The 56388-nt window shown below is 64.9% G+C and carries 56 protein-coding genes (2 of these 56 cut by a window edge); 47 read left to right on the top strand and 9 right to left on the bottom strand.

Annotated features, from left to right (window positions below):
* Both LXE91_RS27695 and LXE91_RS27700 read left to right on the top strand, forming a co-directional pair.
* Nucleotides 1-549: the 3' end of a branched-chain amino acid ABC transporter substrate-binding protein gene (locus LXE91_RS27695; RefSeq protein ID WP_039354244.1), read on the top strand. Its footprint begins 603 nt before the window's first position; 549 of the gene's 1152 nt are visible here — the last part of the coding sequence; its start codon lies off the left edge, out of view; its stop codon occupies nt 547-549.
* A gap of 193 nt (nt 550-742) precedes the next feature.
* The gene (locus LXE91_RS27700) at nt 743-1915 is read left to right on the top strand and encodes an NAD(P)/FAD-dependent oxidoreductase (RefSeq protein ID WP_039354247.1); all 1173 of its coding nucleotides are present in this window, start codon (nt 743-745) and stop codon (nt 1913-1915) included.
* A 103-nt stretch (nt 1916-2018) separates the two neighbouring features.
* Here LXE91_RS27700 and LXE91_RS27705 read toward each other — a convergent pair whose 3' ends face one another.
* Nucleotides 2019-3200, bottom strand: a complete 1182-nt coding sequence (locus LXE91_RS27705; RefSeq protein ID WP_039354249.1) for a serine hydrolase domain-containing protein — start codon at nt 3198-3200, stop codon at nt 2019-2021.
* Between the two features lie 365 nt (nt 3201-3565).
* Here LXE91_RS27705 and LXE91_RS27710 point away from each other — a divergent pair, with 365 nt between their 5' ends.
* Both LXE91_RS27710 and LXE91_RS27715 read left to right on the top strand, forming a co-directional pair.
* Nucleotides 3566-4693: an aminotransferase class V-fold PLP-dependent enzyme gene (locus LXE91_RS27710; RefSeq protein ID WP_039354251.1), complete on the top strand. Its 1128-nt coding sequence runs from the start codon at nt 3566-3568 to the stop codon at nt 4691-4693.
* A 177-nt stretch (nt 4694-4870) separates the two neighbouring features.
* The gene (locus LXE91_RS27715; protein ID WP_039354254.1) at nt 4871-5281 is read left to right on the top strand and encodes a GNAT family N-acetyltransferase; all 411 of its coding nucleotides are present in this window, start codon (nt 4871-4873) and stop codon (nt 5279-5281) included.
* Nucleotides 5282-5342: 61 nt separating this feature from the next.
* On the opposite strand, the gene LXE91_RS27720 is transcribed toward LXE91_RS27715, so the two are convergent.
* Nucleotides 5343-6572, bottom strand: a complete 1230-nt coding sequence (locus LXE91_RS27720) for a peptidoglycan DD-metalloendopeptidase family protein (protein ID WP_039354256.1) — start codon at nt 6570-6572, stop codon at nt 5343-5345.
* Between the two features lie 494 nt (nt 6573-7066).
* On the opposite strand from LXE91_RS27720, the gene LXE91_RS27725 reads away from it, so the two are divergent.
* A complete protein-coding gene (locus LXE91_RS27725; protein WP_223274290.1) occupies nt 7067-9010 on the top strand; it encodes an SMI1/KNR4 family protein in 1944 nt (647 codons plus the stop codon).
* Nucleotides 9011-9134: 124 nt separating this feature from the next.
* Here the strand turns inward: LXE91_RS27725 and LXE91_RS27730 are convergent, their stop codons facing one another.
* Nucleotides 9135-9593 (bottom strand): GNAT family N-acetyltransferase, encoded by a 459-nt coding sequence (locus LXE91_RS27730; RefSeq protein WP_039354261.1) that lies wholly within the window; start codon nt 9591-9593, stop codon nt 9135-9137.
* A 268-nt stretch (nt 9594-9861) separates the two neighbouring features.
* Here LXE91_RS27730 and LXE91_RS27735 point away from each other — a divergent pair, with 268 nt between their 5' ends.
* From LXE91_RS27735 to LXE91_RS27765, 7 genes are all read left to right on the top strand, one after another.
* Nucleotides 9862-10728, top strand: coding sequence for an AraC family transcriptional regulator (locus LXE91_RS27735; protein WP_082139548.1), 867 nt, complete (start codon nt 9862-9864; stop codon nt 10726-10728).
* Between the two features lie 86 nt (nt 10729-10814).
* Nucleotides 10815-11729, top strand: a complete 915-nt coding sequence (locus tag LXE91_RS27740) for an alpha/beta hydrolase (protein WP_039354262.1) — start codon at nt 10815-10817, stop codon at nt 11727-11729.
* Between the two features lie 234 nt (nt 11730-11963).
* Nucleotides 11964-12338 (top strand): VOC family protein, encoded by a 375-nt coding sequence (locus LXE91_RS27745; protein ID WP_039354265.1) that lies wholly within the window; start codon nt 11964-11966, stop codon nt 12336-12338.
* A 127-nt stretch (nt 12339-12465) separates the two neighbouring features.
* Complete coding sequence (locus LXE91_RS27750) at nt 12466-12687, top strand: hypothetical protein (RefSeq protein WP_039354267.1); 222 nt, start codon at nt 12466-12468, stop codon at nt 12685-12687.
* 112 nt (nt 12688-12799) lie between these two features.
* On the top strand, nt 12800-13246 hold the full coding sequence (locus LXE91_RS27755) for a hypothetical protein (RefSeq protein WP_070162807.1): 447 nt from the start codon (nt 12800-12802) through the stop codon (nt 13244-13246).
* A 68-nt stretch (nt 13247-13314) separates the two neighbouring features.
* Nucleotides 13315-13809, top strand: a complete 495-nt coding sequence (locus LXE91_RS27760) for a GNAT family N-acetyltransferase (RefSeq protein WP_039354271.1) — start codon at nt 13315-13317, stop codon at nt 13807-13809.
* Nucleotides 13810-13913: 104 nt separating this feature from the next.
* Complete coding sequence (locus tag LXE91_RS27765; protein WP_039354273.1) at nt 13914-14591, top strand: hypothetical protein; 678 nt, start codon at nt 13914-13916, stop codon at nt 14589-14591.
* Between the two features lie 4 nt (nt 14592-14595).
* On the opposite strand, the gene LXE91_RS27770 is transcribed toward LXE91_RS27765, so the two are convergent.
* A complete protein-coding gene (locus LXE91_RS27770; RefSeq protein ID WP_039354274.1) occupies nt 14596-15567 on the bottom strand; it encodes a LysR substrate-binding domain-containing protein in 972 nt (323 codons plus the stop codon).
* A 135-nt stretch (nt 15568-15702) separates the two neighbouring features.
* Between LXE91_RS27770 and LXE91_RS27775 the strand changes: the two genes are divergently transcribed.
* From LXE91_RS27775 to LXE91_RS27790, 4 genes are all read left to right on the top strand, one after another.
* Nucleotides 15703-18003, top strand: a complete 2301-nt coding sequence (locus LXE91_RS27775; RefSeq protein ID WP_039354276.1) for an NADP-dependent malic enzyme — start codon at nt 15703-15705, stop codon at nt 18001-18003.
* A 128-nt stretch (nt 18004-18131) separates the two neighbouring features.
* Complete coding sequence (locus tag LXE91_RS27780; RefSeq protein ID WP_039354279.1) at nt 18132-18701, top strand: GNAT family N-acetyltransferase; 570 nt, start codon at nt 18132-18134, stop codon at nt 18699-18701.
* Nucleotides 18702-19068: 367 nt separating this feature from the next.
* Nucleotides 19069-19542 (top strand): GNAT family N-acetyltransferase, encoded by a 474-nt coding sequence (locus tag LXE91_RS27785; RefSeq protein WP_052760169.1) that lies wholly within the window; start codon nt 19069-19071, stop codon nt 19540-19542.
* A gap of 110 nt (nt 19543-19652) precedes the next feature.
* Nucleotides 19653-20114, top strand: coding sequence for an SRPBCC family protein (locus LXE91_RS27790; protein ID WP_039354281.1), 462 nt, complete (start codon nt 19653-19655; stop codon nt 20112-20114).
* 17 nt (nt 20115-20131) lie between these two features.
* Here LXE91_RS27790 and LXE91_RS27795 read toward each other — a convergent pair whose 3' ends face one another.
* Together LXE91_RS27795 and LXE91_RS27800 are read right to left on the bottom strand one after the other, a co-directional pair.
* Nucleotides 20132-20287, bottom strand: coding sequence for a hypothetical protein (locus LXE91_RS27795; RefSeq protein ID WP_223274287.1), 156 nt, complete (start codon nt 20285-20287; stop codon nt 20132-20134).
* 7 nt (nt 20288-20294) lie between these two features.
* Nucleotides 20295-21224, bottom strand: a complete 930-nt coding sequence (locus tag LXE91_RS27800; protein WP_039354283.1) for a LysR family transcriptional regulator — start codon at nt 21222-21224, stop codon at nt 20295-20297.
* Nucleotides 21225-21482: 258 nt separating this feature from the next.
* Here LXE91_RS27800 and LXE91_RS27805 point away from each other — a divergent pair, with 258 nt between their 5' ends.
* Together LXE91_RS27805 and LXE91_RS27810 are read left to right on the top strand one after the other, a co-directional pair.
* Entirely contained in the window at nt 21483-22394 is a 912-nt protein-coding gene (locus LXE91_RS27805) for a DMT family transporter (RefSeq protein ID WP_039354286.1), read from the top strand.
* 62 nt (nt 22395-22456) lie between these two features.
* Nucleotides 22457-23482 (top strand): alpha/beta hydrolase, encoded by a 1026-nt coding sequence (locus tag LXE91_RS27810; RefSeq protein ID WP_039354288.1) that lies wholly within the window; start codon nt 22457-22459, stop codon nt 23480-23482.
* Nucleotides 23483-23524: 42 nt separating this feature from the next.
* On the opposite strand, the gene LXE91_RS27815 is transcribed toward LXE91_RS27810, so the two are convergent.
* The gene (locus LXE91_RS27815; RefSeq protein ID WP_141716929.1) at nt 23525-23779 is read right to left on the bottom strand and encodes a hypothetical protein; all 255 of its coding nucleotides are present in this window, start codon (nt 23777-23779) and stop codon (nt 23525-23527) included.
* A 107-nt stretch (nt 23780-23886) separates the two neighbouring features.
* On the opposite strand from LXE91_RS27815, the gene LXE91_RS27820 reads away from it, so the two are divergent.
* The 5 genes from LXE91_RS27820 to LXE91_RS27840 all read left to right on the top strand — a co-directional run bounded on the left by LXE91_RS27820 (nt 23887) and on the right by LXE91_RS27840 (nt 28247).
* Nucleotides 23887-25149: a DUF6402 family protein gene (locus LXE91_RS27820; RefSeq protein WP_039354290.1), complete on the top strand. Its 1263-nt coding sequence runs from the start codon at nt 23887-23889 to the stop codon at nt 25147-25149.
* A gap of 8 nt (nt 25150-25157) precedes the next feature.
* On the top strand, nt 25158-25802 hold the full coding sequence (locus LXE91_RS27825) for a hypothetical protein (protein ID WP_234037657.1): 645 nt from the start codon (nt 25158-25160) through the stop codon (nt 25800-25802).
* Between the two features lie 358 nt (nt 25803-26160).
* Entirely contained in the window at nt 26161-27360 is a 1200-nt protein-coding gene (locus LXE91_RS27830; protein WP_039354294.1) for an aminotransferase-like domain-containing protein, read from the top strand.
* A 12-nt stretch (nt 27361-27372) separates the two neighbouring features.
* Nucleotides 27373-27564: a hypothetical protein gene (locus LXE91_RS27835; protein WP_039354296.1), complete on the top strand. Its 192-nt coding sequence runs from the start codon at nt 27373-27375 to the stop codon at nt 27562-27564.
* Between the two features lie 95 nt (nt 27565-27659).
* Complete coding sequence (locus LXE91_RS27840) at nt 27660-28247, top strand: pyridoxamine 5'-phosphate oxidase family protein (protein ID WP_039354298.1); 588 nt, start codon at nt 27660-27662, stop codon at nt 28245-28247.
* Nucleotides 28248-28263: 16 nt separating this feature from the next.
* Here the strand turns inward: LXE91_RS27840 and gcvA are convergent, their stop codons facing one another.
* Nucleotides 28264-29157, bottom strand: a complete 894-nt coding sequence (gene gcvA, locus LXE91_RS27845; RefSeq protein ID WP_039354300.1) for a transcriptional regulator GcvA — start codon at nt 29155-29157, stop codon at nt 28264-28266.
* 134 nt (nt 29158-29291) lie between these two features.
* On the opposite strand from gcvA, the gene LXE91_RS27850 reads away from it, so the two are divergent.
* The gene (locus tag LXE91_RS27850; protein ID WP_039354670.1) at nt 29292-29996 is read left to right on the top strand and encodes an SDR family oxidoreductase; all 705 of its coding nucleotides are present in this window, start codon (nt 29292-29294) and stop codon (nt 29994-29996) included.
* A gap of 204 nt (nt 29997-30200) precedes the next feature.
* The gene (locus LXE91_RS27855; protein WP_039354302.1) at nt 30201-31478 is read left to right on the top strand and encodes an epoxide hydrolase family protein; all 1278 of its coding nucleotides are present in this window, start codon (nt 30201-30203) and stop codon (nt 31476-31478) included.
* Nucleotides 31479-31562: 84 nt separating this feature from the next.
* On the opposite strand, the gene LXE91_RS27860 is transcribed toward LXE91_RS27855, so the two are convergent.
* Nucleotides 31563-32396: an alpha/beta fold hydrolase gene (locus tag LXE91_RS27860; protein WP_039354305.1), complete on the bottom strand. Its 834-nt coding sequence runs from the start codon at nt 32394-32396 to the stop codon at nt 31563-31565.
* 108 nt (nt 32397-32504) lie between these two features.
* On the opposite strand from LXE91_RS27860, the gene LXE91_RS27865 reads away from it, so the two are divergent.
* The 22 genes from LXE91_RS27865 to LXE91_RS27970 form a co-directional block, all read left to right on the top strand.
* On the top strand, nt 32505-33035 hold the full coding sequence (locus tag LXE91_RS27865) for a MarR family winged helix-turn-helix transcriptional regulator (protein ID WP_039354307.1): 531 nt from the start codon (nt 32505-32507) through the stop codon (nt 33033-33035).
* Nucleotides 33036-33130: 95 nt separating this feature from the next.
* Nucleotides 33131-34087 (top strand): LysR family transcriptional regulator, encoded by a 957-nt coding sequence (locus LXE91_RS27870; RefSeq protein WP_039354309.1) that lies wholly within the window; start codon nt 33131-33133, stop codon nt 34085-34087.
* A gap of 208 nt (nt 34088-34295) precedes the next feature.
* On the top strand, nt 34296-35225 hold the full coding sequence (locus LXE91_RS27875) for a TauD/TfdA family dioxygenase (protein ID WP_039354310.1): 930 nt from the start codon (nt 34296-34298) through the stop codon (nt 35223-35225).
* Nucleotides 35222-36697, top strand: coding sequence for an AMP-binding protein (locus LXE91_RS27880; RefSeq protein WP_039354312.1), 1476 nt, complete (start codon nt 35222-35224; stop codon nt 36695-36697). The genes LXE91_RS27875 and LXE91_RS27880 overlap by 4 nt, the downstream gene beginning before the upstream one ends.
* 13 nt (nt 36698-36710) lie before the next feature.
* On the top strand, nt 36711-37337 hold the full coding sequence (locus tag LXE91_RS27885) for a thermostable hemolysin (protein WP_039354314.1): 627 nt from the start codon (nt 36711-36713) through the stop codon (nt 37335-37337).
* Nucleotides 37338-37394: 57 nt separating this feature from the next.
* The gene (locus LXE91_RS27890; RefSeq protein ID WP_039354317.1) at nt 37395-38585 is read left to right on the top strand and encodes a multidrug effflux MFS transporter; all 1191 of its coding nucleotides are present in this window, start codon (nt 37395-37397) and stop codon (nt 38583-38585) included.
* Nucleotides 38582-39016, top strand: a complete 435-nt coding sequence (locus LXE91_RS27895) for a DoxX family membrane protein (protein WP_039354319.1) — start codon at nt 38582-38584, stop codon at nt 39014-39016. Before LXE91_RS27890 ends, LXE91_RS27895 begins: the two co-directional genes overlap by 4 nt.
* A gap of 166 nt (nt 39017-39182) precedes the next feature.
* Nucleotides 39183-40280 (top strand): efflux RND transporter periplasmic adaptor subunit, encoded by a 1098-nt coding sequence (locus LXE91_RS27900; RefSeq protein WP_371295959.1) that lies wholly within the window; start codon nt 39183-39185, stop codon nt 40278-40280.
* Nucleotides 40277-43363, top strand: coding sequence for an efflux RND transporter permease subunit (locus LXE91_RS27905; protein WP_039354322.1), 3087 nt, complete (start codon nt 40277-40279; stop codon nt 43361-43363). The genes LXE91_RS27900 and LXE91_RS27905 overlap by 4 nt, the downstream gene beginning before the upstream one ends.
* 47 nt (nt 43364-43410) lie before the next feature.
* Nucleotides 43411-44892 (top strand): efflux transporter outer membrane subunit, encoded by a 1482-nt coding sequence (locus LXE91_RS27910; protein WP_039354673.1) that lies wholly within the window; start codon nt 43411-43413, stop codon nt 44890-44892.
* A 331-nt stretch (nt 44893-45223) separates the two neighbouring features.
* A complete protein-coding gene (gene fabI, locus LXE91_RS27915) occupies nt 45224-46033 on the top strand; it encodes an enoyl-ACP reductase FabI (protein WP_321199986.1) in 810 nt (269 codons plus the stop codon).
* Nucleotides 46034-46094: 61 nt separating this feature from the next.
* Nucleotides 46095-48443 (top strand): DUF3141 domain-containing protein, encoded by a 2349-nt coding sequence (locus LXE91_RS27920; protein WP_039354324.1) that lies wholly within the window; start codon nt 46095-46097, stop codon nt 48441-48443.
* Nucleotides 48444-48462: 19 nt separating this feature from the next.
* Entirely contained in the window at nt 48463-49401 is a 939-nt protein-coding gene (locus tag LXE91_RS27925; RefSeq protein ID WP_039354326.1) for a phosphate acetyltransferase, read from the top strand.
* A gap of 4 nt (nt 49402-49405) precedes the next feature.
* The gene (locus LXE91_RS27930) at nt 49406-50584 is read left to right on the top strand and encodes an acetate/propionate family kinase (RefSeq protein WP_039354678.1); all 1179 of its coding nucleotides are present in this window, start codon (nt 49406-49408) and stop codon (nt 50582-50584) included.
* A gap of 33 nt (nt 50585-50617) precedes the next feature.
* Nucleotides 50618-50872, top strand: a complete 255-nt coding sequence (locus LXE91_RS27935) for a hypothetical protein (protein WP_039354328.1) — start codon at nt 50618-50620, stop codon at nt 50870-50872.
* A gap of 270 nt (nt 50873-51142) precedes the next feature.
* Nucleotides 51143-52186, top strand: coding sequence for an alpha/beta fold hydrolase (locus tag LXE91_RS27940; RefSeq protein ID WP_039354330.1), 1044 nt, complete (start codon nt 51143-51145; stop codon nt 52184-52186).
* Nucleotides 52186-52728 (top strand): cytochrome P460 family protein, encoded by a 543-nt coding sequence (locus LXE91_RS27945; RefSeq protein ID WP_039354332.1) that lies wholly within the window; start codon nt 52186-52188, stop codon nt 52726-52728. Before LXE91_RS27940 ends, LXE91_RS27945 begins: the two co-directional genes overlap by 1 nt.
* A gap of 300 nt (nt 52729-53028) precedes the next feature.
* Complete coding sequence (locus LXE91_RS27950) at nt 53029-53373, top strand: DUF4148 domain-containing protein (protein ID WP_039354334.1); 345 nt, start codon at nt 53029-53031, stop codon at nt 53371-53373.
* A gap of 84 nt (nt 53374-53457) precedes the next feature.
* Complete coding sequence (locus tag LXE91_RS27955; RefSeq protein ID WP_039354681.1) at nt 53458-54249, top strand: alpha/beta fold hydrolase; 792 nt, start codon at nt 53458-53460, stop codon at nt 54247-54249.
* 529 nt (nt 54250-54778) lie between these two features.
* Nucleotides 54779-55249, top strand: coding sequence for a rhodanese-like domain-containing protein (locus tag LXE91_RS27960; protein ID WP_039354335.1), 471 nt, complete (start codon nt 54779-54781; stop codon nt 55247-55249).
* A gap of 28 nt (nt 55250-55277) precedes the next feature.
* Nucleotides 55278-56216: a serine O-acetyltransferase EpsC gene (gene epsC / locus LXE91_RS27965; protein ID WP_039354337.1), complete on the top strand. Its 939-nt coding sequence runs from the start codon at nt 55278-55280 to the stop codon at nt 56214-56216.
* A gap of 8 nt (nt 56217-56224) precedes the next feature.
* A protein-coding gene (locus LXE91_RS27970; RefSeq protein ID WP_039354339.1) for a helix-turn-helix domain-containing protein crosses the window boundary here: on the top strand, nt 56225-56388 show its 5' portion. Its footprint extends 58 nt past the window's final position; only the first 164 of its 222 coding nucleotides appear in the window; the start codon lies at nt 56225-56227; its stop codon lies beyond the right edge, outside the window.

Raw genomic sequence — 56388 nt, forward strand, 5'->3', positions numbered from 1 at the left:
GTCGCGCGCGAATTCACGAACGACAAGGCGGTGGATTTCAGCGCGCAGCTCACGAAGATCAAGAGCACCAATGCCGACCTCGTGTTCTTCGGCGGCCTCGACGCGCAGGCCGCGATGCTCGTGAAGCGCATGCGCCAGCTCGGCATCCGCGCGCAGTTCCTCGCGGGCGGCGGCGTGATGAACGCGAACTTCATCAGGCTGGCCGGCAATGCGGCTGAAGGCGCGTCCGTGTGGGAATACGGGCAGCCGCTGTCGCGTCTTGCGAAGGGCAAGCAGTTCGAAACGAAATTCAAGCAGAAGTACGGCATCGACATGCTCGCGTATGCGCCGTTCGCGTACGACGCGACATGGATCGCGATCAACGCGATGCAGAAGGCGAACTCGACGAAGCCGGCCGATTTCAACGGCGCGCTGAAGGGCACGCGCTACGACGGCATCACGGGCACGATCGCGTTCACGAACACGGGCGACCTGAAGAACCCGAGCTCGACGCTGTATGAGGTGAAGAACGCAGCGTGGCAGCCCGTCACGACGCAATCGGCGGATTGAACGCCACCCGCGCGCGGACTTCCGCGGCGGCGCCGGACGTGCTGAAATGCCATCAACGATCGGTTGCGATCGCGGCGCACGCCGGTGTGGCAGCCGCACGAGTCTGCCCGCGCGACGCCGCGCGTGACGCGGCACGAACAACCCATGGGCGGGGGCCGCTGGCCGCGCCCGATATGTGCAACTGGAGTCAGTCGTGAGTTCTCAAGTCGTCATCGTCGGCGGTGGTGTGATCGGCAGCTCGATCGCCTATTTCCTGCGCGCCACCGATCCCACGGTTTCCGTGACCGTGATCGAGCGCGACCCCACCTATGCGCGATCGTCGTCGGCGTTGTCGGCCGCATCGATTCGCCAGCAGTTCTCGACGCCGCTGTCGATCGAGATGTCGCTGTTCGGCATCGACTTCCTGCGCACGATCGGCGAGCGCCTCGAAGTGGACGGCCACCAGCCGTCGATCGACCTGCACGAAGGCGGCTACCTGTTCCTCGCGACGCCGGCCGGCGACGCGACGCTGCGCGAGAACCACGCGCTGCAGACGAGCCTCGGCGCGGATATCCGGCTGATGGACCGCGATGCGCTGCGCGCGAAGTTTCCGTGGCTGAACGTCGACGATCTCGTGTCGGGTGCGTACGGCGTGAGCGGCGAAGGCTGGTTCGACGGCTACGGGCTCGTGCAGGCGCTGCGCAAGAAGGCGCAGGCGCTCGGTGCGCGCTATGTGCCGTCCGATGTGAAGGACGTGGTGCGCGACGGCCGCAAGGTGACGCACGTGGTCACGGCCGACGGCGAACGCTACGCGTGCGACACGCTCGTGAACGCGGCCGGAGCGTGGACGCGCACGCTGTCGTCGATGATGGGCATCGACATCCCCGTGTATGCGCGGCGCCGCAGCATCTTCAACGTGTCGTCGCCGGCGAAGCTCACGGATTGCCCGCTGCTGATCGATCCGACCGGCGTGTATTTCCGGCCGGAAGGGCGCACGTATATCTGCGGGACGTCGCCGAGCCCCGATCGCGACCCGGACGACCTGCCGCTCGACGAAGTCGACCACGACCTGTTCGACGAGGTGATCTGGCCGACGCTCGCGAATCGCGTGCCGGAGTTCGAGGCGCTGCGCGTGGAGAACTGCTGGTCCGGGTACTACGAGTACAACGTGTTCGACCACAACGCGATCATCGGGTATCACCCGGAACTCGACAACGTCGTGTTCGCGAACGGCTACAGCGGCCACGGGCTGCAGCAGGGGCCGGCGACGGGGCGCGGCGTCAGTGAACTCATTCTGGGCGGGCGTTACGACACGCTCGACCTGTCGACGCTCGGCTGGGCGCGCGTGCTGGAGAACCGGCCGATCGTCGAAAAGAACGTCGTGTAGCGCGGCGTGATCCGCCCGGTGTGGTGGGCGGAATTCTCCTTGTGTCTCACCTCATTGGCCCGACCGTGTCGGGCCTTTTTTGTTGCGCGTGCAATTACGGGTGTCAGCCGACGCCGTAGATCGCGTCGCGCAGATCGAGCGTGTACGGGCCGTTCATTCCTTCGTAGAGCGTGTTCGACAGCGACACGACGGTGAGCCCGCGTGCGCGGTCGACGAACCACGAATGACCGTAGACGCCGCCCCAGCGCCACGTGCCGGGAGACTCCGGCGACAGCGCCGCGCGCGGGTCGCGCAACACGGAAAACCCGATTCCGTAACCCGCGCCCGGCAGGTCGGGCAACTCGAGGTTGTCGGTGTGGATGCGGCCCATCTCGTCGACCAGCTCGGCCGGCAGAATGGTGCCGCCCCCTGCCCGCAGCGTGTCCAGCACGTTCAGCACGTCGCCGGCGGTGCCGACCATCCCGGCGCCGCCCGAAGCGAACGCATCCGCGTTGAGCGCGCGCGACGGCGAGTACGTCACGCCGACGGAGCCTTCGTAGATGGGTACGACTTCGTTCTCGGCGAGCCGGTGCGGCTGCGGCGTGTCGTTTACGTAAGGCGTCGCGAGCCGCGCGGCGTCGCGTGCGACGAATCCCGTATCGCGCGTGCCGAGCGGGCGAAGCACCAGCGCATCGACGGCATCGGCGAGCGGCAGCCCGCTGGCGGCCTCGATCACCGCGCCGACCACGTCGATGGAGAGCGAGTAGTTCCAGCCGGTGCCGGGCGCGTACTGCAACGGCACGCTCGCGATCCTGCGCATGTTCTCGGCGAGCGTGATCGATGCGCCATCGAGGCCGTCCGAGACGCCCGCGCGTGCATACGCGCACGTCGCGTCGGGTTCCGCGTAGCGATAGCCGAGGCCGGCGGTATGCGTGAGCAGGTGGCGCACCTTGATCACCGGCACGCTGCCGTCACGCAGCGCCGGACGGAACTCGGGCAGCCAGCGCGTGACGTCGTCGTCGAGCGACAGCTTGCGCTGCGCGACGAGCGCCATGGCGGCCGCCGAGACGATCGGCTTCGTCACCGACGCGAGCCTGAACAGCGTGTCCTCCTGCATCGGCGTGCGAGCTTCCCGGTCGGCGAACCCGGCCGCGCGGCGATAGACGAGCTCGCCGTCGCGTGCGACCAGGACGACCACGCCGACGAGGCGTTGCAATTCGAGTTGGCGGGACAGTACCGCATCGACGCGCTCGGCAAGCGCGGGATCGGCCGACGGCTGCTGTGATGATGCTCGGTTGGGGATCATCGAAGACTCTGTCGTGAAGGGGGAGCAGACATGGTAGGCGGCGCGCGGCGGAAGTGCCATTTATCCATGCATGGAACAGGGCTTCGTGGGCTTCGCGCGCTGCAACGGCCGGCGTGGACGGCCACCGGGCGGGCGATTCAGGCGGGGGGCGCGGTGGTTCCGTTGCAGTGCGGCGCGCCGGCCGGCGGCGGCGGCACGCCTTCCCTGCGCCGGGCAGCCGACAAAATATGCCCCAAGCGGCGCGCGGCCTTCGTTAGAATCTGCTTTCGTCGAGAAAATAACGCAATTGCATGGGTGCAGCGCGGTATCGCATCACGGACACTGCTCGCCCAGATTTCATCGTTCATCTTTCACCGGAGGCGAGCATGCCAGGATTACTTCCCGATGTTGACCGCGAGGGGCTCCTCGAATACTCGGTGGTGTACACCGATCGCTCGGTCAACCATATGTCGCAGCGCTTTCAGGGCGTCATGCGCGACATCTCCGGCACGCTGAAGAAGGTCTACAACGCGAAGTCCGTCGTGATCGTCCCCGGCAGCGGGACGTTCGGCATGGAAGCCGTCGCGCGGCAGTTCGCCACGAACAAGAAGTGTCTCGTCATCCGCAACGGCTGGTTCAGCTTCCGCTGGTCGCAGATCTTCGACATGGGCAGCATCCCGTCCGAAACGACGGTGCTGAAGGCGCGGCCGGTCGAGGCGGGACGGCAGGCCGCGTATGCGCCGGCGCCGATCGACGAAGTGGTCGCCGCGATCAACGAACACAAGCCGGATCTGGTCTTTGCGCCGCACGTCGAAACCGCGTCCGGGATGATGTTGCCCGACGGGTATCTGCGCGCGGTGTCCGACGCCGTGCATGCGGTCGGCGGCATGTTCGTGCTGGATTGCATCGCGTCCGGCACGGTGTGGGTCGACATGCAGGCGAGCGGCGTCGATATCCTGATCAGCGCGCCGCAGAAGGGCTGGAGCGCGTCGCCGTGTTGCGCGATGGTCATGCTCGGCGAGCGGGCCCGCGAACGTATCGACGGCACGACCAGCACCAGCTTCGCGTGCGATCTGCGCAAGTGGCTGCAGATCATGGAAGCCTATGAAGGCGGCGGGTTCGCTTACCACGCGACGATGCCGACGGACAGCCTTGCGACGCTGCGCGACGTGATGAAGGAAACCGAGGCGTACGGCTTCGACAAGGTGAAAGAGGAGCAGCTCGAGCTGGGCAAGCGGATTCGTGCGTTGCTGGCCGAGAAGGGTTTCCGGAGTGCGGCGGCGCAAGGGTTCGAGGCACCGGGTGTCGTGGTCAGTTATACGGACGACGACGGGATTCGAACCGGGAAGAAGTTTGTCGACGTCGGGTTGCAGATCGCGGCGGGCGTGCCGTTGATGTGTGACGAAGGGGACGATTTCAAGACGTTCCGTCTCGGGTTGTTCGGCCTCGACAAGCTGCATGATGTCGATGGCGCGGTTGCGCGGTTTGCGGATGCGTTGGAGCGGATTCTTTAAGGCGCTTCGCGGATTGGGCGAGGCAGTGGACGGTGGGGGTGTGCGCCCGTGGTCGGCTGTCTCGCTGGATCGATGGTCATTACGTTGTCTGATGCGCGCGTTCGGGTTCAGGGTTCGATGGACTCATGCGCAGCGAGGCCGGTCCATTGGTCCGTACGGCTAACCTGAAGGGTTCGCATGGCAAACGTCGTTCGACAGGAAGTCCCGTCGGTATCCGACTACATCGGCATTCGTGTTGCTGCGGGACTGAGCAGAAAGTCGGAACAGGCCGCGACGATCGGGTTGAAGAATGGACTCTTTAGCGTCGTGGCTTACTGCGATGGTGTCCCGATCGGAATTGGCCGGGTCATCGGTGACGGCGGCTGCTTCTTCGAGATCGTCGATATCGCGGTGTTGCCCGCTCACCAGAAGAAGGGCGTGGGCGACCTGATCATGCGGGCACTCATGGGCTACGTTCACGAGCACGCGCCGCCGACCGCCTACGTCAGCCTGATGGCGGATCACCGGACACCGAAGTTCTACGAGCGCTACGGTTTTCAACCGTCGGTGTTGCCTGAGAAGGCGGGGATGTTTCTGCGGATCACGTAACGTTGAGGCGTCGTATTCCCTGTCTCGGTGCGGCGGCCCGGTGTGCGCCGGTGCGCCTGCGCTAATTCACGCATACCGGCACCACCGGGTCGTTGCTGCCGGTATAGACGAATCCGTCTGATATCCATTGATTTGATTCGAGTCGATACCAAAGCCGCGTGGCGCCCCAGTTGCCATTCACGGAATCGCCGTACTGGTGACAAGCGAGCTGCACGGTGCGCCCATTCTCGAGCGAACCGACGACCGGCGCCGACAATGAAGGCGCGCTGCGCAGATTCGCCGGGCCCGGTGCCTGTACACGCGCGCTGACGGGCGTGGACGGATCGCCGGAATCCGCGCTCCCGTAGTTGACCAGCCATGCCTGCGGGGAGACGCGCCGCTGATTGCGAACCGCGTATCCGGAATACGGCGAAGTGCCCTCGAAGAATTGCCAGCCGCCGATCGTCATGCCATTGACGGACACGTCGTTGCCATCCTTGCTCAGTGAAAAGTGAACATGCGGCCCCATCGTTTGTCCGCCGCACGGCAGGCCGTTTCCGACGCTGCCGAGATATTCCCCCTGACGGACACGCGTACCGCTGTTCAGCGACGTCAGCCGGACCATGTGGTAATAAGTCGTCGCATAGCCATTGTCGTGAACCACTTTCACGATGGCGCTGCCGTCGCGCTCGCAGCTCTTGTACAGATAGCCGTCACGCGCCGCCAGCACGCGGCCGTTGCCACCCGAGAAATCGAGCGAGTTAAACGGCCTGCTTTGTCCGGACCAGCCGTGTGCGCCGCCCGTCCAATACCACCCGGCATTCGGTTCCCACGGCAACGCAAGGCCCGGTTGCGGCAATGCAGCCGATCGTGGTGCAAGCGATGCGCGTCTCGACGCCAGGTTTTTCCGCTCGTCGGCCGCGAGCAGCGTGGGGGGCGCCGCATCGAGCAATTCTCCGAACTTGCTGCTGCCCTCCACACCCGAGATCCATTGGCCATTCACGTTGCGCGCAATGAACAGCTTCGTGACGGGATCGCCGGATTCATCCTCGCGCAGGATTTGTGTCGCAGTGCAAAATACCCATCCGGAAGCGTCGTCTGTTTTTATTGCCTCGACCAGGCTGTCGTCCGAGCGGGCCGGCAGCTTCAACGTCCCACCCGATCGGGATTCAAGCGCCTGCCCGATCGAGCGTTGCAACGACGTCTCGATTGGCGCCGCATGCGCGATTTCGGCAAGGTTGGCCGCAATCAGCAGGATTCCAATGAAGTATTGAATCGAATTCGATGCATGGCGATCTAATAAGTTGCGCATGGTTAAATGCACCAAGGAGAAAGTTTTAAAGAATTTAATGCCATTGCTGGCAAGCCTACATCATTCTCTAGTCATTGCAATTAAAATGAAATATATCGGGATGCGTTTTTGAATTTAATGCGTCAGACGAAATTGTCGATGCGATAGTTTCAAAGTGATTTGGCCACTCGCGCGACGCCGCATCGCGGTGGGCCAACCGGAGCGATTCCAAGGTGCAATGCATCGCGAAATTGGGCGCGATCATCGGTCATTGCACGTTCACCGGTGATCCGGATGAAACGCCGTCCGATTGCGACGAGTATCCGTTTGCGTCGACCGAGCAGCCTGCAGCAAACCGTTGAGACACAGGCGACGAAAACCATATCGTTGCCGCGGTTCGCAGGCATCCTTCGAACCACGGCATGACAACACCCATCACCATGAACGATCACGAGAACTTCCCCTTCTGGCTCGACCAGCCCTACAAGCTCTGCCGACGGGTCGTGCCGGGCGCGATGCAATCCGAGACGATTCCGGTCGAGGATGCGCTGACGCGCGTGACGGCGGCGGACGTTTTCGCGCCCGAGAATGTTCCGCCCGTTCCGCTTGCTGCGGTCGAAGGCTATGCGATGCGCGCATCCGATACCGCGCATGCCGCGCAGGGTGCACCGGTCGAGCTCGAATTCCAGTTCAGCCGGCGCGCGCTTGCCTCGCCGGCCGGCAGTCCGGCGGCTCGCGCAATCGGCGCGCAGTGTGCGGTCGATGTCCCACCGTATTTCCCGCTGCCGGAAAATGCCGATGCCGTCGTCCCGAAAAGCGACCTCGAGGTTTCGTACCGTGGCGCTCGATCGTTTCTGCTGCTGCATGCGCCGCTATCCGCCGGCCAGCATGTGATCGCACCGGGCAGCGAATTTCGGCAAGGCGGCCTGCTCCTGCCCAGGGGCAGCCGGATAACCGCCGAACGGCAGATCGCGCTGACGGCCGCAGGCGTACGCGACATCGAGGTGACGAAACGGCCGCGCATCGGCGTGGTGATCGCCGGGTATGAGCAGTGCGCACCCCGCACCGTTCGCGAGCGCTGGCAGCGGCCCGACACGAGCGGACCGTACATCCGGGCGGTACTGCAGCGCTGGGGATACGAGGTGGGTTCGGTCGAGTACATCGAGCCGCCGGACATGGCGCGGCCGCCGCTTGAGGTGCAGCAGAACGAATACGCGTTCAAGAAGAAACTGGCCGAGCTCGCGCAGCGTTACGACCTGATCGTCGGTGCCGGGCTGCCTGCCGTGCCGCCCTTTCGGAATCTGGGGCTGAATATGCCGTTGGTGTACGCCTACGACGAAACGACTGTCGACATCAAGCAAACGCCAGCCGATCGCTTCAACTTCGGACGCAGCGACAATCGCTCGCCGCCGAAGAAAACCATGCTGACGCTCACGCGCCCGGACGGTACGCAAGGCGGGACGACGCTCCTGACCAGCTACGATCAGGCCACGCTGATCAACCTGCCGGGCCACACGAGCGCAGTGGCGATGCTGATGCACGCGATCATGCCGCGTGTGCTCGATTCACTCGAGCACGCGTCAACACCGGGGCCTCATTGGGAGTCCGGGATCGTCGACCACGGCGTCGAGCGCGATGCCCGACTGAACGCGATGCGATGGGGCAATCTGCATCGCGGCGTCGACGGAAACCTGGTCGTTCGCCTGTTGCCGTCCGATGCCGACGGGCTGATCAGCGGCGTCGTTCGTGCCGATGTGCTCGTCGCGATCCCCTCCGGGGAGTTTCCCCTGGCAGCAGGGGCGTCCGTGCTGTTCCTGCGTCTCGACCGCGACCTCGCCAGTGAACCGCCGCGCCCCGTGGCGGCAGCCGTCGAGGCGGCCACACCGTCACCGGTGGTCGACGCCCGCGTGACGACCCGCAATATCGACGACGCGCGCAGCATCGATCTTCGCGATACATGGCGGCAGCTCGAAGCGGCCTTCGCCGCCGACGCGTCACGTCTGCCGGGTGGCCTCAACGGGCCGGCGTCCGACGACGAGATCGCAGCCTTGCAGACTGCGCTGAGAACGCAACTGCCTGACGCATTCGTCGACAGCCTGCGCATTCACGATGGCCAGGCCGATTCGGGGAATGAATTTTCCGGAAGTGATGCGCTGCTGAGCGCGCACGAGATCCTCGCGCAATGGCGTATCTGGAAAGGTCTCGTCGACGGAGGCGATTTCGACGGTATGGAATCGGAGCCGGATCCGGGCATCAGGGACGACTGGTACAACCTGAAGTGGATTCCGTTCACGCATGACGGCAGCGGCAACCATCTGTGTATCGACCTCGATCCCGCGGAAGGCGGTTTCCCGGGGCAAGTGATTCGGGTCTGGCATGATGACGCGCGACGCGAGCGCATCGCCGGGAGCTTTTCGGCGTGGCTTGCCCGCGTCGCCGACGAGGGGCAATCAAGCTGAGCACCGGCCGGCCGTGATGACGGCCGGGTGTCGGCCGCTACATTGATGAGCATGCTCCAAGGGCAATGCCGGTGGACCCTTGGGCGAGCGCTTGTCTGCGCAGGGGATACAGGCGTTTCGTGCGCTACCGGGTCAGGCAGTACAAGACGTCAGGACACCCTTCCTCGTTCCTGCTTCCGTCGCTGTATGCAATTGCAACGAACCCCTGCCGCTCGTAAAACGCAGCAGCATCGCGATTCATCTGGAACGTGTAGAGCTGGAGCTTGCCAACCGTCTGCGACTTCACCGATTCGAGGAGCGCGGAACCAATCCCTTGCCGCTTGAATTCGGGGTGCACATACAACTGGTCAAGCCATGCCACGCCATCAGCAACAACGTGCACGGCCATGCCGACGATGCGGTTATCGTTCACGGCAACGGTGACGTTGCCCGACGGCACAAGCATGTTGGCAATCCATTCGCGGACGGCGGCTTCCGAATGCGCCAGCGGCGCATACGATGCCAGCGTGTTGCGCGACCGTAGATAGACTTCGGCTACCTCCGCGGCATCATCTGAAATCGCTCGACGCAAGATCAAGGGCATGTATCTCCCGCTCCGAAGTCTTCAAAAGGTGCACCACGATAGCAGCACGGAATCGAACTTCCAATATTGCGCAGCATGCTGTTGAAACGAGAGAAACCGGGAGTTCAGCGCGACATATCGAGTCCATGCAACAACGAATCGGCAGCGCGATCGCATCACCGATTCGCAGCTTCATTCCCGGATTCCCGGGGGCCGACATTCCCGTATCATCTGTCCGATTCGCCGGATCGCACGACCTGGCGATTCCGCACATTGGAAAGGACGAGCGATGAAGGTCGAAGGGCGCGGCCACGGAAAAGCGAACGAGCGAAACGCAACGGCAGCCCCGAAGCGTGCCGGTAATGCACCCGTCACGAAGAGCACCGACCCGCGCGACTACCAGCATGCACCCGGCGTCGCCGCCGTCATGCCGAAAGCCTTCCCCGACGGCTTCGTCGTCGCAGAGCACCGGCACCCGCGCGCACAACTCGTCTACACGACGACCGGCATCGCCGAAGTCGTCGCGTGCCAGTCGCTCTGGATGATCCCGCCGCATCGCGCACTCTGGATTCCGCCCGACCTGCCGCACGCGATGCGCGCCCACGGGCAGCTCGAAATGCGTAGCGCCTACGTCGACCCGCAAGCGTACCGATCGACAACCCCGGATCAGCCGAGCCTGGTCAACGTGTCGCCGCTGCTGCGTGAACTGATCGTGCGCGCGTCGTCTTTCCCGGTCGAGATCCCTCCCGACGGCCGCGACGATCTCGTCATCCAGCTCATGCTCGCCGAAATCGAGTGGTCGCCCGAGCAACCGTTGCGGCTGCCGTCCGGCCAGGACCGGCGCCTTGCCCGCGTCTGCGACGCGATTCTGGCGAATCCGGCCGACCAGCGAACGCTGACGGAATGGGCCGATGAAGTCGGTGCGTCGAGCCGGACCCTGGCCCGGCTGTTTACCGCCGAAACCGGCCTGTCGTTCAGCCAGTGGCGCCAGCAGGCCCGGATTTCGGCCGCGCGCCCGCTGCTGGCATCGGGCCGCTCCGTGATCGCCGTCGCGGCCGAACTCGGCTACGAAACCACGAGCGCTTTCTCGACCGTGTTTCGGCGGTTTGCCGGCATGACGCCGAGCGCTTACGCGAAACTGTCCGATTCCGCGTAGCAAACGTCTTTCCAGCAAACGCAGGGCGTGGCGCACACGCTTATCGTGTCGGTCATCGAATCACTCACCGAACGAGGTAAGCCGACATGACGCGACACGACATCGAATTCCAGTCCGAAGGTGCCACGCTGCGAGGCTGGTACTACGAGCCGGCGCAGCGCATCGCCGATACCGCGACGTATCCGGCCATCGTGATGGCGCACGGCTTCTCCGGCGTAAAGGAACAGTATCTGGACCGCTATGCCGAGGTGTTTGCCGCCGGCGGCTTTGGCGTGCTGCTCTACGATCACCGGAATTTCGGCGCGAGCGACGGCTACCCGCGGCAGGAGATCGACCCCGTGCAACAGAAGCGCGGCTATCGCGATGCGATCAGCTATCTGCTCACTCGCCCGGATGTCGACGCCGAGCGCATCGGCATCTGGGGCACCAGCTACAGCGGCGGCCACGTGCTCGAAGTGGCGGCGATCGACCGGCGCGTCAAATGCGTGGTGTCGCAGGTGCCGACGATCAGCGGCTATCAATCGGCGTTGCGCCGTACGCGTTCCGATCTGGTGCCGGCAGCGCTGGCTCGCTTCGATGAGGATCGCAGGCAGCGATTCGCGGGCGGCGCGCCGGCGATGTTGCCGGCTGTCAGCGCCGATCCCGCGACCGCCTGTGCGATGGCCGGTGCGGATGCATACCGGTTCTTCACCGAGTCGGCAGCGCAGTTCGCCCCGAACTGGAAAAACGAAGTGACGCTGCGCAGCGCCGAGCTGTCGCGCGAGAACGAGCCGGGCCAGTATGTCGATCGCATCTCGCCCACCCCGTTGCTGATGATCGTGGCCGACCAGGATCTGCTGACGCCCACCGACCTTTGCCTCAACGCGTGGGGAAGTGCGCTGGAGCCGAAGCGGCTGCTCATGATCAAGGGTGGGCACTTCACGCCGTATATCGAGCACTTCGAAGCAACCAGCCAGGCGGCAGTGGAATGGTTCACGCTGCATTTGCGCGGCACGCGTTGATCGGGTCCGTTGCGGCGTTCGTCGTCTCCGCGGCTTGCATGAAGGCCGACGCTGCCGGTTCTGACGGCGACTGCGTTTGCAAGGACCTTGTATCCCGCTCGTTGGCCCGACTGTGTCGGGCCTTTTTTGTTCGATCGCGAGCGGGTGTGCCGGCGGCGGCCACCTGTGGCAACATCGCGGTGATTTCCACATTCCATCCGGGTGCCGGCAGACCCATCTATCCGAGGGGGAGTCATGTTTGACCATGTCAAATTCGGCGTGACCGACTTTGCAGCCAGCAAGGCGTTTTTCCTGAGTGCACTCGAGCCGCTTGGCGTCGTGGTGCAGGGCGAGGGCGAGCCGTCGTACGGTATCGAGATCTCTCCGCCGGGCAAGCCGTCGTTGTGCCTGTTCCAGACCTCGGAGAAACCGGCGCACCTTCACATCGCGTTCGTGGCCGACAACCGGCAGCAAGTCGACGCGTTCTATCGCGCGGCGCTGGCGGCCGGCGGGAAGGGCCATGGCGCGCCGGGGCTGCGGCCGCACTATCACGCGAATTACTACGCGGCGTTCGTCATCGGGCCGGATGGGCACAATATCGAGGTGGTTTGCCATCAGGCGGAGGGGTGAATCCCCTGCGAGCAGAATGGGGAGGCCAGGCCGCTTGCGACGTCGCGCGTCGATGAACCGTAGGTGACCGATGCATCCGAATCGATGAGCAAACTCACGCCCCGCACAAGCAACGGAGCTTTCCGGAATGAGCGACATCGCCATTGACATCCCTTTTCCCGTCATCGCGATGATCTACGGCGCCATCTACTGGCCCCTGACGCTGTGTGTCGGCGCCGTTGGCTTGTATGTTGGCGTGACCCGTCTGCGCGGCGTCTGGCGCGTCGTGTGCGTCGTCATTGCGCTCTTGTTCATCGTTGACGCTGGCGCGGGGATCTATGAGTCACTCAGGCAAGGTCTGAATACCTGACTCGCCGGTGTACGACACCCGGCGGACACGCGTTGCAGCGTGATATCGACAAGCGGCGAATACGATACCAACACCATCCGGGGCGGGAGGCGCAGGCTTCCTGAAAGAGACGATGCCAATCAGCAAATTGAGGGCAATGCCGGCGTTTCGCGTCGATGCGCCGCAGCAGATCCGTCACGCGATCGCGCTCTTCACGATTGTCTGGCTCATCGAGGTCGGATTCGCCGTCTGGCTCGTGATGATGGGTTTCGATCAGGCAGGCCAGGTATCCGCGGCCAAGGCCGTGCTCATGCGTCAAGGCATCTTGCTGGTTGCGATAGTCCAGGGCTCCTGGCTTTTTTTGAACGCCAGCCTGATCGTGGGCCTCTGCCAGCGACAGAAGCTGGCGCGCATGCTGGAACTCGTGCTCACGATCATCACGACGCTGGCCTTTATCGTGGTGGGACCTCCTTTCAGGGTGAGTCTGATCGAAGTGGGCTTTTTCGCCAATGCGATCGCCACCGTGCTCATTTATACGGGCCCGTGTACGCGCTGGTTCCAGGCAGTGGCTTCTTCATAAGCGTGTCGCGCCTTTGCAAGGTGGCGGCTTTCGAGCCAGGACATGAAGACTCAACGGAGAAACGAGCGATGACCCCGAGAAGCATCCGCAGGGCAACGGCGGACGACGTACCGGCGCTGACGCAGATCCGGAATGACGCGCACGCGAAGAAGCTCACATACGACGACCATGTGTGGGGCAAGGAAGGCGACGGATTTTCCGAGGCGTGGGTACGCAACAACGTGTCCCAAAAAGACGTGTATGTCGTCGAAGTGGACGGCGCGTTGGCCGGAACGTTCTCGCTCGCCTTCGACGAGGACACGCACTGGGGGCCGCAGGAACCGATCGCCGGCTATGTGCACGGGCTGTGCGTGAGGGAAGGTTTCAACGGGCAAGGGCTCGGCAGCTTCATGCTCGACTGGTGCGGGCGCAAGGTGAGCAGCCTGAACCGGCGTTTCGTTCGACTCGATTGCGCCGTGGAGAACGTGACGCTCTGCGCTTACTACGAGTCGCTGGGCTTCATTCGCGTCGGGTTGAAACCGGACGGGATCGTCTGGTCACTGTACGAAAGGGCGGCTGAGTAGCTCCCCGTTGTACCTGACGCCACGACAAGCACGCTCATTCGACAGAACCGGCCGGATCATCGACAATTCGCGCCTGTCAAAACATGAGAGAATGGGGCAGGTGCATGCGCGGGTTCCGTAAAACGCTTGGGGTGATCCTGGGCCTTTCCGTCGTTGGCGTTACCGGTGTTCAAGCCGCCTCCGGCGAACTGGCCTTCCCGCGTTTCACCCAGACGGAGGGCCGGACGGATAGCGACGGGCTCCCGCTGTCCGGCGCGAAACTCTGCGTGCTTCCCGAGCGTGCGCCGTGTTTCCAGATGCCGCCTGCGCCGCTTCCCAATTCGCCGAAGGAGTTTTACCAGTTCGGACTGATGCCACGGTCCGAACGATTGCCGATTGCGTCGGGCGGTTCCTGGGTGTTCTTCTCGGGGATGTTCTCGGGCGGCGGCAGCGGGATGCTGGAGCGCGTGGCGATCCTGCGTTACGGCGCGAACGGCAGGATCGAGAACCTGATGCCGGAAGTCACCCAGACGGAGTCGGCCGACCGCGCGATGTGGAAGGTGCCGGACGTGTCGCCCTACCCGGTGTTCGTTCGGGCGGACTTCGTGTGGGCCGACAACGAGGATCATTTCGGCAAGCACTTCTTCGAAGTCGACGCGTGGGTGTTCGATCCCGCGACCAGCCTGTACAGGAAGCGGTTTTCGTACCGGACGACCAAACGCTACGACCGCGGCGAGGGCTCGGACCATGTGCTGAGCGCCGAGCGTGCGGAAATTCTGCGGCGCCTCGCGGCCAGCAAGTAGCCGCCTACCGCTGCGCGTCCCCGTAAGTCTCCCTGCAAACCTCGCGCAACGCGTCGACGAGCAGATCCCGTGCGGGCGAGCGCGAATCGGCGGCGCGGGTAAACAGCGCGATGGGTGGAAGCGTCCATACCAGCGAGTACGGCACGATCGCCACGCCGGCGATCCGCACCAGTTCTTCCGCGATATCGGCGGGCACGATCGAGACGGCCTCGTCGCTCGACGCGATCATTTCGCCGATCAGCTTGGACGAGTAACTTTCGACGATCGGGACGGGCGGTGCGATGCCGGCCGACAGGAACAGGTCGGTCACCTGTTCGCGCATCGGCGTATGCGGCGCGCCGAGAATCCAGTCGAGCGCGTGCAGCTTGTGCCAGTCGAGCGCGGTGCGGGCCAGTTTCGCGGCAAGGCGCCGGCTCGCGATCACGCGCGGCTGCTGCTGGTACAGCACTTCGAAGGAAACCTGGCCCAGGTCGATCGCCGACGAGGCCCGCCCGATCACGATGTCGACGCCGTGGTCCCTGAGCTGCATCAGCAGTTGATCGCTGGTGCCTTCGTGAATCGTCACGGTCAGGCGCCTTTCCATGCGCGCCTGCAGCCGCTTGAGCGCCGCCGACAGCATCTGCCCGGAAATGAACGGGATCACGCCGATGTGCAGGTGGGCCGCATGCCCGGCGGCGACGGCCTCCATCTCGCGGGCGAGGTGGTCGAGATCCTTGATCATCGCCTTCGCCCGTTCGAGCACGACCGCGCCGAGCGCGGTGGGCCGCATGCCGCGCGACGAGCGCTCGAACAGCGGCGTGCCGAACATGCTCTCCAGCTCGGACAGCGCATTCGTCACGGCGGGCTGGCTGCTGGCCATGTGCTCCGCGACGCGCGTCAGCGACCGGTGCTGCTGGATCTGCAGCAGCAACACCAGATGCCGCATCTTCAAGCGGGCGCCCAGCCGCCTGACCACGTCGTTTGCGTCAAAAGTCATTGACTGGTCACGTATGCATCATGAAAAAGTGATGGGCCGATATTAAAACAGAATCATCACCTTATGGCGGATCCCTAGAATCACCTTCATGGATCGCGCCGGGACTGGCCTGGCGCCCGTGCCCGGATCGAAAACATGAAACAGACAGAGACACAGCAGCAGGCCGCGTTCGACTATCACGAATTTCCGACCCCGGGAAAGATCTCGGTCGTCGCCAGCAAGCCGCTCGTGACCCAGCGCGATCTCGCGCTGGCGTACACGCCCGGCGTGGCGGGCGTATGCGAGGCCATCGCCGCCGATCCGCTGCAGGCGCACCGTTTCACGAGCCGCGGCAACCTGGTGGGCGTGATCACGAACGGCACGGCCGTGCTGGGCCTGGGCAACATCGGCCCGCTCGCGTCCAAGCCGGTCATGGAAGGCAAGGCCGTGCTGTTCAAGAAGTTCGCGGGGATCGACGTGTTCGACATCGAGATCAACGAAACCGATCCGGACAAGCTGGTCGACATCATCGCCGGTCTCGAGCCGACCTTCGGCGGCATCAACCTCGAGGACATCAAGGCCCCCGAGTGCTTCACGGTCGAGCAGAAGCTGCGCGATCGCATGAAGATCCCGGTTTTCCACGACGATCAGCACGGCACCGCCATCACCGTCTCGGCCGCGTTCATCAACGGGCTGAAGGTGGTCGGGAAGTCCATCAAGGAGGTGAAGGTCGTGACGTCGGGCGCCGGTGCGGCCGCGCTCGCCTGCCTGGACCTGCTGGTCGACCTCGGGCTGCCGGTCGAAAACGTCTGGGTGACCGACATCGAAGGCGTCGTCTATCGCGGCCGGACCACGCTGATGGACCCGGCCAAGTCGCGCTTCGCGCAGGAAACCGATGCGCGCAAGCTGGCCGACGTGATCGGCGGCGCAGACGTGTTCCTGGGCCTGTCGGTGGGCGGCATCCTCACCGCGGAGATGCTCAAGCAGATGGCGGCGCGCCCGCTGATTCTCGCGCTGGCCAACCCGACGCCGGAAATCTTCCCGGAACTGGCGCATGCGACGCGTGACGACGTCGTCATCGCGACGGGTCGCTCGGACTACCCGAACCAGGTCAACAACGTCCTCTGCTTCCCGTACATCTTCCGCGGCGCGCTGGACGTGGGCGCGACGACGATCACCCGTGAAATGGAGATCGCCGCCGTTCACGCGATCGCCGGGCTGGCCGAGGAAGAGCAGAACGAAGTCGTCGCGGCGGCCTACGGCGCGTACGACGTGTCGTTCGGCGCGCAATACCTGATTCCGAAGCCGTTCGACCCGCGCCTGATCGTGCGGATCGCGCCGGCGGTGGCCAAGGCGGCGATGGAGGGCGGCGTGGCGAAGCGCCCGCTGACCGATCTCGATGCGTACGTCGAGCAACTGCAGCAATTCGTCTACCATTCCGGCGCGTTCATGAAGCCGCTGTTCGCGACGGCGCGTCGCCTGGTGCGCGACGGCGGCAAGGCGCGGATCGTCTTTACCGAAGGCGAGGACGAGCGCGTGCTGCGCGCGGTGCAGGTGATCGTCGACGAGAAGCTGGCGCGGCCGATCCTGGTCGGGCGCCCGGAAGTGCTGCTGGCGCGCATCGAGCGATTCGGCCTGCGGATCCGGCTCGGTCAGGATGTCGAAGTGACCAATCCGGAATATGACGAGCGCTTCCCGCAGTACTGGACGAAGTACTGGGAGCTGCGCTGCCGGGACGGCATCTCGAAGGAGATGGCGCGGGTCGAGATGCGCCGCCGCCTGACGCTGATCGGCGCCATGATGGTGCGGCTCGGCGATGCGGACGGGATGATCTGCGGGACGGTGGGCGAGTATCACAATCACCTGCGGTTCGTGGACGAAGTGATCGGCAAGAAGCCGGGGGCTTCGACCTACGCGGCGATGAATGTCCTGTTGCTCGATCAGCGGACGGTCGCGCTGGTGGATACGCACGTGAACGACAACCCCGATGCGGAGCAGATTGCTGAATTCACGATCGCGGCGGCGCGGCAGATGGAATGGCTCAATTTGACGCCGAAAGTCGCGCTGCTGTCGCGGTCGAATTTCGGGTCGGGGAGCGCGGCTTCGGGCGTGAAGATGCGCCGGGCGCTGGAGATCGTCCGGGAACAGGCGCCGGATATCGAGGCGGATGGCGAGATGCATGGCGACTGCGCGCTCGATGAAGGGCTGCGGGCGAAGCTGCTGCCGATGTCGCCGTTGAAGGGGGCGGCGAATTTGCTGGTTTGTCCGAATGTGGATGCGGGGAATATTGCTTACAACCTGCTCAAGACCGAGGCGGGGAGCAATGTGGCGGTGGGGCCGTTCTTGTTGGGCGTCAACGCACCGGTGAACATTCTTACTTCCAGCGCCACCGTGCGGCGGATCGTGAATATGGCCGCGCTGACGGTGATTGAGGCGAATCGGGGTGTGGCGGGCTGATTGATTGGTTGTTGTGGGGCGGCTGAGGCCGCCCCTTGTTTGTCGGCATTCGGCCATTTTGAAACACTCGACGCCGCCGATTGAACTGTCGACAATCATCTTTCCCGGACACGCATCGATCAATCAGCATGAGCGCAATCAAACTGTTGAGGCCTACGACAGCTTTGCTGCCGAGCTACGTTTCAGCGCTCGAGGCCGGATGGTCGCCCGACAATGTCCGCAAGGAGATCGCTGCGCGCGAACAATTGGATGCGATTGACGCCAATGCCGAGCAATTCGTGGACGGACTGGACGATCCAGCTGCATCGGGCGGCCCGATTCCGTTACCCGATGGCTCGACTGTCGCGCGACTCCCGAGCATTGTCCGCTGGATATGGGACGGTGATTTCAGCGGTGCAATCGGATTGCGTTGGCAGGTCGGAACCGCCGAATTGCCATCCTACGTACCCGGACATATCGGCTTCTCGGTTGTGCCGTGGAAGCGGGGCAACGGCTACGCCACGCAGGCGCTCGATTTGATGCTGGGCGAAGCAAAGGGACAAGGTCTGCCCTATGTCGAACTGACCGTCGATCCGGAGAATATCGCGTCGCAGAAGGTAATCGCTGCGTGCAATGGTGTATTGATCGAGCGCTTCAGAAAGCCGGCAGCCTACGGATCCGCCGAGACGCTTCGCTATCGCATTCAGTTGAACGACTGAGCAAGCTGTCGGAGGCTGTTCGGCCAGTTTGAGACATTCGCCCGGACCACGTGAATCGCTCGATCTCTGGGGGGGGCATTGACGGCCACTTCGTAGAACGGCACTATGGTCGGCATGAACTTCAACGCGCTCCAGTCCATGATGTGCACCATGACTGCCTATGGCGAGTCGTGGGAGACGTGACGTTCATACATCGCACACACATTTCCTCTACGGCCCCGCCATCATGACGGGGCCGTGTCTTTTCAATCGCTCCGGATTGCATTGGTTCAAACAGGAGTGGTTGCATGCATGACAGAACAAGTGTTTCCGTCCGTCGAGCCTTTGCAGGCGTGCCGACTCGATTGCTCGAGCCGAGGGGCGTGACATGCTGACGATACGAAAGGCGGGTCGCGATGACGTCGTCGACGCATGGGATATACGTAAAACCTCAGTACATGCTGCATGCGCTGGGTATTATCCGGATGCCGCTCTTTCGGGATGGGTCGATGGTGTGCCCACCGATAAATGGGCGGGCATTGTCGAACGCGATTTCTACGTTGCCGTCGATGAAGGACGGGTTGTCGGCACAGGTATGCTTACCGTCGAGAACGGGCAGATCGACGCACTCTTCGTCCGTCCGTCCCACATGGGGCGTGGCATTGGCCGCAAGATGCTGCGCTTTCTGGAAGCATTGGCCACCGAACATGGCGTGGTCGAAATGCACCTCGATGCAACGCTGAATGCAGCGCCGTTCTATCGCAGTTGTGGTTGGACGGGCGACGCGGTTTCGGTATATCGGACGACGCGTGGATTGGAATTGGCGTGCGTACCGATGAGTAAGTGCATCGCCCTCGCGTAGGTTGCATTTCGTGCCGCGTGCGCGTGCGCTTGCGGGCAGGAGCAGATGATCGCTACTGATCGCTCTCGATGACCATGGACCTGCCTACCACGAAATGTCTCCGAGGCCTTATGGGCACGACATCCGATCATCTGTGTGATGAGCCCGTCGAACGTACGATCTTCGTCGCCGCGCCCATCGAGATCCTGGCGGCCAGCCTTGCCGAGCCGTCGCGGATGGCCGAGTGGATGGGCGACGACGCCATGCCGGTGTCTGTCGAGCATGAGGGACGCGCGGGCGGCTTGATCGTTGTACGCGGGCGGCAGCACGTGCCGTTCGAGAATCGTGGCCGCATTGTGCGCTGGGATCCGCCGCGGCGTTTCAGCTGGACGCACCTGAGCACACTGTCAAACCTGCCGGACGAGCCGGCCAGCTACACGACGCTGGATTTCGCGCTGGAGCCCGCTTGCAGCGGCACGACGCTCTCGTTCACGATGCACGGCTTCCCGACGCTCGTCATCCGCAAGCATCTGGTGCTCTACTGGGCGGTGACGCTGGACGTCATCCGGCGCCATGCGGAGGGCTACGCTTGATCCGAGACGAACCTGCGTCATTGAATGCGAAGAAACATACCGGCTTTCTCGGGAAGTAGCGACGGCTGGAAGCCATCGCGCTCGTAGAGCGTCGGCGTCCCGTGATCCGCCATCAGACTGACATGGGCAGTCGGCGGCGCATTCTCGTGAATGTAGTTGATCAGTGCTCGCATGACCAACTTAGTCGACGAACGGCAGCCGCTCGGCACCGCGCCAGATCTGGCTGTCGACGATTTCGTCGACCATCGCGAGAACCATCCGCTTGCCTTCAAGCACCGCTTGCGAATGCGAGCGCGCCGCATTTTCGCAGAGCGCCCAGGTGAGATAGGCGCCCCGGATCGGACTCCACGAGATTGATTCTTCCCAGAACGCGTTGCCGCTGACCGCGCAACATGGCGTCACGGTATCCGCGATTCCCCGCCGTGCGAGGTCCATCGACAGATGCATTGCATCGAGTTCGAACAGGATGTCGAGTTCGACATTGCGACGGACCATCGCGTGCTCGATGGTCGAGCGGATGACATTCTGTTTTCCCGCCAGCGCGAGTTTGCGATCCCTGAGACGCGACAGCGGCACCGCTTTGTCGGGCCTCAAGCCGGCATCCTTGGCACTCACGAGAATGAGCGGCTCCCGAACGAGTGGGGTATGGACATAGCCCTGCGGCGGCGACGCTTCGAACGGGACGATGGCGAGGTCCAGCATGCCGGCATGCATGACGTCACGAAGCTCGTGGCTCACGCCCTCGTGAACACGAAGCCTCACGCGTGGATAGTCGGCGACCAGGCGCGCCACGAAGTTCGATGTGAACAGATTGCGCCAGGAAGGCGCAATGCCTATCGCCAACTGGCCTGCCGCGCGGTCGCCCACCTGCTCGACCAACGAAGTCAACTGACGAAGAATGGGCCGCGCGCGCTCCATCAGCAGCGTGCCGGCCTCGGTGAGCTGAACGCCGCCCTGCGTTCGCGTAAAAAGCTTCGCGCGAAGTTGATGCTCGAGCAGCGCGATGTGGCGCGATAGCGCTGGCTGGGAGAGCCGCAAGTCAGTTGCGGCCTTGTTGATACTGCCGAGTTCGGCAACACGCAAGAAGTACTCGATAAGGCGAGAGTCCACTGGCGCCTCCGTGCATTCCGGTTGGGTCTATTGCACAAGCAGGGCAAGCATAACGCCATTATTCGGTATCTGGATAACAGCCATAAAACATCCGCATTATCGGGATAACGATGCGCTCGGTAGCATTGAAGTCATCGCATACGAGGTCGTCGACCGTAACGGTCCCAGGGCAGCGCCGTACAGGGAGCATTTCATGAGCCGGTGCCCGGGCGGCAAGGCGGCCACGACCGGCGGATTCGTGAGACAGGAGGGCGCAAAGTGACTGCGACAACCACGGCCCCTACCCGGTGGAGCGCGCATCGCGGGTGGGTCGCGCTCGCCGTCGGCTACCAATGGTTCTACAACGGGGCCAATTTCCTGGCTTTCAAGGTGGCCGGGAACGCGTGGCATCCGCTGATGGTGGCGACATTGCGCTTCTCGCTCGCGGCGCTGGTCGTTCTGCCTTTCGCGCTGGCGCGCTGGCGCCGGTCGCCTGCGTCGGTCCGCGAGTCGGGTGGGGCGGCGTTGATTGGCGTCACCATGCTGGTGGCCAGTCAGGCACTCGCGATCTGGGGGACGCATTTTTTGCCGGCAGGGGTGGCCGCGGTATTCGGTTCGTCTTCGCCGCTCTTTCTGGCGGTGTTCGCATGGGCCGTGTTTCACCAGCCGCTGGCCGGCCGTCAGATCGCCGGGGTCGCCGTCGGCTTTGCCGGTCTCGCGCTGATGGGCTGTACGTCGGCTGCCGGCGGCGGCTTCCGGCCGATGGGCGCGGTGCTTGCGCTTACCGCGACTGCGGCCTGGGCAGTCGGATCGTTGCTTGCGCCGCGGCTGGCGTTGCCTCGCGATCCCGTGATCAGCCTCGCGATACAACTGATATCGGCCGGCGCGCTGCTCGGCGCGATCGTCGCCGTGTCGGGAATCGCTGCCACGACGCACCTTGCGCGCGTACCGCCAGCGGCGTGGGCCGCGCTCGCGTTCCTCGTCGTGGCGAGCACGCTGATCGGCTACGCCGTGTTCCTGACGCTCAACGCTCAGGTCTCGACGACGCTCGCCAACACCTTCAACTATGCCGCGCCGGTGATCGCGCTATGTCTCTCCGCACTTGTGCTGCACGAGCCGTTGACGTTCGTGAAGCTGATTTCCGGCGGCATCGCGTTGGTGGGGGTGGCGCTGATGATCGATCGCAAGTAGCCCGGCGAACGGCTGGCTTTTCACCTTCAGCAGACCGCTGAAATCGACTGGAGTCCTGAATCATGACGGAAACATCTCGACACCCGCTGGTATCACGCACGTTCAACATGACTGGTCGGTCGACGCACTATCTCGAGAGTGGGCCGGCCGAGGGACCGCTGATGTTCTTTCTGCACGGCTGGCCGAGCATCAGTTTGATGTGGCGCGCCCAAATGGAAGCCTTCGCCGCTGACGGCTGGCGCTGCGTTGCGCCGGACTTGCGCGGCTACGGTGGTTCCTTTGCGCCCGAAGCCACCGACGCCTACACCATCGAGGCCGTCGTGACGGACATGAACGAGCTGCACGACCACCTCGGCGGCGCGCCTGCGATCTGGGTCGGGCACGACTGGGGAAGTGTCGTGGCCGCAGAATTGTCCGCGCATGAACCCGAGCGTAGCCGTGGTGTGGTGCTGACTTCGCTGGCCTATCAACCCGATGGGCACGCGCTGAGCACGGTCGTTCCACTGGTCGACCGGGCGATTTATCCCGCCGACGCGTATCCCGATGGTCAGTGGGATTACTACCGTTACTACATGACGCATTTCGAAGCGGCGGTCGCGGACCTGGATGCGGACCGGACGGCATCGCTGGCGTCAATTTTTCGATCGGGGAACCCCGGTGGTATCGGCAAGGTGTCGCCGAATGCCCTCGTCACCCGCAATGGAGGGCGTTTCGGTGCCGCGCATCGTGCGCCGCCGACTCGCCCTGATCCGGCCCTGTGGCCGCCGGCGGACTTTGAAGCGCTGGTAGCGTCGTTCAATACGCATGGCTTCCGTCCCGCCTGTGCGTGGTATCTGAACGACGAGGCCAACATCGCGTACGCGCGCCACGCGCCGGATGGCGGCCGTCTCTCGCAGCCGGTGCTGTTCGTCAACGGCGAATTCGATCAGATTTGCAGCATCACCGGAAATCGCCAGGGCGATCCCATGCGTGCGGCATGCGCAGACCTGACCGTGGCAACGATGCCGGCCGGACACTGGTTGCCGCTGGAATGCAAAGCGCAGCACATCGAGGTTCTCCATGCGTGGCTCCGGAGCAGAAATCTTTGATGCGGAGAGACATCGGTCGGACTGGGTGCATCGATTCAAGTCTCAGCGGCGGGGCAAGGAGAAGGCCGGCGAGCTGCTGCGTGCCCGCGGCTGGAGCGCGGCGCATCCTGAGGTTCGTATGGCAAACGAATTCAGCTCGACCATCCGATGAAGATTTCTCATGCCATCGAGATAGCGAAAGAATCCGATTGCCGTCAGTGTAAAAATGGCAAAAAGATATCGGAGCGCGATGTTGGAGCGACATGAGACAAAGCATTTCGTATCAATTTCGTCGTTGAGAATTGTCCCAATCTTCACGATTTTCTCGGGCTCGGACTGATTTAACAGTTGTTTTCATTAATATTGCGGACTTGCGCGGGTATCGATTATTTTTGCGCCGATTCATTCAGAAGTGCTATCTACCCATGCCAGTTGTAAAAAAAGTTCCGTACTACCAGATGGAGCCGCGGCTTCTATATTCCGGAAAGCATTGGAAATGCTACTCGGGCGTCGTCGGGTGCGTTCCCATCGACACGCAGCAAAAGATCTCGTTCGCCAGGCTCGCGCCAAATGAGCAGCCACCGCCACCTCCGCCCAAGGTAGCCGATCCAGTCGCAGCGCAGAGGCCGCGAGCTCCTGCTCCAGCACGGGCCAAGCCGCCCAACAAGCCACAATCGAGCGACAAGCCTCAAGACGCCGAGCAAGCCGACAAGCTGCCCGAGTTCGATCTGCAGGACATCCCCGACGCGATGGACAAGGAGGGCTGGCCAATTTCGGCCAAGTTGGCGCGAAAGTGGCTCGCGAGCCCCAAGCATGTCTACAACAACAAGCTCAACTCACCGCAGCCGATCGACGACACGACAGTCACTCTGGAATGGGCGTTGAGATTTCGCGGAGCACGGCAGCGTTTCAATCACCTCGTCCGGCAAGCGATCTACACGGAGAAAGCTGCTGAGGCAGTCAAGAATGCGCTGGTACCCGTGATCGAGAGGTTTTTTGCTGCCGGAAAGATGAACGCGGCGGGTGTCGTGATCGACACTGCCCCGTTTCTGACGAATCTGCTTCAGTTTCATATCGACTGGAGATTTCAGTTCCAGCCGGTATCATCCTTTGCGACGCTCGACGGCACGGCTTTGACCGATCTAACCGGCGCTCTGGGAAACTTCAATTTCTATGCTGCTGTCGGGAGAGCGACCGTTACCGGTGAGCGCTACTACAAGTACGAAGGCAAGAACACAATATTCTGCCTCGAACCGGTTGCACAGATGACTCACATCTATGTCTACATCAAGGACAGCTACTCGTTCAACGATGACTCGTCTTCCAAGAGCCAGTATCTCGGCCACTGGAACAAGAACGGAATGGTGCTGTCGTACGCCGCGGTCATCAACGATTTTTTCGAGAGCAGCAACTTGAACGTTGGGAACTCGCCCCTTGAGAAGGGGCGTTATCTCCCTGAGGGAGAAGAGGTCGATAAGCCGATCGACAAACGAACCAGTCGCCTTCGGAAATTTCGAGTGAAGGATGTCTACTGGCCGGTGCATAACAAGACGTACCGGGACTGGAGGTCGGTGCATAATCGTGGCGGCGACTTCATGGTCTACAGCAAGCCAGAACTCATCAAGCTGGACAAGCCGATCATCCTGAAAATTGACACCGTATGCAGAACCATTCCGGCCGAGCAATGAAAGCCGCCATGACTATCCTAAAAGTAGTCTTGTCCGTGATCGCCATTTACCTGGTTGTCGATATCGGGTGGACGTTCGTACCGGTTGACGTGCATAACGAGATCACGATTTTCGCGCTCATGCATACAAAGCTGGCGATCTTCGCCATCCCGGCGATCGTCTTCGGGTTCTACCTGGCTCGGCATGTCAGAAATTTCAACCGTTTCAGCCGCGCGAAGCGCGCAGGTCTGGTCATCGTCACACTCGTTTTTTTGGCATTCGTCTACTTGGTCGGCTTTCGTGGAATCATGATTGACGGTACCGATTGTCAGCGCTTCAACTACAACGTCAAGATGAATGGTGGTGTCAAACAGGTCGACGGCACAACCTACATCATCAACATCTGCGGACGTGGTGCCCCCGGCAACGGTTTTTTTGTGGATCAGAATGAGCAGATAAAAATCGTCGTCAGAGATGCATATGGCTCGACGCTTGCCACTCGACTATTTTTCGTTTTTGGGGATGGCCGGCCGGGGGAAGAATCGATCATCATCCGTAGGAACGAGTTGATTTATTTCGATGCATCGGATGAGGACGGCAGTGAAAGGTCGATCTCGCTGCCGCCCACCACGCTCGATTGGATCGCGGCGAGAATTCCGATTTGGCTTCGCTGAGAACGGTCCCGCTGCCCGGGTGGTCGTCGCGTTGATGCGGCGCCACCAACGATGCAGGATTCTCGCTGAGCCGCCCAAGCCAAGAAAGCCTTAGCGATCGCCGTGACCCCATCCGGCGAAACAATCCCCCGAATCAAACGCCCGTTCGACAAACCAGCCGAAACCCGCGCCCCCAAACACCCGCCCCACCGCGATGTAATGACCAAACCGCAAGACCTAGTGCATAGATATCGTTTGCCGCGGCCTTAATGACTATCGACAATCGTGGCTCGATTTCACCGCCGCGGCGCCAGAAGCGCCTTGGCGGCCGGCACTCGGCGGCTATCCCGGCTGTCCGCGCCCACCCGCTCACGACGACATGTACGCGTTCACTCCCTCATTCCAGAATCCCGCCGGCTCGCCGATCCGCGAACTGTTCAAGTACCTGTCCGAACCGGGCATGATTTCGTTCGCGGGCGGTTATCCGGCCAGCGACCTGTTCGACGTCGACGGCCTGAACGCCGCAGCCGAGCGCGCGTACGCGCAGCCCGTGCGCTGCCTGCAATACGGCCCGACCGACGGCCTCGCCGAACTCAAGCAGCAACTGATCGCGTTGATGGGGCGCCGCGGCGTCGAGTGCACGCCGGCCGAACTGCTCGTCACGACCGGCTCGCAGCAGGGTCTCGACCTGCTGCTGCGCGTGATGGTGTCGCCCGGCGACGTCGTGCTGACCGAACAACCGGCCTATCCTGCGACGCTGCAGGCGATGCGCTTGCAGCAGGCGCGCATCGTGACGATTCCGGTCGACGGCGCGGGCCTCGACGTCGGTCGTCTCGGCGAACAGCTTGCATCCGGCGCGATCGCGCAACCGAAGCTGCTCTACACGGTCCCGACCTTCGCGAACCCGACGGGCGCGACGCTCACGCGCGAACGCCGGCTGAAGCTGCTGCGTCTGGCAGTGCAATACCGTTTCCTGATCATCGAGGACGATCCGTACGGCGACCTGCGTTTCGCGGGCGAAGCCGTGCCGTCGATGCTCGCGCTCGCCGATGAAGTGGACGGCGCGCGCGACTGGATCGTGCATTTCGCGAGCCTGTCGAAGATCGTCGCGCCCGGGTTGCGCGTGGGCTGGACGATCGCGCCGGCCGAGATCGTACGGCGTTGCGTGATCGCGAAGCAGACGGTCGATCTGTGCAGCACGCCGTGGACCCAGGCGACCGCTGCCGAGTATCTGGCCGACGGTGCGCTCGAACGCCATCTGCCGCGCATCACGGCCGCGTACCGGCGCAAATGCGATGCGATGTGCGACGCGTTGCGCGCCGGCCTGGGCGATGCGATCGAATTCCATCGTCCCGAAGGCGGGATGTTCGTGTGGGCGCGGATCGGCGCGGTGTCGTCGGACGTGCTGCTGCAACAGGCGATCGCGAACAAGATCGTGTTCGTGCCGGGCAAGGCGTTCTTCGCGGACAACGTCGACGCGGCTTCGCTGCGCCTGTCGTTCGCCGCGCCGGACGTCGACGCGATCCGGGAAGGCGTGGCGCGCCTCGTGCGCGCGTATGGTGCGGCGCTGGCCGCGTGAGGAGACACCCACATGACTATCACCGTCAACGACACGGTAACGATGCGCGCAGCGCCGGGCGCGGGCGATAGCCGGCCGGTTGCGCACCGGTCGTCGCAGATCAGCGCGGGGCCGCAGTATGTGGCCGACGTGCTCGGCCGTTTCGGCGCGGAGCCGGCGGCCGACTTCGGCGACGCGGCACCGGTCGTACTCGGCTACAACTGAGCCGCGCGGCGACGGCCGGCGCGTCGCATGCGTGCCGTCGCCGCGGCAAACGGTTAAGCTGGCGCGATCGCAACCTGCACGATCGCCGCTTCGTCATGCCTGACTTCATTTCCGAATCACTCGCGCAAACCTACGGGCGCCTGTGGTCCTGCCTCGAATCCGGCGTGAGCGCACAACGCTCGCCGTTCACGATGCTGCAGGCCGCGACGCTCGGCATCGACGGCGCGCCGAAGGTGCGCACGATCGTGTTGCGCCAGGTGAGCCGCGCCGATCGCGTGCTGTCGTTTCATACCGATGCGCGTTCGGAGAAGGTCGCGGAGCTGCGCCGCGATCCGCGCATCGCGCTCGTCGCCAGCGATCTCGATGCGCTCGTGCAGATTCGCGTGGAAGGTGCGGCATCGATCTGCGACGACGAAGCGCAACGGCGCGCCATCTGGCAATCGAGCCGGCCGCATACGCTGCTGCTGTATCGCGCACCGTTGCCGCCGGGTACGCCGGTCGCGTCGCCGGAAGCCGCGCACGTCGGCAGCGCCGCATCGACCGATGACGGCTATGACAACTTCTGCCTGCTTCACGTGAGCGTGACGCGTCTCGACTGGCTCGAACTCGCGCGCGCCGGCCATCGCCGCGCGGTGTTCGACCTGCATGAAGGCGGCTACGAAGGCCGCTGGGTCGCACCCTGACGCTGCCGAAGCCCGCTCAAGGGCGCCCGTCCGACACGGCCTGCGTGGCCATCCATTCGCGCATCACGACGATCGCGTCGTCGTCGCGCCGCTCGGCCGGATACACGAGATAGAACCCCACCGACAGCGGAAACGCGAAATCGAACGGTTTGCACAGCCGGCCCGCGGCGATGTCGCGCTCGACCAGCGGATCGGTCGCGAGCGCGATGCCCTGGCCGGCGACGGCCGCATCGATCGCGAGCGACGTCTGGTTGAAGCGCAACCCCTTGTGCGGATCGATGTCGACAGGTTCGGGCATCGCGGCGAGGAACTCGGGCCACAGGTCGTGTGCGTCGTGCAGCAGCACGTGGCCCGCGAGCGCGCGCGGCGACGCGGGCGCGGCCAGCAGCGCAGGGCTGCATACGGCGCACACGTCGAGCGGAAACAGCGCATGCGTGGCGAGATGCTTGCCGAACGGCGGCTTGCCGTAGCGGATCGCGAGATCGACGCCGTCGTGGCGGAACGTCGCGATCTGCGGGTCGGCGATCACGCGCACGTCGTAGTCGGGATGCGCATCGGTGAACTGCGCGAGCCGCGGGATCAGCCATTTCGACGCGAACGACGGCGTCGTGCTGATCGTCAGCGCGGCGCGCCGCTTCACGAGCTTGTCGGTCGCGTCGGCGATCGCATGCAGCGCGCGCTGCACGTCGGAGAAATACGCGGCGCCGTCGTGCGTCAGCGCGAGGCCGCGCGGCAGGCGTTCGAACAGTTTCAGGCCGAGCACGTCCTCGAGGTGGCGCACCTGCTGCGCGACGGCGCCCTGCGTGACGCCGATCTCGTCGGCGGCGGCGCGGAAATTGAGGTGCCGCGCGGACACTTCGAACGCGCGAAGCGCATTCAGCGGCGGCAGGCGGGAGGGGCGAGGCGGCATCGTCAGGCTGTAGAAAAACTATCGGCTGAAGGCAGAAATACTGGTTCGACAGTCGGGATGGATGCGCCTACATTACCACCATGGCGCGCCGAACGGCGGCAGCGCGGCGGCAGGATTCGAACGAGGAGCACATCGTGACTGTAGAAAAAGTAGCGTTGATCACGGCGGCGGGCAAGGGCATGGGCGCGGCGATCGCGCGCGAACTGGCGGCGACGGGCTACCGCGTCGCGCTGATGTCGCCGTCGGGCAGCGCGGTGGCGCTCGGCGAGGAACTGGGCGGGTTCGGCATCCAGGGCTCGGTGACGGAAGAGGCCGACATCGACCGGCTCGTGCAGGAAACGGTCGCGCGCTACGGCCGGATCGACGCGGTCGTGAACAACACCGGGCACCCGCCGAAGGGCGAACTGCTGGCGATCACCGACGACAACTGGCACGCGGGGCTCGACCTGATCCTGCTGAACGTGGTGCGCGTGATGCGCCGCGTGACGCCGATCTTCCAGAAGCAGGGCGGCGGCGCGGTGGTCAACATCTCGAGTTTCGCGGCGGATGCGCCCGAGCAGCCGATGCCCGTTTCGTCGGCGCTGCGCGCGGCGCTGAGCGCGTGGACGCGGCTGTACGCGGAACGCTATGCGGCTGAGAACATCCGGATGAACGCGGTGCTGCCGGGCTTCATCGACAGCTGGCCGGAAACGCCGGAGATCGTCGCACGCATTCCGGCCGGCCGTTTCGGCAAGACCGGCGAGATCGCGAAGACGGTCGCGTTCCTGCTGTCGGACGGCGCGGGGTACATCACCGGGCAGAACATTCGCGTCGACGGCGCGATCGTCAAGGCGCTCTGAGCATCGCGTCGGCAAGCGAGCGGCGGCGCGGGCCGGCCGCTCGCGGTGCAGCCGCTACAAACGCGTACAAATCAGACAAATCCGGGATACATCAGACCTTTCAAATGGGCGACGCCGCGTGACGAGGGCGCGCCGGATCGAAAGCGTGGGCGCGATTCCGCGCGCGGCATCTTCACTTTCCACTACACGAAAGGATGCCGAACGATGTCTTCCACACCGTTTTCCCCGATGCGCCGCCACCTGCTGGCCACTTCCGTGGCCGCAGGGGTCTCGGCGATGCTGCCCACCGCGCTGCATGCGGCGACCGGCGCGAGCGGCATACGCCCGTTCACCGCGCACATTCCCGATGACGCCGTGGCCGACCTGCGCCGCCGCATTGCCGCGACACGCTGGCCGGGCCGCGAGACCGTCGCCGATGAATCGCAGGGCGTGCGGCTCGCGCGCATGCAGGCGCTGCTGCGCTACTGGGGCACCGACTACGACTGGCGCAAGGGCGAGGCGCGCCTGAACGGTTTCCCGATGTTCATCACCGAGATCGACGGGCTCGACATTCATTTCATTCACGTGCGCTCGCGGCACGAGAACGCGATGCCGATGATCATGACGCACGGCTGGCCCGGCTCCGTCTTCGAGCTGCTGAAGGCGATCGGCCCGCTGACGGACCCGACCGCGCACGGCGCGAGCGCGGACGATGCATTCCACGTGGTCGTGCCGTCGCTGCCGGGCTTCGGCTTCTCGGGCCGGCCGACGAAGACGGGCTGGGGCTCCGACCACATCGCGCGCGCATGGGGCGAACTGATGGCGCGGCTCGGCTATACGCGCTTCGTGTCGCAGGGCGGCGATTGCGGCTCCGTGATCTCGCACCGGATGGCGATGCAGCGCGTGCAGGGCCTCGTCGGGATTCACGTGAACATGCCGGCGACGGTGCCGCCGGATATCGCGACGCTGCTCGCGACCGATGCGCCCGCGCCGGCTTCGCTGTCGCCGAAGGAGAAGGCCGCGTACGAGAAGCTCGCGACGTTCTATCGCGACAACTGCGGCTACTCGGCGATGATGGTCACGCGCCCGCAGACGGTCGGCTACGGGCTTGCCGATTCGCCTTCCGGGCAGGCCGCGTGGATGTACGACAAGATCTCGCAGTGGACATACAGCGGCGGCGTGCCCGAACGCTCGATTCCGCGCGACGAGATTCTCGACGACATTTCGTTGTACTGGCTGACGAACACCGCGACGTCTGCCGCGCAGATCTACTGGGAAGATCACTCGAACAACTTCAACGCGGTGGACATCTCGCTGCCGGCCGCGATCACGGTGTTTCCGGGCGAGATCTACCAGGCGCCGCGCAGCTGGGCCGAGCGCAGCTATCACAATCTGATCTACTTCAACGAAGTCGACAAGGGCGGGCACTTCGCGGCATGGGAGGAGCCGGAGCTGTTTGCGCGTGAAGTGCGTGCCGGGTTCCGGCCGTTGCGGCGCGTATAAGCGCGCGACGGGCGGGCGAACGCGGGCCGGCGGTCATAAGGCCTGCGTTCGCTTTCGTGGGCGTGACGCGCCCCGGCAATCGTCTCAATGGGGGGCAACTTGCGCTGCATCCAGTTCGTTGTGGTCCGACAGAAAGCGCAACAGCGCCCAGTTGAATGTCCTGGCGCTGTCGAGATTCGGATGATGCCCGCTTCCCGGGAGTGCACTGAATCGCGCACCCGGGATCATGGCGGCAAGCCGCTGGCCTTCGATCGCCGGGTGAATGCCATCGTCGTCGCTTTGCAGAACCAGCGTCTCGCTGCGAACGAGATTCAGTCTTCTGCGCACGTCGAAGTTCGAGATCCCGTCGCAAAGGCGAGCGAGGAAGGCTGAATCGGCGCCTGCCGCATGGGCATGGCCGATCTGGTACGCGATCTCCCCATCTTCCGTTTGAGCGTAGTCGGCGCTCACCAATGACGGCCACATTTCCTCGAACCAGCGCGTCGCGCCGTCACCGCGCTGGAACGCTGCCTTCCAAAGCTCGAACCGGCGCACGACATCGTCGGCAGCCAGGTTCGAGAATCCGTTGCAGATGACGAGCTTGCCGACCCGCGACGGCGCGTCGATCGCCATCGATAGCGCAATGGCGCCACCGAGTGACAGGCCGACCAGGTTCGCGCTTTCCAGCCCGAGGTGATCCAGCAGACATTCCAGGCCGCTGGCGAATGCCTGAACATCGAGCATGCGATCCGGATAGGACGACGCGCCGTGACCGGGAAGGTCCGGCACGATCACGCGAAAACCGGCCTGACGCAGGAACGACATCTGGCGCGCCCACGCGCGCCCGCAGCTGCCCATATCGTGAATCAACAAGACAGGCGTACCGCTGCCGACATCAGCGTAGTAGAGATCGTGGTCTCCGAATGATAGTTTTGTCATGGGTCTGCTCCGTAGTCGCGCCCAACATGCGCTCTCGCGATTATCTTAATATTGAGATATATTGATGACAAGCGCTCACCGAGAACCCCTTCAAATGCGAGGACATTCATGATTGCGTCGGCCAAGGAGGATCATGTCGACCGTGTGGTGGCTCAATGGCGCGACGAACGCCCCGAGCTCGACGTCGCGTCGATGGAGATCTTCGGCCGGCTCGCGCGGCTTTCCAAGCACTGCGAGAAAGCGCGTACGGAGGCGCTTTCGCCGTTTGGATTCAAGGAAGGCGAATTCGACGTGCTGGCGACGCTTCGACGTGCCGGCAAGCCTTACGAGCTGTCGCCGACGCAGCTTTACCGCTCGCTCATGATCACGTCCGGCGCGATCACGAACCGGTTGATGCGCCTGGAGCAGGCCGGCCTCGTCGAGCGTGTGCCGAATCCACAGGACGGCCGGGGCCTGGCCGTGCGGTTGACGCCAGCCGGCCTCGAGCTGATCGATCGGGCCGTGCGCGTGCACGTGGATACGCAGAATCTGCTGCTCGGAGGGCTCGATGCCGATGGCCGTACGATGCTTGCGGCACTCTTGAAGCAGGCGCTGCTCGCGTTGCCGGGTGAGGCACTCCCGCAGGACGACGCCGGTTAGGTGGCGGGAAAGGGCGATCGATGATCGCCGCGGTATGACCCGGGCGTCGAGGGGAACCGGGAAGAAGTCCAATGACAACAACAACGAGGTAGATCGTGCTCAACAGTAACGTATTGCGCCAACTCGACCTGCAAGACGTGATGGTGTTTCTGTGTCTGTACGAACACAAGAGCGCACGCCGCACCGCCGAGGTCATGAGCATCAGCCAGCCCACCGTCAGCTATTGCCTGAAGCGGTTGCGCAATTGCTTCCACGACGTGCTCTTCGATGTCGATCACGGCAGCCTCGTCGCGACGGCCAAGGCCGAGGCTATCGAGCCTTATCTGCGAAACGTGATCGATGCGGTGAACCACTGCGCCGACATGGATGACGACCAGGTGGTCGCCACGACACGCCGCGTGATGCGCGTCTGTGCGCCGGAGTACTTCGAGCTGCTGTTGCTGCCGGGTGTGCTCGAGTCGTTCATGAAGCGTGGCCGGGAAACCTCGCTGATCGTCGACCGCCTCGGCCGCGATCTGCCGGTGGAACGGCTGCTGGCCGGCGAAATCGACTTCGCGATCGGCTTCGGTCCCGGCTACCATCGGCTGCATCCCGACCTGCAATGGGAATCGGTCCTTTCCGACACCTTCGTGTGTCTGACCGCGTCGCGCAAGCTCGCGCCGTCGACGCGCGTCTCGCTCGACGAATTCTGCGACATGGACCACGTGTTCCCGACGCCGTGGGTATCCGAGCGCAACATGATCGACGGCTGGCTCGAAAAGCTGGGCCGCTCGCGCAGTATCGTCGCGCGCGCCAACACGTATCAGGCCTGCCTGAACATCGTCGCGCGGCTGCCGGTTGCCCTGACGTTGCCGCGGCGCCTGATCCAGTACCTGTCGATTCCGCCGGCCGTGCAGATCTGCGAAGTGCCGCTCGGCTTCCCGACCTTCACGCTGGACGTGATCTGGTCGACGCCGATGGAAAAGAACCCCGACATCCGCACCATGCGCACCCTGTTCAAGGATCTCGCGAGCGCCAATGCGCTCGAGCCGGGGGAATTGCCGCGCGCGTAGCGTCGACCTGCCGGTGCCGGCCGGCGATCGCCGCCGTCCGGTTTATTGCCGGTGAGGAAGCAAACCCCGGCTTCCTTGCAGGACCCTAAACAAAATTTACATCCACCATTTAATTTTTAAAACGGTGCGCCCGGCCGTGTCGGTAGATTGGTCAGTGTTCGACGAAGCCGTGCTTCGAACACAAGACTAACCACACTGAGAGGCAGCCATGATGGATGTAGTTGACGTAGTCACTGCGCAGGTTCAGCACAAACCGTTGCCGCGTTTCGGCTTCGAGTTGATCGAAAGTCTCGAGCCCGGTCAAAAGGCGATCGACCTCGTCGATACCGCCCAGTTGTACGACCAGCTCGCCCATTCGGGTGTCGTGATCTATCGCAATTTCGCGGATACGCTCGACGATTTCAACCGCTTCGTCAGCCAGCATTCGGCGCGCGTCACGTTCGATCCGGCGCGCAAGACCTCGACGGAAAACACCGCCGAAATCGATGCCGGCGAGCTCGAAATGGGCCTGCACCGTGAGAACGGCAACCTGCCGTTCACGCCCGACCTGCAATGGTTCTACTGCCTCGAGCCGGCTCGCGTCGGATCCGAGACGACGATCTGTGACGGGCAGCGCGTGCTGCACGAACTGACGCCGGCCGTGCGTCGCCTGTTCGAGCAGCGCCAGATCAAGTATTCGCGCCGCATTCCCTGGCCGAATGTACAACGCTTCCTGAGCGTCGAGCTGCAGTTGCCGGCGCACGAAGTGAACGACTCGCATCTCGAGGTCGTCAACCAGCGCGTTCGAGGCCAGCACTATCGCCGTCTCGACCCGTTTCTCGTGTCGTCGGAGCGTGTGACCGACGCGATTACCACCAGCTGCTTCTCCGGCCGTCGCGCGTTCTGCAATTCGCTCCTCGGGCCGAGCGTGAACTACGAGCCGCCGCTGATCACGTGGGCCGACGGGTCCGACATCGATTTCGAGGTGTGGGACGAAATCAAGGACGTGACCGCCCGTTATACGTACGACCTGTTCTGGAACAAGGGCGACATCGTCGTGATCGACAACAGCCGCGTGATGCACGGCCGCCGCCGTCTCGCGGACACGGGGCGCCGCATCTTCGGTGCGCAAAGCTATCGCAAGGGAGCAATCGCATGATCAGCGCACTCATCGAACGTCATTTCGCCGAAGCGCCGAACCGCATTGTCGTGCGGGAGATGGACGGCCGTGAATACTCGCTGGACGAACTGCGCGCGGACGTCGCGCGGATCGCCGGCAAGCTGGAGGAGGTGTACGGCGATTGCAGCGGCCTCGTGTTCGGTATTGCCGCGCGCTCCAGCTACACGTGGGTGGCGACGATGCTCGCGATTTTCCGCGTGAAGGCGGTGCTTCTGCCGGTGCCGATCGAGTTTTCCGACGAGCAGATCGGCAGCCTGCTGCACAAGGCAACCGCGATCTTCGCGCAGGATGCGAAAACCGCCGCACGCATCGGTTCGATCCTGCCGGGCATCTCGTGCATCGACGCCGCGAGCGAGCGCGAAGGTTGGCCCGCGGCGGGCGCACCCACCGGCGAGCGAATCGAGCCGGGCATCTGCGGGATCATCCATACGTCCGGTACGACGTCGAAGCCGAAGGGCGTGAAGATCCGCGACGAGGCGGTCGGCCTGCTCGTGACGAACGTGCTGAAGCGCGTGCCGGCCGGGCCGCTCGACTACCTGTCGATCGTGCCGATGAGCCTGCTGATCGAACAGGTGCTCGGCGTGTTCCTGCCGGTGCTGTCCGGCGGCTCGCTGACGCTGATGCCCGCGAACTACGCGGAGTACGGCGCACGCAGCGGCAATGCGCGCGACTACCTGGACCTGATCGCCCGCGTCGATCCGAACTTCCTGTACCTGCCGCCGAAGCTGCTCGAGGAGGCCGATGCGTTGCTGGAGTCGACCGGTACGACGCAACTGTTCGGCCGCCGCAATCCGCACATCATCACGGGCGGCGCGAAGATTCCGGCCACCGTGCTCGAATCGCTGGACAAGCGCGGCGTGCAGGTTTACGAAGCGTACGGGCTCAGCGAGAACAGTTCGATCATCTCGCTGAACTACCCGGGGCAGCGCCGCATCGGCTCGGCCGGGACGCTGCTCGACGGGATCGTGCCGGTGATCGTCGATGGCGAGCTGCGCGTGCGCACGCCGACGCTCTGCGCGGGCTATTACAACTCGGACGATACGTCGTGCGAGCTGACCGACGGCTACCTGCATACCGGTGACATCGCCGAGATCGTCGATGGTTTCCTGTACATCACGGGCCGCAAGAAGCACGTGATCATCCTGTCGACGGCGCGCAACATCTCGCCGGAGTGGGTGGAGACGGTCTACAAGGAAAGCGCGCTGATCGACGACATCGTGGTGTTCGGCGAAGGGCGCGAAGAGCCGGCGGCGATCGTGCTGTCCGCGCACGACGAAGCGGCGGTACGCGACGAGATGGCGCGGCTCGAACCGCGGCTCGCGGATTTCGCGCGCGTGCGGCGCGTCCGGGTCGTGACGGACATCGAGCGTTTCCGCAAGGATTACTACACGGTCACCGGGCGGCCGCGCCGTCAGCTGATCGAGCGCGATCACGCGGCGTCGCTTTATTGACCGGGAGCCGAACGTGCACATCGTACGAAGCTTTCATCCGGGCCAGGACGCTTATCGCGAGATGCAGCTCGCGGTCTCGCAGCACTACTACCAGGCGCACGGCGCGCGTCCGGAGCCTCGCCCGGACCAGTTCTGGTGCCTGACCGACCGCAAGATGACGTTGCCCGGCTACGCGTGCCTGGGGCTCAGCTGGGGCGACAGCGCCCCGCTGTTCTCCGAGCACTACCTCGACGAATCGCTGACGAGCCTTTACGGGCTGTCGCGTGCGGAGCTGGTCGAACTCGGGCAGTTCTCGTCGTTCGGCGCGAAGGGCGCGGGGCGCTACCTGATCGCGAACGTGTTCCGCACGCTGGCTCAGCATCACTACCGGTACGTGCTGATGACGGCGACGGAGCGGGTGCGTCACATCGTGCAGTCGTTGCAAATCGCCTATGACGATCTCGGCCCCGCGTGCGTGAGCCGGGTACGTGACCGACATGTCGACTGGGGTACGTACTACGACAACTCGCCGCGCGTCATCATGGTGAAGATCGACGACATGGCCAGGCGCAACGATTTGCCGATGTGGAGCCCGCTCGATGATCCGCCGTCGGCCCGCATGCCGCTGAGGCAGGTCGAATGCACCGCAAACGGTCACTGATCCCGATGGGCCGCACGCATGCGCGTCGGCCTGTCATGTCATTTCAGGAACGTCCCCATGTCCGACTCAAATAGATACGAAAACTTCCTCGTGTTCCTGGCGCCGCTGATCAACAGCGTCGGCGGGATCGCGATCGACCTGTATGCGCCGAGCATTCCGGCCATCGGTCGAGAACTCAACGTCATGCCGAGCATGATGCAGAACACGATCACGATTACGCTCGTGTTCTATGCGATCGGCCAGCTCGCGTTCGGCATGCTGGCCGACTGGTGGGGCCGGCGCCCGTCGGTACTCTTCGGCCTTGCGCTGTTCATCGCCGGCAGCGCGCTCGCGGTCGTCGCGCCGTCGTTCGAGGTGCTGATGGCGGGACGCGCGATCCAGGGCTTCGCGATCGGCTCATGCCAGGTCGTCGCGCGCGCCGTGCTGGTCGACCGGCTGAAGGGCGACCGCTTCCGCGTCGCGATCGTCTACCTCAGCCTGGCGTTCGGGCTCGGCCCGGTGATCGCGCCGTACATCGGCGGACACGTGCAGGAGTGGGCCGGCTGGCGCTGGAACTTCGTCGTGTACTGCGGCTACGGGCTCGTCGTGCTGTCGTTCGCGTTCGTGGGCCTGCGCGAGACGCTGCGGCCGGAGTTGCGGCGCACGCCGCGGCAAACCATCGCGGGCTATCGCGAGATCCTGTCCGATTCGCACTTCCAGTCGGCTGTCGCGATGCTCGGGATGAGCTTCTCGGCGTTCCTGATGTGGAACGTGATCGGGCCGTACATCGTGCAGTTCCGCCTCGGGCATTCCGCGTCGTACTTCGGCTCGACCGCGCTCGGCGTCGGGCTGTGCTACCTCGGCGGCACGACGCTGAACCGGAGCCTGATCCGGCGCTACAGCGGCGAGCAGCTGATGCGCGGCGGCATCGCGATCTTTGCGCTCGGGGTGGCGTGCGTGGCGTCGAGCGGCGGCGAGCTGATCCTGGTGACCGCACTCGGCGGGATCATGCTGATCGCGTTTGCGCAGGGCTTCATCTTCTCCAACGCGATGGCGCGCTCGATGGCCCTGTTCCCGGGCCGCGCGGGCGCCGCCGCGAGCCTGCAGGGGTGCCTGATGCTCGCGCTCGGCTCGATCGTGTCGGGCGTCGTCAGCGCGCTGCCCATCGAGACGAATGCGGCGATTGCCGTCATGTTCGCGTGCCTGCTGGGCGTGACCATGATCGGCTTCAGGCAACTGCATCGCCTGCATCCGCAGGTGGCGCGATGAAGGCCGCCGTCGCGCTCGCGCTGCGGCTCGTCCTCGGCGCGTTCTGGATCTGGGCCGGCTCGACGAAGATCGTCGGGCACTTCGACGCGGGGCCCTTCCTGAGCGCTGCCGTCTCGCGATCCACAGTGGCGCCCGAAGCCGTGCGGCTCGCGCTGGCCGGCGCGATCGGACACGTCGCGCTTCCGCACGTCGTCGCGGTCAACCTGGTCGTGCCCTGGCTCGAACTGGCGGCAGGGCTGTCGATCCTGCTCGGCATCGCAACCGCGTGGGGGGTTGCCGGCGCGGCGGCGATGTCGGTGCTGTTCCTCATGTGCGGGGCGGTCAGTACCAATCCATTGCTGCTGTTCGGCGCCGTGCTGTTGGCGATGTTTCACCCGTATGCGCGCGCATGGACCCTTCATGCGTCGCGATCGCCTGCCACGACTATCTGATCTCGTGGCGGGTGTCTTTTCGCCGCATGTCCCGTTCGTCCCGGGCATGCGGTTTTTTTTCGTGTCAGGCGCGCGAAATATTTAAACGGGAATTCAAAAAATTGACATCCGGGGGAGGCCGCTCCACACACACTGATGTCATGACTGATTCATTGGGGAGATATCGGTGAGACGCTCAATGTTTTTTACCGCGGGCGCGTTGATCGTCCTGTTTGGCGCGTTGTTCCTGTGGCGCACGGAACGTGTATCGGCTGCCGACCGGCCTGCGGCGCCACCGGCGCCGTTGCCGGTCGAAACCGTCGTCGTGAACCCGGAGGCGACGGCGCCCACGCTCGACGCGGTCGGCTCGCTCGAGGCGGTCCGTCAGGTGACCATCGCGCCGGAAGTCGCGGGGCGCATCGTCGGCATCCAGTTCGTCGCGGGCTCGCGCGTGAGTGCCGGGCAAACACTCGTGCAGCTTTACGATGCGCCCGAGCAGGCGAAGCTCGCCGGGCTGCAGGCGAAGGCCGACTATACGCGCCGGCAGTTCGCACGCGCCGAGCAGCTCGTGCCGAACGGCGCCGAGCCGAAGGCGACATTCGACGCACGCCGCTATGAACTCGACGCCGCGCGCGCCGATATCCGCGAGACCCAGGCGGTCATTACGCAGAAGTTGATCCGCGCGCCGTTCTCCGGCGTGATCGGCCTGCGCCGCGTGAACCTCGGCCAGTACCTGAACCCGGGCGACGCGATCGCGACGCTCACGGATCTCGACGTGTTGTACGCGAACTTCACGGTGCCGCAGAAGGCGTTGAGCCGCGTGGCGCTCGGCCAGACCGTGCGCGTGACGGCGGATGCGTATCCGGGCCGGACGTTCGAAGGGCGCGTGACCGCGATCGAGCCGCAGGTCGGCGACGAGACCCGCAACATCACCGTGCAGGCCACGGTGGCCAATTCCGGCCAGTTGCTGCGCCCGGGGATGTATATCGACGCGCATCTGGCGCTGCCGGGTCGCGACGCGGTGATCAGCGTGCCCGATACCGCGGTGCAGACCTCGCAGGCGGGCGACACCGTGGTCGTGGTCGAGCAGCGCGACGGGCGCGGTGTCGGCGTGGCGCGCGTGCGCCAGGTGCGGACCGGCGCGCGCGAGCGTGGCCGCATCGTCATCGACGACGGGCTGCGCGCCGGCGACGTGGTCGTGACGACCGGGCAGTTGCGCGTCGCGCCGGGCGCGAAGGTGCAGGCGCAGGCCGATGCGTCCACGCAACGGGAGACGGTGCGATGAGCCAGACCACGCAAGGCGCGCGTTTCACCGACATCTTCGTGCGGCGGCCGGTGCTGTCGCTCGTGTGCAGCCTGCTGATCCTGCTGGTGGGCCTGCGCTCGCTCGGCGCGCTGCCGGTGCGCCAGTATCCGATGCTGGAGAGCGCGACGATCAGCGTCGAGACGGCCTATCCCGGTGCGTCGCAGGCGTTGATGCAGGGTTTCGTGACGACGCCGATCGCGCAGTCGATCGCGACGGCGGACGGCATCGAGTACCTGACCTCCACGTCCACGCAGGGCAAGAGCGTCGTGAAGGCGCGGCTGCGCCTGAATGCGAACGCCGACCGCGCGATGACGGAAATCATGGCGAAGGTGCAGGAGGTCAAGTACAAGATGCCCGAGGGCGCGTACGACTCCGTGATCACCAAGCTGACCGACGCGCCCACCGCCGTCATGTATCTGGGCTTCTCGAGCGATACGTTGTCGATCCCCGAGATCACCGATTACGTGGTGCGGGTGGCGCAGCCGCTGGTCACCACGGTGCCGGGCGTCGCGTCGGCCGACATCGTCGGCGGCCAGAACCTCGCGATGCGGGTCTGGCTCGACGCGTCGCGGCTTGCCGCGCACGGGCTGTCGGCCGCCGATGTGTCGGCCGCGCTGAAGGCGAACAACGTGCAGGCCGCGCCGGGGCAGTTGAAGGGCGCGCTGACCGTCGCCGACATTTCCGCGAACACCGACCTGACCGACGTCGGTGCGTTCGGCAACCTCGTCGTGAAATCGGATGCGAACGGCAGTTTCGTGCGGTTGCGCGACGTCGCGACGATCGAGCTGGGGGGCCAGCAATACAACGCGAGCGCGCTGATGAACGGGCACCGCGCCGTCAACATCGCGATCAACGCGACGCCGTCGGGCAACCCGCTCGACATCGTGCGCGGCGTACAGGCGCTGCTGCCGACGATGGAGCGCAGCAAGCCGGCCAGCATCAGGATCGGCGACGTGTTCGACGTCGCGCGCTTCGTCAACGCGTCGATCGACGAGGTGCGCGAGACGATCATCGAGGCGATCGCGATCGTCGTGGTCGTGATCTTCCTGTTCCTCGGTTCGTTCCGCGCGGTCGTGATCCCGGTCGTGACGATTCCGCTCGCGCTGGTCGGCTCCGCCGCGCTGATGCTGGCCGCCGGTTTCTCGCTGAACCTGCTCACGCTGCTCGCGATGGTGCTGGCGATCGGGCTGGTGGTCGACGACGCGATCGTCGTCGTCGAGAACATTCACCGGCACATCGAATCCGGCGAGCCGCCCGCGCGCGCGGCGTTGCTCGGCGCGCGCGAGATCGCGTCGCCGGTGATCGTGATGACCATCACGCTCATTGCCGTGTATGCGCCGATCGGGCTGATGGGCGGGCTGACCGGCTCGTTGTTCCGCGAATTCGCGTTCACGCTCGCGGGGGCGGTGTGCGTGTCCGCGGTGATCGCGCTGACGCTTTCGCCGATGCTGAGCTCGCTGCTGCTCGACAGCCGGATGTCGGAGGGGCGCGTCGCGCGGGCGATCGAACATACGCTGTCGCGCGTCACGCACGGGTACCGGCGCCTGCTGCACGCGAGCCTCGGCGCGCGGCCGGCGGTGCTGGTGTTCGGCGCGGGCGTGCTGCTCGGCATCGGCGTGCTGTTCAGCGGCGTGAAGCGCGAACTGGCGCCGCAGGAGGACCAGGGCTCGATCATGCTGCAGGTGAAGGCGCCGCAGTATGCGAACCTCGACTATCTCGAACGCTACGCGCCGCAGATCGAGAAGGTGTTCCGCTCGCTGCCGGAAGCGGATACGAGCTTCGTGCTGAATGGCGTCGGCGGGGCCAATCTCGGCTTTGCCGGCGTGAACCTCGTCGACTGGTCGAAGCGCACACGCGGTGCGGCCGACCTGCAGGCGCTCGTGCAGGCGCGTGCGAACGCGATCGCGGGCGACCAGGTGTTCACGTTCCTGCTGCCGTCGCTGCCCGCGTCGAGCGGCGGCCTGCCGATCCAGATGGTGCTGCGCGCGCCCGCGGACTTCAAGGACATCTTCGCGACGATGGACAAGCTGAAGGCTGCCGCGTCGAAGAGCGGGCTGTTCGCGGTGGTCGACAGCGACCTGACGTTCGACAGCCGCGCGGTCGGCGTGACGATCGACCGCAACCAGGCGAATGCGCTCGGCGTGACGATGAAGGACATCGCCGATACGCTCGCCGTGCTCGTGGGCGAGAACTACGTGAACCGCTTCGACCACAACGGCCGCTCGTACGACGTGATTCCGCAGGTCGCGCGCGCGGAGCGCCTGTCGTCCGAGATGCTGAACCGCTACTACGTGAAAACGCGCGGCGGCAAGATGGTGGCGCTGTCGACCGTCGTGCGCGTGTCGAACGGCAGCCAGGCGAACGCGCTCACCCAGTTCAACCAGCTGAACTCGGCGACATTGTCGGCGGTGGCCGCGCCCGGCGTGACGATGGGGCAGGCGGTCGAGTTTCTGCAGAAGCAGCCGCTGCCGGCCGGATACGACATCGACTGGCTCGGCGAATCGCGGCAATACGTGCAGGAGGGCAACCGGCTGACGGTCACGTTCGTGTTCGCGCTCGTCGTCATCTTCCTGGTGCTTGCCGCCCAGTTCGAGAGCCTGCGCGATCCGCTCGTGATCCTCGTGTCGGTGCCGCTGTCGGTGTGCGGCGCGCTGGTGCCGCTGTACCTCGGCTTCGCGACGCTGAACATCTATACGCAGATCGGGCTCGTTACGCTGATCGGCCTGATTTCGAAGCACGGGATCCTGATGGTGAGCTTCGCGAACGAACTGCAACGCACGCAGCATCTCGACCGGCGCGCGGCGATCGAGCACGCGGCCGCGGTACGGCTGCGGCCGATCCTGATGACGACGGCCGCGATGGTCGCCGGGCTCGTGCCGCTGATTTTCGCGCGCGGCGCGGGCGCGGCCAGCCGCTTCGCGATCGGGATCACGGTCTCGACCGGGATGCTGGTCGGTACGCTGTTCACGCTGTTCGTGTTGCCGACCGTGTACACGCTGATCGCGAAACGCCATCGCGAGGCGGCGACCAGCGAGCGCGCCCGCGTGCTGGAGGCCGTATGAGCATGCAATCTGATACGCGCGCCGCGGCGGTGCGCAACGGGAGCAACATGAGTCGAATTCGCCTCGCGGCCGTTGCGGCGGCCGCGCTCTTCGCGACGGGCTGCACGATGGCGCCGCGCTACACGCGGCCCGACGCACCGGTGGCGCAGGCGTTCCCGTCCGGTGGCGTCTATTCGACGCAGCCGGGCGCGGCAGCGGGTGCGCGCAGCGCGAACGGCCAGGCGGCAACCACCGTCGGCTGGCGCGAATTCTTCGCCGATCCGCGCCTGCAGCGGCTGATCGAGATCGCGCTGACGAACAATCGCGATCTGCGTGTGGCAGTGCTGAATATCGAGGCCGCGCGGGCGCAGTACCAGATCACGCGAGCGGGGCTGTTCCCGACGCTCGACGGCGTGGGGACGGGCGACATCCAGCGCTATCCGCAGGGTGTTTCGCCTACTCAACAGGCGACCATCTCGCGCACCTACAACGTCGGGCTTTCGGCGTCGTGGGAGCTCGACCTGTTCGGTCGCGTGCAGAGCCTGAAGGACCAGGCGCTTGCGCAGTACCTGTCGACCGCGTATGCACGGCAGGCGTCGGAGATCTCGCTGGTGTCGCAGGTGGCCGACCAGTACCTGACGCTGCTGTCGACCGACGACCTGCTGAAGATCACGGAGAACACGCTGAAGACGGCGCGGGCGTCGTACGACCTGACGAAGCTGCAGTTCGACAATGGCACCGGCACGGAACTCGACCTGCGCCAGGCGCAGACGGTGGTCGAGCAGGCGCTCGCGAACCAGCAGGCACAGGCGCGCGCTCGCGCTCAGGCGCTGAATGCGCTGGTGCTGCTGGTTGGCGAACCGCTGCCGGATGACCTGCCCGCAGGCATGCCGCTCGACGCGCAGAACCTGCTGCCGGACGTGCCGGCCGGTTTGCCGTCGGATTTGCTGACGCGTCGCCCCGACGTGATGCAGGCCGAGCAGGCGCTGCTGGCTGCGAACGCGAACATCGGCGCGGCGCGTGCGGCGTTCTTCCCGAAGATCTCGCTGACCGCCGCGTTCGGCACGGCGAGCCCGACGTTGGGCGGCCTGTTCAAGGCCGGCACGGCGGCATGGTCGTTCGCGCCGAACATCGCGCTGCCGATCTTCGAGGGCGGGAAGAACATCGCGAACCTCGGTCTGGCAAACGTGCAGAAGCGCATCGAGATCGCGAACTACGAGAAGGCGATCCAGTCGGCATTCCGCGAAGTGTCGGACGGCCTGGCCGCACGCGGTACGTACGACCGGCAGATTGCCGCGCTCGAGCGCAACGCGCACGCGCAGCAGCGCCGCTTCGACCTGTCGGACCTGCGCTACAAGAGCGGTGCCGACAGCTATCTGTCGGTGTTGACCGCACAAACCGACCTGTACACGGCGCAGCAGTCTCTGATCAATGCACGTCTGGCGCGCTGGACGAACCTGGTCAACCTGTACCGGGCGCTGGGGGGCGGATGGATCCAGCGTAGCGGTGAGACGCCGCGTCCGGCGGATCAGCTGATCGCATCCAGATAGGTGGAGATGCTCGACGAACGCGGGCCGCTGCAGTCAGGCGGCTTGCGTTCGTTTCTGCTTGATGGCGAAAACAGTGGCTACTCGATTGCTCCCTGAAGAAGCAACACGCGTTTCCGCACGCGATGGAATGACAAGACGATGAAACGCGTCCTTGTTTATCGAAACATTCCATCGTAATTATCTGATTCAAAAGCGATTTTGATAAAAATCAAGACTATGTCGCTTGATTGATCGGATGTAATGCAACCGTCAATACAATGATTCGCGGCGGAAAGACCAATCGGCCTTTTCATAGTTTCGCCCGGTGAAAAAAACGATCCGAGGTTTCGCGATGACGAATGACGACGTGCGCCGGCCGCGCGCGCCTGGCACTGGCATGCGGCCGCTCGAAGGCAAAAGAGGAATCGTCGTCGGCCTGGCGAACGAGCAGAGCATCGCCTGGGGATGTGCGCGCGCCTTTCACGCGGCGGGGGCCGAGCTGGCCGTGACCTGGCAATCCGACCGCGCGTTGCCGTACGTCGAGCCGCTGCTGGAGCAACTGAAGCCGGCGATCGCGATGCCGCTCGATGTCAGCCGGGCGGACCAGATGCGCGAAGTGTTCGACACGATCGGCGAGCAGTGGGGCGGCCTCGATTTTCTGTTGCATGCCGTGGCCTTCGCACCCAGGGCCGACCTGCACGGGCGGGTCGTCGACAGTTCGCCGGAAGGGTTCGCACTCGCGATGGATACCTCCTGCCACTCGTTCGTCAGGATGGCGAAGCTTGCCGAGCCGTTGATGACCGCCGATGGCTGCCTGATGGCAATGACCTATATCGGCGCCGACCAGGTCATCGCCGAGTACGGCGTGATGGGGCCGGTCAAGGCGGCGCTGGAGGCCACCGTTCGCTATCTGGCCGTCGAACTGGGGCCGGCAGGCATCCGCGTGCATGCGGTGTCGCCCGGTGCATTGCCCACGCGCGCGGCCTCCGGGCTGCCGAACTTCGATCACCTGCTTGACGACACCGCACGGCGTGCGCCATTGCGCCGGCCGCTCGACATCGACGACGTCGGCGCGCTGTGCACCTTTCTCGCCAGCGATGCCGCACGCGCGATGACCGGCGGCGTTCACTACATCGATGCCGGGATGCACGTGCTCGGCTGACGCGAGACGGCCGCTCCCGGAATGTTTCGAGATTCACCTTGCCCCTCTGGAGGACAGTGTTATGGATGCTGCCACGCAACTGGCGCGCAGTCATGAGATCGCCGCGGAGATTGTCCACGTCCTGCAAAAGCGCACGCAGCACGCGCTGGAGCAGTACGGAAAGCGGTTGAGCGAAGCATTCGACGGCAGCGACAGCCTTGGTCACGACCCGGGCGCCGACCCCTTCGCTACGCCGTTTTCGCCGCTTGGCGCATGGCATTACGCGGTCGACGCCGTACAGCGCTCGCTGCTGTTTTGGGACACGCTGCGCGAGCGCGGCACGCAATACGTCGAGCGTGCGGCCCAGGGGCTCGCGCCGGTGCTTCACTTCGACTATGACGTCGTCCTCGACGGCCGGCAGTTCGAGCGGCCCGTCAATTACGCGCTCGTTCATATCCGGCCGCCGGAGGGCGTGATCGTCGACGCCGCCAGGCGGCCCTACCTGATCATCGATCCGCGCGCGGGGCACGGCCCCGGCATCGGCGGCTTCAAGGACGATTCTCAGGTCGGCGTGGCGTTGCGCGCGGGGCATCCGGTGTACTTCATCGTGTTCTTCCAGGAGCCCGAGCCCGGCCAGACGCTGCTCGACGTGTGCGCGGCGGAACAGGTGTTCGTCCGGAAGGTGCGGGAGCGGCATCCGGACAGCCTCAAGCCGGCCATCGTCGGCAACTGCCAGGGCGGCTGGGCCGCGATGATGCTCGCAAGCTCGTCGGCGGACGATACGGGCCCGATCGTGATCAACGGTGCGCCGATGTCGTACTGGAGCGGCGCGTGGAGCGACGGGCCCGGCGACAATCCGATGCGCTATGCCGGCGGGCTGCTCGGCGGCACCTGGCTCGCGTCGTTCTCGTCGGACCTCGGCAACGGCAAGTTCGACGGCGCGTATCTCGTTCAGAACTTCGAGAACCTGAACCCGGCGAACACGTTGTGGGACAAGTATTACCACGTGTACGACAACATCGACACCGAGCAGCCGCGCTTCCTCGAGTTCGAGCGCTGGTGGGGCGGCTACTACCTGATGAACCGCGAAGAGATCGAATGGATCACGCGCAACCTGTTCATCGGCAACAAGCTCTGGTCCGGCGAGGTGCGGGACGGAGCGGGCAACGCGTTCGACCTGCGCAAGATCCGCTCGCCGATCATCCTGTTCGCGTCGATGGGCGACAACATCACGCCGCCGCAGCAGGCGTTCAACTGGGTCGCCGACATCTACGGCAGCACGGAGGAGATCAAGTCGCGCGGGCAGGTGATCATCGGGTTGATGGAGGAGGATGTCGGGCATCTCGGCATCTTCGTGTCGGGCAAGGTCGCGAAGAAGGAGCACGCGCAGATCGTCAGCGTGCTGGATGCCGTCGAAACGCTGCCGCCCGGCCTCTATGCGATGTCGATCGAGGAAGTGAAAGGCGCCGACGGCAAGGTCGGTTACGACGTCACCTTTGCCGAGCACCGTCTCGAAGAGATCGCGCAATATTTCAACCGCTTCGGGCGCAAGGACGAACAGGCGTTCGAGGCCGTCGCCGAGCTGTCCGAATTCACGCAGCGCGCGTATGAACTGTTCATGCAGCCGTTCGTGCAGCAGGCATCGAACGAAACCACGGCGCGCCTGCTGCGCGATTGTCATCCGCTGCGCTTTCAGCGCTGGGCGTTTTCGGATCTGAACCCGTGGCTTGGCTGGCTGAAGCCGGCCGCCGACACGGTCAAGGCGAACCGCCAGCCGGCCGGCGATATCGAGCCGTGGCGCAAGCTCGAACGCCGCGGTTCGGATGTCGTCAGCGCGTCGCTCGATTTTTTCCGTGCGATGCGCGATGCGGGCACCGAGTCGCTGTTCTTCACGCTGTACACGCAGCCTTTCATGCTTCATTTCGCGGAACGGTATCGCGACCATCATGCCGCTTCGCCGGTGGCGGCGGACCCGCGCGACCTGCCGTTCGTGAAGGACGCGCTGGCGTCGATCGACCGGGGCGGCTACACCGAAGCGGTTGCGCGCGCAGCGTTTCTGCTCGAGCGCAGCGGCGAACCGTTTCCGCTGGCACAGCTTGCGACCGAGCGCGAACTCGCCGAAACCTACGCCGAGTATCTGCCGGACCTGCCGCCCGACCAGTGGCGGCGCATCTACGGCGAGCAGGAAATCATCGCGACTTACGCGCGGCAGCAGGCCGTCGCCACGCTGCCGGCGCTGCTGGCCCGGCCGGAGGACCGCCAGCGGCTGCTGACGTTGCTGGACAAGCTGCTGGGCGATCCGCGAGTGCAAAGCACGTCGGTGAGCGAGCAACAGTGGGCGGCGCTGCAACGCATCCGCGCGGTGCTGGGTGCACCGCCCGCGACGCGGCCGGCCATGGGGCCGGTAGCGGCCCTCGAACGTGTGCAGTGACGGACAGCCAGGAACCACGATGGAAAACAGACACGAGAAATATCTCCGCCTCATCGAACACTGCCGGACGCTCGCGCCGATGCCGACGGCCGTCGCGCACCCGTGCGATCGAAGCTCGCTCGAGGGCGCACTGGAGGCGGCGCGCAAGGGGCTCATCGAGCCGATCCTGGTCGGCCCGCGTGCCCGTATCGAAGCGACCGCCGCGGAGGCCGGGCTGTCGATCATCGATCACGAGATCGTCGATGCGCCGTACAGCGAGGCGTCGGCGGCAGCGGCGGTGCGGCTCGTCCGCGACGGGCGGGCGGCCGCGCTGATGAAGGGCAGCCTGCATACCGACGAGCTCATGGCCGAAGTGGTGCGTCACGATGCCGGATTGCGCACGGGCCGGCGCATCAGCCATTGCTTCGTCATGGACGTGCCCGCCCATGCCGATCCGCTCATCGTGACCGACGCGGCGATCAATATCGCGCCGACGCTCGAGGAAAAGGTCGACATCCTGCAGAACGCGATCGATCTCGCCCATGCGCTTGAATTTGCGCAGGTGCGCGTGGCGATCCTGTCGGCGATGGAGACGGTCAACCCGAAAGTGCCGTCGACGCTCGAAGCCGCCGCGCTGTGCAAGATGGTGGATCGGCGGCAGATCACTGGCGCGCTCGTCGACGGCCCGCTTGCGCTCGACAACGCGATCGATCCCGAGGCCGCGCGCATCAAGCAGATCGACTCGCCGGTGGCCGGGCATGCGAACGTGCTGATGGTGCCCGACCTCGAAGCCGGCAACATGCTCGCCAAGAGCCTGTCGTTCCTGGCCGGCGCGGACGCCGCAGGGATCGTGCTCGGTGCGCGCGTGCCGATCATCCTGACGAGTCGCGCCGATTCGCTGATCACCCGGCTCGCTTCATGCGCGGTCGCGATGCTCGTCGCGAATGCGCAGCGCGAAGCGGCCGGGCGCGCGGGGTGATGCCATGGCAGACGTGATTCTGGTGTTGAATGCCGGCTCTTCGAGCATCAAGTTTTCCGCATTCGACGTGCAGGGCGACACGCTCGGGCTGATCGTGCACGGCCAGGTCGATGGGCTTTACACGGCCACCGTGCACTTCAGCGCCGTCGACCATCACGCGGAACGTCACGAGCAGCAATGGGCCGGCGGCGACACGTTCGGCCATCAGGAAGGGCTCGAGCAGATCGCCGCGTTCCTGGAGGCTCACCAGGAAGGGCATCGTCTTGCGGCGGTGGGCCATCGCGTCGTGCATGGCGGGCAACGCTTCAGCGGCCCGGTGCGCGTCACGCCCGAGATCGTGGCCGAGCTGGAAAAGCTCACGCCGCTCGCGCCGTTGCATCAGCCTCACAACCTGACGCCGATCCGCATCCTCGAAGCGGTGCAGCCCGGTATCGAGCAGGTGGCCTGCTTCGACACGGCATTCCACTGCACGCAGCCCGCGGTGACCCAGGCGTTCGCGCTGCCCGAGTCGATCACCAGCCGGGGCGTGCGCCGCTACGGCTTTCATGGGCTCTCGTACGAGTACATCGCAAGCGTGCTGCCTGACGTCGCGCCACAGGCAGCGCGCGGGCGCACGGTCGTCGCCCACCTCGGCAACGGCGCGAGCATGTGCGCGCTCGTGGCGGGCAAGAGTGTCGCGAGCACGATGGGGTTCACCGCCGTCGACGGGCTGCCGATGGGCACGCGCTGCGGCAACCTGGACCCGGGTGTCGTGCTGTTCCTGATGGATGAACTCGGGATGGACGTGCGCGCCGTCGAGGATCTGATCTATCGGCGTTCCGGGTTGCTCGGGGTGTCCGGCCTGTCGAGCGACATGCGCACGCTGCTCGCGAGCGACGATCCGCACGCGCGCTTCGCGATCGAGCTGTACATCTATCGCATCGCGCGCGAACTTGGGTCACTCGCCGCCGCGATGGAAGGCATCGACGCCATCGTCTTCACGGCGGGGATCGGCGAGCACGCAGCGGCGATTCGCGAAGGGGTGATGCGCCGTGCGGCGTGGCTCGGCGTCGAGATCGACGTCGACGCCAACAACTCTGGCGGGCCGCTGGTCACGACGGCGTCGAGTCGTGTACCGGTGTGGGTGATCCCGACCAACGAGGAATGGATGATCGCGCAACATACGCGCCGGCTGATCCGGTGACGAGCGGGCGAACGTACAAGAAAAGGAGCCGCCATGGCCGAACTACTGCTGATCAACGTCGAAGAACACGCAGGCGACGACGAAGTCGGCGCGTTCCTGAAACGGCACGGATTCCCGCTGTTCGATTCGATCGAGCGCGTGCCGGCCGGGATTGGCGCCCCCATCGCATTGCTCAGGTTCAATACGCTGTCGTCGGTGGCGATCTACACGCTGCGCGAACGGATCGACCGCATATCGTGGCGGGGGCGGTCGATTCGTGCGCACATCCTGCCGGATCGGAAGGTGTGAGCGGCTTCTCGCGGCAGCGAGGTTGAAGGCGGGAATGCGGGCCGACTCCCCCGCAGACAGGCATCTCCAGCACGATTTTTGAATCGTCGTGTGTCGTGTACGCACACAGATACGTTGGGATACAAAGCCTCGGGATGGAACGGATATAAATCCGGTGAAGCGATTCACACGGCAGCGCAGAGCCGGCGCCGCCGCGGAGAACGCCGATTCCCGAGTGCCCGCACGTGCCGTGGGCCCCCAACCTTCGCGATCGACAATGGAGAACGAGTCATGCCTGAAACCGTGAACACCCGCCGCCGCCTGATCCTCGGTACGACGCTCGCAAGCCTGAGCCTCGCCGACCTCGGCTTCAGCGCCCTGGCGCATGCGCAGTCGGCGCCCGATGCCCCGCCTGCGAAGCGCACGGCCGGCGTCGCGTCGCTGGGCACGATCCATCAGATCGACGCGGGCGTGCTCAACGTCGGGTATGCGGACCTCGGGCCGAAGAACGGCCCCGTCGTGTTCCTGCTGCACGGCTGGCCGTACGATATCTACAGCTACGCGGAAGTCGCGCCGCTGCTCGTCGCGGCCGGCTATCGCGTGATCGTGCCGTACCTGCGCGGCTACGGGTCGACGACGTTCCGCTCGGCCGATACGGTGCGCAACGGCCAGCAGGCCGTGACAGCCGTCGACATCGTCGCGCTGATGGATGCGCTGAAGATCGACCGCGCGGTGTTCGGCGGCTACGACTGGGGCGCGCGCACGGCCGACATCATCGCGGCGCTGTGGCCGCAGCGCGTGAAGGCGCTGGTATCGGTGAGCGGTTACCTGATCGGCAGCCAGGAGGCGAATCGCAAGCCGCTTCCACCGCAGGCCGAGTTCCAGTGGTGGTATCAGTTCTACTTCACGACCGAGCGCGGCGAACTCGGCTACACGCAGAATCGCGATGCGTTCAACAAGCTGATCTGGCAGCTCGCGTCGCCGAAATGGCAGTTCTCCGACGAAACCTATGCTCGCACGGCCGCGTCGTTCCAGAACCCCGATCACGTGGCCGTCGTGATCCACAACTATCGCTGGCGCCTCGGGCTCGCGAAGGGCGAGGCGCAGTACGACGACATCGAGCGCCGCCTCGCGGCCGGGCCGGCGATCACGGTGCCGACGATCACGATGGAGGGCGACGCGAACGGCGCGCCGCATCCGGCGCCGGCCGCGTACGCGAAGAAGTTCACCGGCAAGTACCAGCACCGCACGATCACCGGCGGCATCGGCCACAACCTGCCGCAGGAAGCGCCGCAGGCGTTTGCGGATGCGATCCTGCAAGTGGAGCACCTGTGATGCGGGCGCACGTGGGGGTGGTGCGCCGCGGCATGCGACGCACGTTCGTCGCGGGCGTGCTGCTGGCCGGCGCGTGGTCGGCCAGCGGTCCGGCCGCATTCGCGGAGCAGCCGAAGCCGGCCGCTGCCGCTTCGCCGATCTATGGCGTGACGATCCCACCCGGCTACCGGAAGTGGGAAATGGTCGCGCCGGCCGAGGAAGCCGCACCGCTCGATGAGCTGCGTGTGGTGCTCGGCAACCCCGTCGCGATCCGCGCGCTCGAACAGGCGACGCTGCCGTTCCCGGACGGCACGATCCTCGTGAAGCTCGCGTACAAGCGCAAGCAATCCGACGAGCTTCCTAGTGCCACGGTGCCGGGCCACGCGACGACCGTGCAGGTGATGGTGAAGGACTCGCGCCGCTATGCGTCGACAGGCGGCTGGGGTTTCGGGCGCTTCATCAACGGCGTGCCGGCCGACATCGGCCAGCATCAGACGTGTTTTGCGTGCCATCAGGCGCGTGTGAAGAACCACGATTACGTGTTCACGCGGCTTGCGCCGTGACGTGCGTGGTTTGATGGGATCAACGGAAAGGCGTGCCGTGCGTGGCGCGCCTTTTTTCATGGTGAATCGGTTTGGGACGCTATCAGCAGACGGGGCCGTGAGCGGTGCGGCAGCCCGGTTTGTATCGCACTGTATCTGCGGCCGTTCCTGAAAAACTGGCATGCAGAAAGCCCCGGTTTCGGAAACATGGCAGATACGTGCGCGGGTTCTACTGTCGACATGCAGGAAACGTTCGATGCCAGACGAACTGGATCGGATGCCGAATGATCGACTGACCCACCTCTCTCAAGGAGAACCCTCATGAAAGCCGCTCGAATCCTCGCTGTCGCCGTCCTCGCCGTCGCACCCGCCCTGTCGTTTGCCGATACCGGCCACGGCCTCACGCGCGCCGACGTGCGCGCCGATCTCGTCCGCCTGGAGAAGGCCGGCTACAACCCGGCCAGCAGCGAAGCGAACTACCCGAACGATATCGCGGCCGCAGAGAACGCCGTCGCCGCGCAGCAGGTCGCGCGTTCCGACCAGAACGGCCCGTCGAAATCGCAAGGCGACAATGTCGCCGATGCGTCGACGCCGGCCGGCCATCGCGACGCGTCCCAATCGCGTTCCGCACGGAATGCCGCCGACGACCTGTACGCGCATTCGTGATGTGCTGCCGCGCTTGCCGCAGGCGGGCGCGGTCACCATTGCAGCACTTCCCGTGAAAAACACAATAGAGCAAGGAGCATGACGATGTCCGGTTTGGTGAAACGCGTTCTGGTATCCGCCGCAGTGGTCGGCGGACTGTTCGGTGCGGTCGCGGCGCAGGCCGCGCCGAAAGAAGATCTGAAGGGCACGAACGTCGTGCTCGTGCACGGCGCGTTCGCCGACGGGTCGAGCTGGAACCGCGTGATTCCGCTGCTCGAGGCGCGCGGGCTGCACGTGGTGTCGGTGCAGAATCCGCTGAGCTCGCTCGCCGACGATGCGGCCGCGACGAAGCGCACGGTGGACGCGCAGAAGGGGCCGGTCGTGCTGGTCGGCCATTCGTGGGCCGGCGTCGTGATCAGCGAGGCGGGCAACGACGACAAGGTGAAGTCGCTCGTGTACGTCGCCGCGTTCGCGCCCGACAACGGCCAGTCGATCGCCGACGTCACGCAGGGGCTGCCGGCGCCCGCGTGGGCCGGCGAGCTGCGCAAGGACGCGGGCGGTTTCGCCACGCTGTCGGACAAGGCGATCGCACAGGATTTCGCGCCGGACCTGCCGCCCGCGCGGCAGCGCCTCGTTGCGGCAACCCAGGGGCCGTGGTATGGCGGTTGCATCTCGGAGAAGGTCACGCAGGCCGCGTGGCATGCGAAGCCGTCGACGTTCGTCGTCACGACGCAGGACAAGATGATCGACCCGGCGCTGCAGGAAGCGATGGCGAAGCGGATCGGTGCGACGGTCACGCGCGTGAACGGCAGCCATGTGTCGATGCTGAGCCAGCCGAAGGCCGTGGCCGACGCGATCATCGCGGCGGCCGAACGCGCGAAGCAGGATCAGCAGTGAGTGAACGCGGCGCCGCGCGTTCTCGTCGTCGATGAGGCGCAGCGGCGCCAGTGTTTGTGATGTCTTTCCATCAGGATTGCAGGAGCAGCTCTGGCTCGGTGATGGATTCGACGCATTGACGAGCGCGGTCGTGAAAGATGGCGATCCGGGTGCGGCTGCCGTCGTCGAGGCCGTGCGCAGCAAGGTGCGCGCGCTGCCCGCGCGCCCGCGCATGCACCCCGTTTCGGATTCCATTGCAACGCGCCGCACGCCGCGGCGATCGCCTCCCGCGATACCTTTCAAAAACCTTCGATGCTCGACATCGAACGGTCACCCATCTCCCGTCCCGCTCCCCGGCGACCCGGCCCCGATAGCGCACGTCTGCTATTGCATTCCCCGTGCCGCTGATTAGGAAATGAATTTTTATTGGTTCAGCTTGCCCGGCCGCAATCGCATAGTGGCGTTGACGGCTATAGACAGCACGCAAGCTGCAACGGCCGAATTCCCGGTGTTTTTTGATCATACGAATCAACGAAAACAAGGAAGTGTCATGACGGTTGCATTGGAAGAACGAACCGCTGCGCAGCAGGCGCTCGAAGACACGCGCGCGGCGGCAGCAGCGGCCGGCACGCCCTACGCGGGCGGCGTCGCGCCGGACGTGGCGTGGGCGCTGTTCGCCGCCGGCGACGCATTGCTGGTGGACGTGCGCACCGCCGAGGAGCGGAAATTCGTCGGCCACGTGCCGGAGTCGCTGCACGTGCCGTGGGCGACGGGCACGAGCCTGACGCGCAACCCGCGCTTCGTGCGCGAACTGGAAGCGAAGACCGGCAAGGACGCCGTCGTGCTGTTGCTGTGCCGCAGCGGCAACCGCTCGGCGCAGGCGGCCGAGGCGGCGACGAAGGGCGGCTTTACGCAGGTATTCAACGTGCTCGAAGGGTTCGAGGGCGACCTCGACGAGCGGCAGCATCGCGGCGGCAGCAATGGCTGGCGTTTTCGCGGCCTGCCGTGGGCGCAGGACTGATTCACGGCCGTTACGGGGAGAAAGCAGCATGGCCGCATTCGACATCGACGACATCGTTCAATCGCTGCAGACCGTGCGCCGCGCATGGCGCGAGAAGCAGCGGCGCTCGCTCGAACCGGGCGGGCGCGACCTACCGGCGCGCGAGGCACTCGCGCAGATCATCGGCGCGCTGAAAGGCGTGCTGTTCCCGATGCGGCTCGGGCCGCCCGACCTGCGCCAGGAGAGCGAGAACTTCCACGTGGCCCATGCGCTCGACGCGGCGCTGAATGCGCTGCTCGCACAGGTGAAGCTGGAATTGCGCTACGCGGCGCGGCAGCGCAACGCCGACGGGCCGGTCGACAACGTCGACGAAGTGGCGTCGACGGCGGTGCAGGCGTTTGCCGCGCGCTTGCCCGAGATTCGCCGGCTGCTCGACAGCGACGTGCTGGCCGCGTTCCACGGCGACCCGGCGGCCGGCAGCGTCGACGAAGTGCTGCTGTGCTACCCGGGCATCCTCGCGATGATCCACCACCGGCTCGCGCACGAACTGTACGGGCTCGGCTTGCCGCTGCTCGCACGGATCATCGCCGAGCAGGCGCACGCGGAGACGGGCATCGACATTCATCCGGGCGCGCGCATCGGCGCGGGCTTCTTCATCGATCACGGCACGGGTGTCGTGATCGGCGAGACGGCGATCATCGGCGAGCGCGTGCGCGTGTACCAGGCCGTCACGCTCGGCGCGAAGCGCTTTCCGCGCGACGCGGCCGGCCATCTGGAGAAGGGGCTCGCCCGCCATCCGATCGTCGAGGACGACGTGGTGATCTATGCCGGCGCAACGATCCTCGGTCGCGTGACGATCGGGCGCGGCGCGGTGATCGGCGGCAACGTGTGGCTCACGCAGGACGTGCCGGCCGGCGAGAACATCACGCAGGCCGTGCTGCGCAGCGAAGCGAACGCCGCGCCGCGCACGGCCGCGCGCGTCGCATAGGAGGCGCGATGAGCGACCTCATCCATCACTTCGGCGCCAATGTGCGCAAGCTGCGCGAAGCACGCACGTGGTCGCAGGAGCAACTGGCCGAGCATGCGGGGCTGAACCGCTCGTATATCGGCGAGATCGAGCGCGGCGAGGCGATCGCGTCGATCGTCACCGCCGACAAGAT

The sequence above is a fragment of the Burkholderia contaminans genome (assembly GCF_029633825.1).
In the GTDB taxonomy this organism is placed as follows: domain Bacteria; phylum Pseudomonadota; class Gammaproteobacteria; order Burkholderiales; family Burkholderiaceae; genus Burkholderia; species Burkholderia contaminans.

What these genes read in the sequence shown, in the direction of transcription:
- LXE91_RS27705 (WP_039354249.1), bottom strand. Translation starts at nt 3,200, where the DNA reads ATGATCCCCAACCGAGCATCATCACAGCAGCCGTCGGCCGATCCCGCG.
- LXE91_RS27710 (WP_039354251.1), top strand. Translation starts at nt 3,566, where the DNA reads ATGCCAGGATTACTTCCCGATGTTGACCGCGAGGGGCTCCTCGAATAC.
- LXE91_RS27715 (WP_039354254.1), top strand. Translation starts at nt 4,871, where the DNA reads ATGGCAAACGTCGTTCGACAGGAAGTCCCGTCGGTATCCGACTACATC.
- LXE91_RS27720 (WP_039354256.1), bottom strand. Translation starts at nt 6,572, where the DNA reads ATGCGCAACTTATTAGATCGCCATGCATCGAATTCGATTCAATACTTC.
- LXE91_RS27725 (WP_223274290.1), top strand. Translation starts at nt 7,067, where the DNA reads ATGCAATCCGAGACGATTCCGGTCGAGGATGCGCTGACGCGCGTGACG.
- LXE91_RS27730 (WP_039354261.1), bottom strand. Translation starts at nt 9,593, where the DNA reads ATGCCCTTGATCTTGCGTCGAGCGATTTCAGATGATGCCGCGGAGGTA.
- LXE91_RS27735 (WP_082139548.1), top strand. Translation starts at nt 9,862, where the DNA reads ATGAAGGTCGAAGGGCGCGGCCACGGAAAAGCGAACGAGCGAAACGCA.
- LXE91_RS27740 (WP_039354262.1), top strand. Translation starts at nt 10,815, where the DNA reads ATGACGCGACACGACATCGAATTCCAGTCCGAAGGTGCCACGCTGCGA.
- LXE91_RS27745 (WP_039354265.1), top strand. Translation starts at nt 11,964, where the DNA reads ATGTTTGACCATGTCAAATTCGGCGTGACCGACTTTGCAGCCAGCAAG.
- LXE91_RS27750 (WP_039354267.1), top strand. Translation starts at nt 12,466, where the DNA reads ATGAGCGACATCGCCATTGACATCCCTTTTCCCGTCATCGCGATGATC.
- LXE91_RS27755 (WP_070162807.1), top strand. Translation starts at nt 12,800, where the DNA reads ATGCCAATCAGCAAATTGAGGGCAATGCCGGCGTTTCGCGTCGATGCG.
- LXE91_RS27760 (WP_039354271.1), top strand. Translation starts at nt 13,315, where the DNA reads ATGACCCCGAGAAGCATCCGCAGGGCAACGGCGGACGACGTACCGGCG.
- LXE91_RS27765 (WP_039354273.1), top strand. Translation starts at nt 13,914, where the DNA reads ATGCGCGGGTTCCGTAAAACGCTTGGGGTGATCCTGGGCCTTTCCGTC.
- LXE91_RS27770 (WP_039354274.1), bottom strand. Translation starts at nt 15,567, where the DNA reads ATGACTTTTGACGCAAACGACGTGGTCAGGCGGCTGGGCGCCCGCTTG.
- LXE91_RS27775 (WP_039354276.1), top strand. Translation starts at nt 15,703, where the DNA reads ATGAAACAGACAGAGACACAGCAGCAGGCCGCGTTCGACTATCACGAA.
- LXE91_RS27780 (WP_039354279.1), top strand. Translation starts at nt 18,132, where the DNA reads ATGAGCGCAATCAAACTGTTGAGGCCTACGACAGCTTTGCTGCCGAGC.
- LXE91_RS27785 (WP_052760169.1), top strand. Translation starts at nt 19,069, where the DNA reads ATGCTGACGATACGAAAGGCGGGTCGCGATGACGTCGTCGACGCATGG.
- LXE91_RS27790 (WP_039354281.1), top strand. Translation starts at nt 19,653, where the DNA reads ATGGGCACGACATCCGATCATCTGTGTGATGAGCCCGTCGAACGTACG.
- LXE91_RS27795 (WP_223274287.1), bottom strand. Translation starts at nt 20,287, where the DNA reads ATGCGAGCACTGATCAACTACATTCACGAGAATGCGCCGCCGACTGCC.
- LXE91_RS27810 (WP_039354288.1), top strand. Translation starts at nt 22,457, where the DNA reads ATGACGGAAACATCTCGACACCCGCTGGTATCACGCACGTTCAACATG.
- LXE91_RS27820 (WP_039354290.1), top strand. Translation starts at nt 23,887, where the DNA reads ATGCCAGTTGTAAAAAAAGTTCCGTACTACCAGATGGAGCCGCGGCTT.
- LXE91_RS27825 (WP_234037657.1), top strand. Translation starts at nt 25,158, where the DNA reads ATGACTATCCTAAAAGTAGTCTTGTCCGTGATCGCCATTTACCTGGTT.
- LXE91_RS27830 (WP_039354294.1), top strand. Translation starts at nt 26,161, where the DNA reads ATGTACGCGTTCACTCCCTCATTCCAGAATCCCGCCGGCTCGCCGATC.
- LXE91_RS27835 (WP_039354296.1), top strand. Translation starts at nt 27,373, where the DNA reads ATGACTATCACCGTCAACGACACGGTAACGATGCGCGCAGCGCCGGGC.
- LXE91_RS27840 (WP_039354298.1), top strand. Translation starts at nt 27,660, where the DNA reads ATGCCTGACTTCATTTCCGAATCACTCGCGCAAACCTACGGGCGCCTG.
- gcvA (WP_039354300.1), bottom strand. Translation starts at nt 29,157, where the DNA reads ATGCCGCCTCGCCCCTCCCGCCTGCCGCCGCTGAATGCGCTTCGCGCG.
- LXE91_RS27855 (WP_039354302.1), top strand. Translation starts at nt 30,201, where the DNA reads ATGTCTTCCACACCGTTTTCCCCGATGCGCCGCCACCTGCTGGCCACT.
- LXE91_RS27860 (WP_039354305.1), bottom strand. Translation starts at nt 32,396, where the DNA reads ATGACAAAACTATCATTCGGAGACCACGATCTCTACTACGCTGATGTC.
- LXE91_RS27865 (WP_039354307.1), top strand. Translation starts at nt 32,505, where the DNA reads ATGATTGCGTCGGCCAAGGAGGATCATGTCGACCGTGTGGTGGCTCAA.
- LXE91_RS27875 (WP_039354310.1), top strand. Translation starts at nt 34,296, where the DNA reads ATGATGGATGTAGTTGACGTAGTCACTGCGCAGGTTCAGCACAAACCG.
- LXE91_RS27880 (WP_039354312.1), top strand. Translation starts at nt 35,222, where the DNA reads ATGATCAGCGCACTCATCGAACGTCATTTCGCCGAAGCGCCGAACCGC.
- LXE91_RS27890 (WP_039354317.1), top strand. Translation starts at nt 37,395, where the DNA reads ATGTCCGACTCAAATAGATACGAAAACTTCCTCGTGTTCCTGGCGCCG.
- LXE91_RS27895 (WP_039354319.1), top strand. Translation starts at nt 38,582, where the DNA reads ATGAAGGCCGCCGTCGCGCTCGCGCTGCGGCTCGTCCTCGGCGCGTTC.
- LXE91_RS27905 (WP_039354322.1), top strand. Translation starts at nt 40,277, where the DNA reads ATGAGCCAGACCACGCAAGGCGCGCGTTTCACCGACATCTTCGTGCGG.
- LXE91_RS27910 (WP_039354673.1), top strand. Translation starts at nt 43,411, where the DNA reads ATGAGTCGAATTCGCCTCGCGGCCGTTGCGGCGGCCGCGCTCTTCGCG.
- fabI (WP_321199986.1), top strand. Translation starts at nt 45,224, where the DNA reads ATGACGAATGACGACGTGCGCCGGCCGCGCGCGCCTGGCACTGGCATG.
- LXE91_RS27920 (WP_039354324.1), top strand. Translation starts at nt 46,095, where the DNA reads ATGGATGCTGCCACGCAACTGGCGCGCAGTCATGAGATCGCCGCGGAG.
- LXE91_RS27925 (WP_039354326.1), top strand. Translation starts at nt 48,463, where the DNA reads ATGGAAAACAGACACGAGAAATATCTCCGCCTCATCGAACACTGCCGG.
- LXE91_RS27930 (WP_039354678.1), top strand. Translation starts at nt 49,406, where the DNA reads ATGGCAGACGTGATTCTGGTGTTGAATGCCGGCTCTTCGAGCATCAAG.
- LXE91_RS27935 (WP_039354328.1), top strand. Translation starts at nt 50,618, where the DNA reads ATGGCCGAACTACTGCTGATCAACGTCGAAGAACACGCAGGCGACGAC.
- LXE91_RS27940 (WP_039354330.1), top strand. Translation starts at nt 51,143, where the DNA reads ATGCCTGAAACCGTGAACACCCGCCGCCGCCTGATCCTCGGTACGACG.
- LXE91_RS27945 (WP_039354332.1), top strand. Translation starts at nt 52,186, where the DNA reads ATGCGGGCGCACGTGGGGGTGGTGCGCCGCGGCATGCGACGCACGTTC.
- LXE91_RS27950 (WP_039354334.1), top strand. Translation starts at nt 53,029, where the DNA reads ATGAAAGCCGCTCGAATCCTCGCTGTCGCCGTCCTCGCCGTCGCACCC.
- LXE91_RS27955 (WP_039354681.1), top strand. Translation starts at nt 53,458, where the DNA reads ATGTCCGGTTTGGTGAAACGCGTTCTGGTATCCGCCGCAGTGGTCGGC.
- LXE91_RS27960 (WP_039354335.1), top strand. Translation starts at nt 54,779, where the DNA reads ATGACGGTTGCATTGGAAGAACGAACCGCTGCGCAGCAGGCGCTCGAA.
- epsC (WP_039354337.1), top strand. Translation starts at nt 55,278, where the DNA reads ATGGCCGCATTCGACATCGACGACATCGTTCAATCGCTGCAGACCGTG.